The sequence below is a fragment of the Acinetobacter variabilis genome (genome assembly GCF_000369625.1).
In the GTDB taxonomy this organism is placed as follows: domain Bacteria; phylum Pseudomonadota; class Gammaproteobacteria; order Pseudomonadales; family Moraxellaceae; genus Acinetobacter; species Acinetobacter variabilis.
In genome coordinates, this window is record NZ_KB850112.1 from 453,339 (window position 1) to 511,009 (window position 57,671).

The 57,671-nt window shown below is 43.9% G+C and carries 56 protein-coding genes and 3 pseudogenes (2 of these 59 cut by a window edge); 30 read left to right on the forward strand and 29 right to left on the reverse strand.

The annotated features are described in order from the left end of the window. From F897_RS04670 to craA, 3 genes are all read left to right on the forward strand, one after another. Positions 1-4: the 3' portion of a hypothetical protein gene (locus tag F897_RS04670; protein ID WP_005233655.1), read on the forward strand. The gene continues 374 nt to the left of window position 1, outside the view; 4 of the gene's 378 nt are visible here — the last part of the coding sequence; its start codon lies beyond the left edge, outside the window; it ends in the stop codon at positions 2-4. 79 nt (positions 5-83) lie between these two features. Continuing rightward, positions 84-659: a hypothetical protein gene (locus tag F897_RS04675; protein ID WP_005233657.1), complete on the forward strand. Its 576-nt coding sequence runs from the start codon at positions 84-86 to the stop codon at positions 657-659. A 266-nt stretch (positions 660-925) separates the two neighbouring features. Beyond that, entirely contained in the window at positions 926-2,155 is a 1,230-nt protein-coding gene (gene craA, locus F897_RS04680; protein ID WP_004787036.1) for a chloramphenicol efflux MFS transporter CraA, read from the forward strand. Between the two features lie 211 nt (positions 2,156-2,366). Here craA and F897_RS04685 read toward each other — a convergent pair whose 3' ends face one another. The 5 genes from F897_RS04685 to F897_RS04705 form a co-directional block, all read right to left on the reverse strand. Then, a complete protein-coding gene (locus F897_RS04685) occupies positions 2,367-2,663 on the reverse strand; it encodes a DUF3817 domain-containing protein (protein ID WP_005233661.1) in 297 nt (98 codons plus the stop codon). A gap of 126 nt (positions 2,664-2,789) precedes the next feature. After that, a complete protein-coding gene (gene yccS / locus F897_RS04690) occupies positions 2,790-4,955 on the reverse strand; it encodes a YccS family putative transporter (RefSeq protein ID WP_034580638.1) in 2,166 nt (721 codons plus the stop codon). Between the two features lie 142 nt (positions 4,956-5,097). Continuing rightward, positions 5,098-5,640, reverse strand: coding sequence for a superoxide dismutase family protein (gene sodC / locus F897_RS04695; RefSeq protein ID WP_005233664.1), 543 nt, complete (start codon positions 5,638-5,640; stop codon positions 5,098-5,100). 110 nt (positions 5,641-5,750) lie between these two features. Next, complete coding sequence (locus F897_RS04700) at positions 5,751-6,899, reverse strand: AI-2E family transporter (protein WP_034580641.1); 1,149 nt, start codon at positions 6,897-6,899, stop codon at positions 5,751-5,753. A gap of 132 nt (positions 6,900-7,031) precedes the next feature. Beyond that, positions 7,032-7,676, reverse strand: a complete 645-nt coding sequence (locus tag F897_RS04705) for a ParA family protein (protein WP_005233668.1) — start codon at positions 7,674-7,676, stop codon at positions 7,032-7,034. 123 nt (positions 7,677-7,799) lie between these two features. On the opposite strand from F897_RS04705, the gene F897_RS04710 reads away from it, so the two are divergent. Continuing rightward, on the forward strand, positions 7,800-8,267 hold the full coding sequence (locus F897_RS04710; protein ID WP_004787020.1) for a Holliday junction resolvase-like protein: 468 nt from the start codon (positions 7,800-7,802) through the stop codon (positions 8,265-8,267). Positions 8,268-8,293: 26 nt separating this feature from the next. Continuing rightward, positions 8,294-8,878: a hypothetical protein gene (locus F897_RS04715; protein ID WP_005233669.1), complete on the forward strand. Its 585-nt coding sequence runs from the start codon at positions 8,294-8,296 to the stop codon at positions 8,876-8,878. Here F897_RS04715 and F897_RS04720 read toward each other — a convergent pair. Further along, the gene (locus F897_RS04720; RefSeq protein WP_005233670.1) at positions 8,875-9,501 is read right to left on the reverse strand and encodes a class I SAM-dependent methyltransferase; all 627 of its coding nucleotides are present in this window, start codon (positions 9,499-9,501) and stop codon (positions 8,875-8,877) included. The genes F897_RS04715 and F897_RS04720 overlap by 4 nt on opposite strands. 180 nt (positions 9,502-9,681) lie before the next feature. Here F897_RS04720 and F897_RS04725 point away from each other — a divergent pair, with 180 nt between their 5' ends. After that, positions 9,682-10,245 carry a hypothetical protein gene (locus tag F897_RS04725; protein ID WP_034580644.1) on the forward strand — a complete coding sequence of 188 codons (564 nt, stop codon included), beginning with the start codon at positions 9,682-9,684 and terminating at the stop codon, positions 10,243-10,245. A 220-nt stretch (positions 10,246-10,465) separates the two neighbouring features. Here the strand turns inward: F897_RS04725 and F897_RS04730 are convergent, their stop codons facing one another. Next, positions 10,466-10,798 (reverse strand): HopJ type III effector protein, encoded by a 333-nt coding sequence (locus F897_RS04730; protein ID WP_005233674.1) that lies wholly within the window; start codon positions 10,796-10,798, stop codon positions 10,466-10,468. Positions 10,799-10,964: 166 nt separating this feature from the next. On the opposite strand from F897_RS04730, the gene crcB reads away from it, so the two are divergent. Beyond that, positions 10,965-11,345: a fluoride efflux transporter CrcB gene (crcB, locus tag F897_RS04735; RefSeq protein ID WP_005233680.1), complete on the forward strand. Its 381-nt coding sequence runs from the start codon at positions 10,965-10,967 to the stop codon at positions 11,343-11,345. 76 nt (positions 11,346-11,421) lie between these two features. Here the strand turns inward: crcB and F897_RS04740 are convergent, their stop codons facing one another. Both F897_RS04740 and F897_RS04745 read right to left on the reverse strand, forming a co-directional pair. Beyond that, a complete protein-coding gene (locus F897_RS04740; protein ID WP_004787006.1) occupies positions 11,422-11,673 on the reverse strand; it encodes a type B 50S ribosomal protein L31 in 252 nt (83 codons plus the stop codon). 97 nt (positions 11,674-11,770) lie between these two features. Continuing rightward, positions 11,771-13,069 carry an ABC1 kinase family protein gene (locus F897_RS04745; protein ID WP_005233682.1) on the reverse strand — a complete coding sequence of 433 codons (1,299 nt, stop codon included), beginning with the start codon at positions 13,067-13,069 and terminating at the stop codon, positions 11,771-11,773. 288 nt (positions 13,070-13,357) lie between these two features. On the opposite strand from F897_RS04745, the gene F897_RS04750 reads away from it, so the two are divergent. After that, positions 13,358-13,564, forward strand: coding sequence for a DUF1737 domain-containing protein (locus tag F897_RS04750; protein WP_034169804.1), 207 nt, complete (start codon positions 13,358-13,360; stop codon positions 13,562-13,564). 30 nt (positions 13,565-13,594) lie between these two features. On the opposite strand, the gene F897_RS04755 is transcribed toward F897_RS04750, so the two are convergent. Continuing rightward, a complete protein-coding gene (locus F897_RS04755) occupies positions 13,595-14,953 on the reverse strand; it encodes an MATE family efflux transporter (RefSeq protein ID WP_005233684.1) in 1,359 nt (452 codons plus the stop codon). A gap of 40 nt (positions 14,954-14,993) precedes the next feature. Next, the gene (locus F897_RS04760; RefSeq protein ID WP_005233686.1) at positions 14,994-15,452 is read right to left on the reverse strand and encodes a DMT family transporter; all 459 of its coding nucleotides are present in this window, start codon (positions 15,450-15,452) and stop codon (positions 14,994-14,996) included. 126 nt (positions 15,453-15,578) lie between these two features. Here F897_RS04760 and hemW point away from each other — a divergent pair, with 126 nt between their 5' ends. Continuing rightward, a complete protein-coding gene (hemW, locus tag F897_RS04765; RefSeq protein WP_005233688.1) occupies positions 15,579-16,733 on the forward strand; it encodes a radical SAM family heme chaperone HemW in 1,155 nt (384 codons plus the stop codon). A gap of 104 nt (positions 16,734-16,837) precedes the next feature. Here hemW and F897_RS04770 read toward each other — a convergent pair whose 3' ends face one another. Beyond that, positions 16,838-17,134: a hypothetical protein gene (locus F897_RS04770; RefSeq protein ID WP_034580648.1), complete on the reverse strand. Its 297-nt coding sequence runs from the start codon at positions 17,132-17,134 to the stop codon at positions 16,838-16,840. Positions 17,135-17,521: 387 nt separating this feature from the next. Between F897_RS04770 and F897_RS04775 the strand changes: the two genes are divergently transcribed. Then, a complete protein-coding gene (locus tag F897_RS04775) occupies positions 17,522-18,484 on the forward strand; it encodes an IS30 family transposase (protein ID WP_005233690.1) in 963 nt (320 codons plus the stop codon). A 96-nt stretch (positions 18,485-18,580) separates the two neighbouring features. On the opposite strand, the gene F897_RS04780 is transcribed toward F897_RS04775, so the two are convergent. The 5 genes from F897_RS04780 to hemF all read right to left on the reverse strand — a co-directional run bounded on the left by F897_RS04780 (position 18,581) and on the right by hemF (position 23,551). Then, a complete protein-coding gene (locus F897_RS04780) occupies positions 18,581-18,790 on the reverse strand; it encodes a cold-shock protein (RefSeq protein WP_004786992.1) in 210 nt (69 codons plus the stop codon). A gap of 359 nt (positions 18,791-19,149) precedes the next feature. Next, positions 19,150-20,973: an acyl-CoA dehydrogenase C-terminal domain-containing protein gene (locus F897_RS04785; protein WP_005233691.1), complete on the reverse strand. Its 1,824-nt coding sequence runs from the start codon at positions 20,971-20,973 to the stop codon at positions 19,150-19,152. 386 nt (positions 20,974-21,359) lie between these two features. Further along, the gene (gene aroE, locus F897_RS04790; RefSeq protein WP_005233692.1) at positions 21,360-22,148 is read right to left on the reverse strand and encodes a shikimate dehydrogenase; all 789 of its coding nucleotides are present in this window, start codon (positions 22,146-22,148) and stop codon (positions 21,360-21,362) included. 98 nt (positions 22,149-22,246) lie between these two features. Continuing rightward, positions 22,247-22,453 carry a hypothetical protein gene (locus tag F897_RS04795; protein ID WP_005233693.1) on the reverse strand — a complete coding sequence of 69 codons (207 nt, stop codon included), beginning with the start codon at positions 22,451-22,453 and terminating at the stop codon, positions 22,247-22,249. A gap of 150 nt (positions 22,454-22,603) precedes the next feature. After that, complete coding sequence (gene hemF / locus F897_RS04800) at positions 22,604-23,551, reverse strand: oxygen-dependent coproporphyrinogen oxidase (RefSeq protein WP_005233694.1); 948 nt, start codon at positions 23,549-23,551, stop codon at positions 22,604-22,606. A 242-nt stretch (positions 23,552-23,793) separates the two neighbouring features. On the opposite strand from hemF, the gene hemN reads away from it, so the two are divergent. Beyond that, positions 23,794-25,167, forward strand: a complete 1,374-nt coding sequence (gene hemN, locus F897_RS04805) for an oxygen-independent coproporphyrinogen III oxidase (protein ID WP_005233695.1) — start codon at positions 23,794-23,796, stop codon at positions 25,165-25,167. Between the two features lie 121 nt (positions 25,168-25,288). Here the strand turns inward: hemN and ribA are convergent, their stop codons facing one another. After that, on the reverse strand, positions 25,289-25,891 hold the full coding sequence (gene ribA, locus F897_RS04810; RefSeq protein ID WP_004786979.1) for a GTP cyclohydrolase II: 603 nt from the start codon (positions 25,889-25,891) through the stop codon (positions 25,289-25,291). A 311-nt stretch (positions 25,892-26,202) separates the two neighbouring features. Between ribA and dxs the strand changes: the two genes are divergently transcribed. The 11 genes from dxs to F897_RS04865 all read left to right on the forward strand — a co-directional run bounded on the left by dxs (position 26,203) and on the right by F897_RS04865 (position 37,528). Next, a complete protein-coding gene (dxs, locus tag F897_RS04815) occupies positions 26,203-28,113 on the forward strand; it encodes a 1-deoxy-D-xylulose-5-phosphate synthase (RefSeq protein WP_005233697.1) in 1,911 nt (636 codons plus the stop codon). A gap of 114 nt (positions 28,114-28,227) precedes the next feature. Further along, positions 28,228-29,058, forward strand: a complete 831-nt coding sequence (locus F897_RS04820) for an inositol monophosphatase family protein (RefSeq protein ID WP_005233698.1) — start codon at positions 28,228-28,230, stop codon at positions 29,056-29,058. Between the two features lie 527 nt (positions 29,059-29,585). Next, the gene (locus F897_RS04825; protein WP_005233699.1) at positions 29,586-31,394 is read left to right on the forward strand and encodes a DEAD/DEAH box helicase; all 1,809 of its coding nucleotides are present in this window, start codon (positions 29,586-29,588) and stop codon (positions 31,392-31,394) included. 176 nt (positions 31,395-31,570) lie between these two features. Further along, complete coding sequence (locus tag F897_RS04830; RefSeq protein ID WP_005233700.1) at positions 31,571-31,954, forward strand: transposase; 384 nt, start codon at positions 31,571-31,573, stop codon at positions 31,952-31,954. Then, the gene (tnpB, locus tag F897_RS04835) at positions 31,951-32,286 is read left to right on the forward strand and encodes an IS66 family insertion sequence element accessory protein TnpB (protein WP_000618091.1); all 336 of its coding nucleotides are present in this window, start codon (positions 31,951-31,953) and stop codon (positions 32,284-32,286) included. Before F897_RS04830 ends, tnpB begins: the two co-directional genes overlap by 4 nt. Before the next feature lie 74 nt (positions 32,287-32,360). Next, the gene (locus F897_RS04840) at positions 32,361-33,944 is read left to right on the forward strand and encodes an IS66-like element ISAba25 family transposase (RefSeq protein WP_005080957.1); all 1,584 of its coding nucleotides are present in this window, start codon (positions 32,361-32,363) and stop codon (positions 33,942-33,944) included. Positions 33,945-34,299: 355 nt separating this feature from the next. Further along, positions 34,300-35,118 (forward strand): ABC transporter ATP-binding protein, encoded by an 819-nt coding sequence (locus tag F897_RS04845; protein WP_005233709.1) that lies wholly within the window; start codon positions 34,300-34,302, stop codon positions 35,116-35,118. Next, a complete protein-coding gene (gene mlaE / locus F897_RS04850; protein WP_004786970.1) occupies positions 35,115-35,894 on the forward strand; it encodes a lipid asymmetry maintenance ABC transporter permease subunit MlaE in 780 nt (259 codons plus the stop codon). Before F897_RS04845 ends, mlaE begins: the two co-directional genes overlap by 4 nt. Continuing rightward, positions 35,894-36,571, forward strand: a complete 678-nt coding sequence (gene mlaD, locus F897_RS04855) for an outer membrane lipid asymmetry maintenance protein MlaD (RefSeq protein WP_005233710.1) — start codon at positions 35,894-35,896, stop codon at positions 36,569-36,571. Before mlaE ends, mlaD begins: the two co-directional genes overlap by 1 nt. Before the next feature lie 18 nt (positions 36,572-36,589). Next, positions 36,590-37,225 (forward strand): MlaC/ttg2D family ABC transporter substrate-binding protein, encoded by a 636-nt coding sequence (locus F897_RS04860; RefSeq protein ID WP_005233712.1) that lies wholly within the window; start codon positions 36,590-36,592, stop codon positions 37,223-37,225. 12 nt (positions 37,226-37,237) lie between these two features. Next, a complete protein-coding gene (locus F897_RS04865; protein ID WP_005233714.1) occupies positions 37,238-37,528 on the forward strand; it encodes an STAS domain-containing protein in 291 nt (96 codons plus the stop codon). A 347-nt stretch (positions 37,529-37,875) separates the two neighbouring features. Here the strand turns inward: F897_RS04865 and F897_RS04870 are convergent, their stop codons facing one another. After that, a complete protein-coding gene (locus tag F897_RS04870) occupies positions 37,876-38,889 on the reverse strand; it encodes a CorA family divalent cation transporter (protein WP_005233715.1) in 1,014 nt (337 codons plus the stop codon). 152 nt (positions 38,890-39,041) lie between these two features. Between F897_RS04870 and F897_RS04875 the strand changes: the two genes are divergently transcribed. Together F897_RS04875 and F897_RS04880 are read left to right on the forward strand one after the other, a co-directional pair. After that, positions 39,042-39,632 carry an LOG family protein gene (locus tag F897_RS04875; RefSeq protein WP_034580768.1) on the forward strand — a complete coding sequence of 197 codons (591 nt, stop codon included), beginning with the start codon at positions 39,042-39,044 and terminating at the stop codon, positions 39,630-39,632. Positions 39,633-39,660: 28 nt separating this feature from the next. Continuing rightward, a complete protein-coding gene (locus F897_RS04880) occupies positions 39,661-40,062 on the forward strand; it encodes an NUDIX hydrolase (RefSeq protein WP_005233717.1) in 402 nt (133 codons plus the stop codon). Between the two features lies 1 nt (position 40,063). Here F897_RS04880 and F897_RS04885 read toward each other — a convergent pair whose 3' ends face one another. Together F897_RS04885 and recG are read right to left on the reverse strand one after the other, a co-directional pair. Further along, positions 40,064-40,699 (reverse strand): ComF family protein, encoded by a 636-nt coding sequence (locus F897_RS04885; RefSeq protein ID WP_005233718.1) that lies wholly within the window; start codon positions 40,697-40,699, stop codon positions 40,064-40,066. Next, the gene (recG, locus tag F897_RS04890) at positions 40,686-42,731 is read right to left on the reverse strand and encodes an ATP-dependent DNA helicase RecG (RefSeq protein ID WP_005233719.1); all 2,046 of its coding nucleotides are present in this window, start codon (positions 42,729-42,731) and stop codon (positions 40,686-40,688) included. Before recG ends, F897_RS04885 begins: the two co-directional genes overlap by 14 nt. A 33-nt stretch (positions 42,732-42,764) precedes the next feature. Between recG and F897_RS04895 the strand changes: the two genes are divergently transcribed. Beyond that, a complete protein-coding gene (locus F897_RS04895; RefSeq protein ID WP_005233720.1) occupies positions 42,765-43,574 on the forward strand; it encodes an NAD(P)H-binding protein in 810 nt (269 codons plus the stop codon). Between the two features lie 166 nt (positions 43,575-43,740). Here F897_RS04895 and plsB read toward each other — a convergent pair whose 3' ends face one another. Further along, complete coding sequence (gene plsB / locus F897_RS04900; protein ID WP_005233721.1) at positions 43,741-46,308, reverse strand: glycerol-3-phosphate 1-O-acyltransferase PlsB; 2,568 nt, start codon at positions 46,306-46,308, stop codon at positions 43,741-43,743. Between the two features lie 282 nt (positions 46,309-46,590). Here plsB and F897_RS04905 point away from each other — a divergent pair, with 282 nt between their 5' ends. Both F897_RS04905 and F897_RS04910 read left to right on the forward strand, forming a co-directional pair. Beyond that, complete coding sequence (locus tag F897_RS04905; RefSeq protein ID WP_004786947.1) at positions 46,591-47,463, forward strand: acyl-CoA thioesterase; 873 nt, start codon at positions 46,591-46,593, stop codon at positions 47,461-47,463. Between the two features lie 143 nt (positions 47,464-47,606). Next, positions 47,607-48,845 carry a dicarboxylate/amino acid:cation symporter gene (locus tag F897_RS04910; protein WP_005233722.1) on the forward strand — a complete coding sequence of 413 codons (1,239 nt, stop codon included), beginning with the start codon at positions 47,607-47,609 and terminating at the stop codon, positions 48,843-48,845. Here the strand turns inward: F897_RS04910 and F897_RS04915 are convergent. From F897_RS04915 to F897_RS04945, 7 genes and pseudogenes are all read right to left on the reverse strand, one after another. Continuing rightward, positions 48,842-49,276: pseudogene (locus F897_RS04915) on the reverse strand (VOC family protein). The gene F897_RS04910 and the pseudogene F897_RS04915 overlap by 4 nt on opposite strands. A 97-nt stretch (positions 49,277-49,373) precedes the next feature. Then, a pseudogene (locus tag F897_RS04920) lies at positions 49,374-50,106 on the reverse strand (metal-dependent hydrolase). A gap of 102 nt (positions 50,107-50,208) precedes the next feature. Further along, positions 50,209-51,126 (reverse strand): ribosome biogenesis GTP-binding protein YihA/YsxC, encoded by a 918-nt coding sequence (gene yihA, locus F897_RS04925; protein WP_005233727.1) that lies wholly within the window; start codon positions 51,124-51,126, stop codon positions 50,209-50,211. 93 nt (positions 51,127-51,219) lie between these two features. Further along, the gene (locus F897_RS04930; RefSeq protein WP_005233729.1) at positions 51,220-51,660 is read right to left on the reverse strand and encodes an RrF2 family transcriptional regulator; all 441 of its coding nucleotides are present in this window, start codon (positions 51,658-51,660) and stop codon (positions 51,220-51,222) included. Between the two features lie 89 nt (positions 51,661-51,749). After that, positions 51,750-52,958, reverse strand: a complete 1,209-nt coding sequence (gene hmpA, locus F897_RS04935) for an NO-inducible flavohemoprotein (RefSeq protein ID WP_005233731.1) — start codon at positions 52,956-52,958, stop codon at positions 51,750-51,752. Positions 52,959-53,110: 152 nt separating this feature from the next. Beyond that, positions 53,111-54,662, reverse strand: a pseudogene (locus F897_RS04940) (helicase HerA-like domain-containing protein). 18 nt (positions 54,663-54,680) lie between these two features. Next, a complete protein-coding gene (locus tag F897_RS04945) occupies positions 54,681-55,883 on the reverse strand; it encodes a PLP-dependent transferase (RefSeq protein WP_005233735.1) in 1,203 nt (400 codons plus the stop codon). Positions 55,884-56,045: 162 nt separating this feature from the next. Here F897_RS04945 and F897_RS04950 point away from each other — a divergent pair, with 162 nt between their 5' ends. The 3 genes from F897_RS04950 to rplC form a co-directional block, all read left to right on the forward strand. Next, entirely contained in the window at positions 56,046-56,780 is a 735-nt protein-coding gene (locus F897_RS04950; protein ID WP_005233736.1) for a type 1 glutamine amidotransferase, read from the forward strand. Between the two features lie 274 nt (positions 56,781-57,054). After that, the gene (gene rpsJ, locus F897_RS04955; protein WP_000070912.1) at positions 57,055-57,366 is read left to right on the forward strand and encodes a 30S ribosomal protein S10; all 312 of its coding nucleotides are present in this window, start codon (positions 57,055-57,057) and stop codon (positions 57,364-57,366) included. 60 nt (positions 57,367-57,426) lie between these two features. Beyond that, a protein-coding gene (gene rplC / locus F897_RS04960; protein WP_005233737.1) for a 50S ribosomal protein L3 crosses the window boundary here: on the forward strand, positions 57,427-57,671 show its start. It continues 394 nt past the right edge of the window; the window shows 245 of its 639 coding nt (coding positions 1-245); its start codon is at positions 57,427-57,429; its stop codon lies beyond the right edge, outside the window.

The window sequence follows — 57,671 nt, forward strand, 5'->3', positions numbered from 1 at the left end:
ATAATAATGTTTGATCTTTAAACAAAACTTCGTTAAAAGCGTATCTTATTGATGCGCTTTTTTGTTTTAGAAAAGAGGAATTAATGGACTCAAATATATTAGCCGCCACAATTGGTGTTATTGGGGGATTTTTAGCTTCACTTTCACTATTCTACTTAAATAGGTTTCATACTAACTACGATAAAATAAAATCAGAAAAAATCCTACGAGAAAAATTATTGTATCGTGAGAAAGATAATGAACTAGAGGCAGATAAAATTTTTATTTTTTCTTTACCCGCTCTGAAAAGAGAAGTCTATTTAAACTGTCATGTTAATTGGGATAGTGGCATCACGCTCAATATAATGAAAGGTAATGAAGATTTAATATGGTTCTTAGGATTCTGTTGGTTAAGTTTGGTAAGGTTTTTTCCTCAAGATCATTTTTCAGCAGAAGGGCATATTGATTATATTGATAAACTTATTACGGATAGGGCTAACTATCATTACTCTAGATTGGACTGTAGTGACCAATTAAAAAGTGGGAGTATTTCAAAAATAACTTTAGGATATTCGATAGCAAAAGATATTGATCAACTGATTATAGAGTTAGTAGAACAACTTCTTCCTTTTGAAGATTCTAGAAAAGAAAAATGGTTTCAAGACTGGAATACTGTATAATTTACTTAATTATCATAAGAATATAAATATATAATCTTTATTGAATTAACTTGGAAGAGCTATAAATTCTTTTAATTTTTAGTTTTTCACTCGTGCTTATGAACCGGATGATTTGAGGTTAATTCAGAAAGAGAAAAATATAATATTTTGATTAGACCCTTCAAAAAGAGAACGGATTTAAAAATAGTACTCTGCTAAAATTCCTGCTTTCTATTTTAGATAAAGCTCATTCTGCTTCATCCGGCAGACTGACAATAAAAACTCCCATGCAAAATATCCAGACCCAAAAACTGACCCGTGCCACACTCATGTTCCCGCTGGCACTGGTGCTGTTTGAATTCTCCGTCTATATCTGTAATGACCTGATCCAGCCGGCCATGTTGGCCATTACCCGTGATTTTGGTGTAAGCAGCTCCTGGGCACCATCTTCCATGTCCTTTTTCCTGTTGGGTGGAGCATTTGTTGCCGCAATTTTAGGACCCTTATCGGACCGTTTAGGCCGTAAAAAAGTCCTGCTCGGTGGCGTGGCATTTTTTGTAATCTGCTGTCTGGCGATTTTACTCACACCGAATATTCAAAGCTTTCTGTTCCTGCGCTTTTTACAGGGTTTCGGACTATCCTTTATTGCTGCTGTGGGGTATGCCGCGATTCAGGAAAGTTTTGAAGAACGCGATGCCATTAAAGTCATGGCACTCATGGCCAATGTCTCCTTGCTGGCACCACTTTTAGGGCCAGTGGTCGGTGCCTTTATGATTGATCATGTCTCATGGCATTGGGGCTTTATTGGCATTGCCTGTCTGGCATTTCTGAGCTGGTTTGGACTAAAAGCGAAGATGCCGAATCCGAATATCAGTATTCCCAAACAGCCACTCAGCTATATTATCGATGACTTTAAGCAGGTCCTGAAAAATAAGCGTTTCGTGATCATGACCATGGCATTGCCGTTGGTAAGCTTGCCATTGATGCTATGGATTGCATTATCTCCCGTGATTCTGGTTGAAGAACTAGGCTTGAGCAGCATGCAATATGGCTTGGCTCAGTTTCCGGTATTGGGTGGCCTGATTCTGGGCAATATCATTCTGCTAAAAATTATCGACAAGATGCCGCTCGGTAAAACAGTAATGCTGGGTGTGCCATTGATGCTGTTCGGAACCATTTTGTTGTTAGTGGGAATGTTGATTCCAGACTATTTTCTGCATTGTCTGATTATCGGTACCACTTGCATCAGTCTGGGTGAAGGGATCAGCTTCTCAGTATTGTACCGTTTTGCGCTGATGTCATCTGAAGTGTCTAAAGGCACGGTTGCGGCAACGGTATCTATCTTGATGATGCTGAGTTTCTTTATCGTGATTGAAGTGGTCAGAATTGCTTATGAAGTTTTTGATCTCTGGGCTTATTGCGGTGCCTCGTTTATTTTAATTGCACTCTGGTTTAGCTTGCCACGTATGCAGCTAAAACAGGTGATGCTGGAAAGAAAAGGGCGAGGGGAGTTTTAGAAGAATTCCTTCCTTTTAAATGTTTAATCGAATGAAGCTATTTACTTTATATGCCTCAAATAAATGTATTGAAGGTTCTCTCCCTATGGGAGAGAGTTAGAGAGAGGGAAATATTAATAAAATAACCTCACCCTTGCGCAGCAGTGCTGCTTATCTCCTAAAAGGAGAGGGAACGTCCATGATGGATCTAATAATGATTAGAATCCAAAAGTTAAGCTTCAGCCGGCTGCTCCAACTTCTTTAATTTCATATCAAAGATAAATGGCCCAAATGGCAGAATCGAAGCGATCAAGCCCAGAATAAACATACTCAGAGACCATTTCTGTTTTTCACAGACCGAAAATAACACCACTAGAAAAAGCACGAAAAGAACGCCATGACCCATGCCGATATATTTCACCAGAATCGGGTTATCCATCATGTACTTGACCGGCATGGCAATAAATAACAGCAGCAGAAATGAAATACCTTCAAGCAGTCCAACCAGACGTAAAGTTTTAATATTCACGCGCACTCACTTTTCTATATTCTATTCAATCAGGCTTGAGTGTACCCAATCTGCCGATTTAAGCAAAAGAAATTTATAGAATAAAATGAATTATTTTAGATACTTATATCCTAGTAATCTGCTTGGTTATTTGATTTCAACTGCCAGTAACTGCTGCCTTAAAGAGAGTAATTCTGGCAAGGTTTCCAGTAACAGACTGATCTGTTTAAGTACTAGCAGCAGGTGGGTGGAAATATGTTCCTGCTGACTCAGCTGCCGGATTTCTGACAATTGGCCTTGAATGTCCTGCTGCGGTACATTTTCAGGATTTGACAGGGCATTAGTTAAAGTCTGCTGACAGGCAGAAAGCAGTTGCAGAATCTGCGGATCAGATACTTGTTCACGATGGCTACCCAATGCGGAAATATAACTGAGCTGACTGTGACTATAAACCAGATAGCGAAAGGCATTGCGAATCAGCACCGGATCGGGATTCGGTTCGGTACTCAGACTGGAAATCATATTGGAAAGGTCAATTTGGGCATTGTGGGCCAAACGACGTGCTGTCCGATAAGCAATGCTGTTATTTTTGCCATACTGATATTGCTCCAGAATAGCCAGTAAATAGTTCAGCGTCGCTTGGGAAGACTTTTTAATATTGCTGGAAATATTCCGGAAATTCCAGTCAGGCCAGATACAACTGACCGCCAGCCAGGCAATCAGACAACCAATCAGGGTATCGATAATGCGTGGCAGAATGACTGCATAGCCAGCGCCTTTCAGATTGAAAATCAGCAGTACCACCAAGGTTGCCATCAATGTGGCCATGGCATATTTCTTGGAACGCAAATAGAAAAAACCGACACCGAAAATCACAGTAAGCAGCAACTGGCCTTCAATACTTGGTACAAAATACAGGATCGGGATGCCTAAAATGACGCCGAGTAATGTACCTAAAGTCCGCAGTTTTAACCGACTTTTAGTGGCGAAATAACTGATCTGACACACAAATAAACTGGTCAGCAATATCCAGTAGCCATTTTTGGCAAAGGGCAATAGGGAAATGGCATAGCCAACCAGAAAGACCAAAGCGATCCGCACCGCATGACGAAACAGCGCCGATTGTGGTCCCAAATGGGGTTTTAATTTCAGCCAGAAATCCGCGGGTCCACGCAGATCATCATCAAACAGGCTGGAATCATCAAAATGCTTTGGATAATCCGGACGGTAAATGGCCTGTCCATCCTGCAAATGTTGCAGCTGTTCATGCACACTCAGCAGATTGCTCAGAATGAGCTGTAAGTTTTTTACCTCAATATTCTGTGGATGCTGAGCAATCCAGTCCTGCATGGAAGCTTCTAATGCTTTGAGTGCCAGCTGATGCTGTTCAGGAAGCTGATAAGTTTCATTACGCAATACGCAAGCAGCCAATTGCTGGCAAGCAAGTGCCTGTAAATGGATATTTTTCTGAATGCGAAAAATCAGGTCGGTACGGCTAAAATGCTGGTGAATCTGCTCATAATGCAGATAGTTGGCAGTCGCCTGCTCATGGATATCCTGAGTCAGAAAATAAAGATTCAGCCAGTAAATGGTCTTGTGATTCGGACGTGAGGCTTTGAGTCGGGTCAGTAAAGAATCTTTGGTGCGGTTAAAGCTTTCAATGACTTGGGTATTTTTTAAGGAAAGCTCGTAGAGCAGCGGCTCGACATTATTCTGATTATCGGGATCAAATAATTTGGCTTTAGTCGATAGCAGCTCCGCCATCTGTTGCAGATTGATGGACAAATTTTCCTGAACCTGCAAGGTGGGGCGAATCAGGTAAAACAGAATAGAAGTCAGGCCATACCACAGCACCCCAACTATAAAATACAGCGGCTGTTCGTACCAGTGCGCATATTCTCCCAAGCCAAACATGGTGTAAATGGACAGCAATACAGTGCCAAAAGAAATGGTGGCATAGCGCTGTCCCAAAGCACCCATCAAGATAAATACAGCACTAGAAAGTGATAACCAGAGCGAAAACCAGATTTTATAGGGATGCAGAAATTCCAGCATGCTACTGACTGCAAAAAACAGCAGCATGACCAGCCCCAGATTGCGTAGCCTTAAACTTAAACGGTCATCAAAATCGGTCAGGGCAGTGGCAATTGCTCCTAAAGTGACCGGAACAATCAAGGTCTCATAGCCGAGAAGTTTTAGACCAAAAGTCGTCCCTGAAAGCACAATAAACATCTGCAAACAGTAAGTCATCAAGGCACTGGACTGAAAAGGCAACAGGGCTTTTTTAAGTATGTGATGAAGAGGATGTAACATGGAATCTGAGCTATTCACAAGAATATGATCCGTGGTATTTGACTGCCGGTTTTAAATGCAATTTAAGCGCCAATTTCAGAAGAAATGTCTACTAAAAAACGGGCAAGAAGCCCGTTTTTGAATGCTAATCATCTGTAATAAATCAGATCACACCACAGGCAATACGTTCACCGCCACCGCCCAATGGTAATGGGTTGTCAGAATAATTGTCGCCACCGGCATGTACCATAATCGCACGACCCTGAACATCAGCCAGTTTCAGACGTGGCGCAAGCAGGGTGACACGTGCAGTTCCATCTGTATTAACTTTCAATGCGGGTAAATCACCGAGATGACCGGTTGTTGGCGTACCGTGATGTGGAGCCTGATTTGGATTGTAATGGCTACCTGCAGCCAGTGCTGCGCCCATCTTGCCGTCTTTCATGGCAGGTGCACATGAACCATTTTCATGAATGTGGAAACCACGCTCACCCGCAGGAAGCTGTTTCAGATTAGTACGAATCACCAAGCCAGCCGGGCTGTCACTCAATAATACGGTACCAATCGATTCACCTACGCCCTGTGCAGAAACTGCATTCAGGGTCACGGTTTTAACATTTTCAGTCGAAGTAGAGGTTGAAGCGCAACCGGTAAAAAGTGCGGCACTGACTGCGCACAAAGCTGTAAGTTTAAATAATGAAGACATAATTATCACACCTTGATCTTTATTCTGCTTTTCGGAATCTATTGAAACAGAGCAAGGCCAAAAGCACTATAGAAAATCAGTACTTAAATGTTTTAATTTGTTTAACCCAGTCAGTCTTGTGATTTCGGTGCCTTGTTACGGCGCAGACGGAATTTTTTCTTCGGTTCAACCTCATGCGCCATAGTGGCTTTAGGCATCATCAAAGGTTCGTTCAGGTTGCTTTCATGCAGCCATTCACGCCAGATGGCCAGTAGTACGGCCAGAATCACCGGTCCAATAAAGACACCAACCAGACCAAAGCTGGCAATACCACCCAAAACACCAAACATAATCAGCAGGAATGGAATCTGTGTTGCACCCGAAATGACCAGTGGACGAATCACGTTGTCCGCTGTACTCACAATACAGACACCCCAGACCATGACGCCAACGGCTTCAATGGTTTGTCCTTGCGAGAACAGCCATAGCGAAACTGCACCATAAGCAACGGGAGGGCCAAAAGGAATTAAGGCAAAGATAAAGGTGATAATGGTCAGTACCATCGGGTTCGGTACACCAGCCACGAAATAGCTGATACCTGCCAGCAAAGACTGGGCAATTGCTGTTAAGCCTACCCCATAGACCACCGCACGTGTGGTATCTGAAATTGTCGCCAGATAATGGTGAATACGTGGACCGACTACCATCTCAAAGGCTTTACGCACCTGATTCAGAATGGTATGACCATCACGGTAGAAGAAGAATAACGACAGTACGGCAAAACACAGCTTGAAGACATTTTTACTGATTTCATTCAGTACAACTTTACCGTAATTCAGATGACCCTGAATCCAGACGGAAATGGTCTGTGCAATACTGTTTGGATCGGCATTTATCTCATTCAGGGTACGGGTAATTTCCTTACCTACAAGTGGCAGGCCACGAATAAAATCTGGAACGCTAAGATGACCTGAGAATACCTGTTTTTGCAATTCAAAATACAGGTTCCGACCTTCGTGCTGCAGCATAAAAATGGCAAAAATAAAAGGTAGACCAAACACCAGAATCACACCCAGAATCATAATAGTCGCACTCAGTGTCGGCCGATTGCCACTTATTCTTAAGATCGACTGATACAACGGCCAGGTCATGTACGCAATAATGGCTGCCCAAACTACAGGAATGATGAAATACTTGAGTATGTGAAAACTCAGAAAAATCAGAATGAAAAACAGTCCAAATAATAAGACTTTTTGTAGTGTGGGCGCGTATTGTTGCACTGAATTTAGAAGCTCATTTTTTTAGGTCATGTCAGGCATATTAACTGAAAAAAAAGCGATCGAAAACGATAGTACAGGAAGTAGTACGATTATTTTCCTAAGAATAAAAAGAAGAGGCTAAAAATAACAGAACTAGAACCATTGGCTTGGATCGTCAATAATGGCATTCAATAAAGGTTGCCATTGATCCTGTAATTCCCGGTACATCTTCTGCTGTTTGTCAAAAATAGACAGGCCTTGCATGGCCAGCCGGCTATAGGGCGCACGTTCAGAAATCCAGGCAACCGGTTGCTGATCAATTTTATTGAAAAACTGCTGAATGTCCTGATTGCTGGTTGCATTAGGTTTGGTGCGGTTGGCGAGGAGCAGAATTTCAACCTTGCCTTTACGGATGCGTTTAATGTCCTGCAAATGCTTGAGAAAACGGCGCGTAGAATCAATATCAAAAAATGAAGGCTGCAGCGGGGTAATGATGGCATCTGCTTCACTGATTAACTGCTCGGCATGATCTTCATTCAGCGCTCCGGGTGCATCGATGATCAGATATTCCAAGTTTTTAGGCGCATCCCCAATCGATTTGGCATTTCGCCAGTCCAGACTCTGAATCGGCGCTGCATCTTTCGGGCGATGTTTCAACCATTGCAAGGTCGATTTCTGGCTGTCCGCATCGGCCAGAGCAACTCTATAACCCTTTTGCGCCAGGGCAGCTGCCAGGCTAATTGCAGTAATGGTTTTACCACAGCCGCCTTTCTGATTTGCAACTAAAATTGTTTTCATGACCTTGGATGATTTAATTCTGCTCCCGCCTAGCATATCATTCTTTGCAGGCTTACTGGATGGCAGACACTTTCAACTTCAGTCGAAGGTAGGCAGCAAAATAAAGCAGATTAGGAAGATTGAATGTCCATTGGAATGGCTATGCTGATTGGTGCCTGTATTGGAGTGGTTTTAACTACCCTGATTCTGGGCCAGACGCGAAATGGCCGAATTAAAGCAGAATATGAACAATATATTGCCGAGCTGGAGCTGGAACATCAGCAAGCTTTAGTTGCTGCACAAAAACGCAGTGTGAATACCAGTCGTGCGGTACTCAAAGGCAAAATGGCCGAGCAATTGGCACCGATCATGCCAGAGTTTCAATATCTACCTAGTGATGCCAAATTTTTAGGCGATCCGGTGGATTATGTAGTCTTTGATGGTTATACCGATTTTCGTGATGGTGAAGGGCTGGCTGAAGATATTGAAGTGGTGTTGATTGATATTAAAAGTGGGGGTGCACGTCTGACCAAAGGCCAGATGGCAATTGCTCAAGCCATTCAGGAAGGGCGGGTACGTTTTGAAACCATCCGGATTGATTTTGAAGACTGAAGGACAGCAAGCTTCAACTCTACACTATGGATAAACTGATTATTGCCGCAGCACTGTTTGCGCTTGGACTATGGATCTGGTCGGAATACTTTCGGGCGATTCCGAATCTGGAGCAGGCGGGAGTACTCAAAAATTTTCAGGTAGAATCGATTGAGCCGCATCAGGCTGAATATCGCGTACTGGCTAAACAGTATTATGGGCCTGAGCGGCGTACCATTCATCCAGCCAGTCCAGTGGTGGGAAGCTTTAATGATCTGGCCTATGTCAGCAATATTGATCTGTTACTGGCCGCACCGAAAGTATCCAGTACTGTATTTAAACCATTCAAGCTTGAGCAGGACAGGCGTTGTTTCAATATGACCGCTACAGACGCACAGGCCAATCCTGCGAACATTCAACCTCATTTGCTGAACCTGAGTGTGATTGCCGCCAGCGAAGTTGTTGCCAATAAGATTCGCCGTTTAAAAGCAGATCAGCGGATCTGGCTGCAAGGGGACTGGGTACAGGTCAAATCAGCGACCAGCCAGCAAGAATTTCAGGTTGGAATAGGCAATCCAAGGTCAGCCCAATGCCGTCTGTTTAGAATAACTGATTTAAAAGTGCTGGATTAAAGCGGTTTATGTACTCGTGCCAGCAGCATACGCTGACCAATCTTTGGAATACCTTCTACATCGATATAATGAACTTCATCCAGTTCAAACCCAGCCTCTAAAAGAGCGGTTTCAATATCCCGGTTGAGATGACAGCCATCTGCCACTTTCTTCTGAATCGGGGTGAGTAAATGCTGCAAGCGCTGAATGTTGAGATGCTCTCGGTTTAATACATGCTCAACCAGATGAAAATGGCCGCCTGGCTTCAGAACCCGGTAAATTTCATGCAGACTTTGATGCAGATCTGGAATACTGCATAAGGTCCAGGTTGATACGATATTTTCCAGACTATTTTCTGCGAAAGGCAGAGCCTCTGCACGGGCCTGAATCTGTTCGACTGCAAAAGGGCTTTGACTGATGCGCTGCTCAGCCAGTTTAAAAATGTCCGGGTTAGGTTCTAGCGCATAGACTTTATCTACGGCCTGATAAAAAGGCAGATTCAGCCCTGTACCGAAGCCAATTTCCAGAACTTCACCTGTAATAGGCAATAATAATTCGCGGCGTAAATCCATCAGGGATGGGGTCTGCATAACCTGATTCAGCAGATGCGGAAAAATATGTTGTTGATAGAATTTATACAGCATGGTCGCATTCAAATGATTCTTAGACAGGCTTAGATTAACCGAAAATAATCAGATTAGCTAAAGCTCTCCGCTCACCAAAATTGATCAACTTGTTACTAATTTCAACTATTTATTCATTAAAAAAATTGTACTATCAAGCAAGATATTCTTGAAAAGATTTGATGGAATAAAGACAGAATTATGTTCAAACATCTTCGATACTATGCCTTGGCGGCCAGTCTTTTACTACCGCTTTATGGTCACACTTCTGTAGACCATAATGTTGCCAAAGGACTGCCACCGATGGCCAAAGACCAATCTATTTCAGTCTTGCAGCCGTTTAAAGGTGATTTCCGTATTTTGGGATCAAAAATTTATACCGACGACGAGCAGGCTAAGTTCTCTCCGATCGATTATGCGGTGAGTTGGGGGCTGTTTGCACAACCTGAAATTGCCCGGCACATTACAGTCAATCAGTATAACCGTTATCTGAACTGGAAAATGGATCGCGTGCCAGTGCCCATTGAACAGGCCAAACAGATGGTATCCAATATGCACATCATTCCTGCCAATCCACAAATTGCCAAAGCAATTAAACAGGTGAAACGTGGTGATCTGGTGCGTTTGCAAGGTGAACTGGTGGAAGTACGTGATAAAGATCTCGTCTGGAAATCTTCCTTAACCCCAACCGATACTGGTGATGGTGCTTGTGAAGTGTTTCGGGTCAGCTCAATCAAGTGGGTTGAGAAAGTAGGTAAAGGTTAAAACTGGAAAACTTTTAAAGCTTTCCAAAAGGGTGGCCTAGGGTGCTTCTGGGTGACCAGGCTTTATTGATATTTAATTTATTTTAGCCTCAGAGTTTTTCATTTTTAAATTGAACTACTTCTTCAAAAAAAATTTAATCTTAAATATGAATGTCATCTTGTTCTGTTATTTTAATATAAAAACCGCCAGAAATAGGCGGTTTTTTATTTGGCAGAAGAACTTATTTGGCAGCCAGTGCTTCACCTTCAAAGGCAATGCCATCCCAGCCATTTTGCATGAACTGGCGGATATTCTGGTGATCCGTTGCTTTTGGTGTTGCTAATACAGCCGCATAGTGTTCGGCAAACAGGCTCAAGGTTTGTGTCTGATCCAGACCATTCAGTTGGGCAAATGAAAATACCTTGGCACTGCCTTGGTTTTCAGTGGCAGCATTGGCCTGTTGACCATTTTTAAAAGCAGTGGGTGTATGAGCATAGCGCGCATCGATATATGCAATCACATCTGCAAATTTAGCTTCGCCCGCAGCCAATTGAGCCAGTAATTCCTGAGCCATGTGGATTCCCTCTAGACTTAAATCAATTTGAATGGCGTCGAATATACCAATTTTTTGGCAAAGATCCATGTTCATTCTGCAATTTTAGGTGCATGATGTTATTCATTATTCTCGTCCCACATGGTGGCTGACGAAAGATTTAAGATCGAATAAAGACGGAGTAGACATGAACTGGCTTTTGGTGGCAATGGGCGGCGCGATTGGGGCAACACTGCGTTATGGAACAGGAATGTTGATTGCCAAGCCACAGATGCTATTTCCGTGGCCGACCTGGTGGATCAATATTATAGGTTGCCTGTGTGCCGGGATTTTCTTTGCCTTTAGCCAGAAATACAGTTTCCTGCAAACCGAAGCACGGCTATTTTTGATGGTAGGTATCTTGGGCGGCTTTACGACTTTCTCCAGTTTTGGTCTAGAAACTTTTCAGCTGCTTAAGCAGGGTGCAGTCACGATTGCCCTAAGTTATGTGATCTCTAGTGTGATTGTCGGAGTATTTATGCTGGGGGTGGGCTTTTATTTAACCCAGCTGACTTTGGCACAAGCATAAAAAAGTCAGGAAATTGGAGGTAATTTCCTGACATAAACCACGATTTAAATTGAGAGAAAAATCGGAGGTTTTAAGTTTAACCACGTTTAAAACGGGCAAAACGTTTGTTAAAGCTCGCTACGCGACCTTCATTACTGGTTTGACGTTGCTCACCGGTATAAAACGGATGTGAAGCACTCGAAATATCCAAGGTGACATAAGGATAGGTCTTACCTTCATATTCCTTGGTCTGGCTAGAAGTCATGGTGCTGCCAATCACGAAGTAGGCATCAGCATTAGTGTCATGAAATAAAACTTCTCGATATTCGGGATGAATGTCTGGACGCATCGTAATATTCCTCTTGTAATTTAAGAGTAATGTTATAATGTAACATTTGATATTTCAAGTGAAGTAGGGTTACAGCTTGTAAGCTTATTACTGTAACCTAACTGCGACTTGGCACAATTTCCTCAAATACATCACTCAAATTATCATGTACTTTCAAATGAATCAGGTTCCAGTACTGTCCGGAAATAGTACGGTTTACCATCAGGGTATCTGGCGAAGGTTTGAATACATCCCAATATTTCAGAGAAGGTTTGAGTAATTCCATTCCATCATGATGTGCTGAGTTTTCAGCAAAATCATAATTGGTAGTTAAAGGACGCATCAGTACTTCTAGCCATTGCTCATACAGATCGGCCGGGAATTTTCCAGTCTCTGTCAGGGTATGCAGGGCATCTAGTTGCTGTTCAATGGTCGAAATATCCTTGTCACGAGCTGCATGGATCAATTCCTTGAAATGAGTAATGATCTCGGTAGAAAGGGTTTTAACACCGCCGTAATCGTAAATAATCACCGAGCCATCTTCACGGAAGGCGAAGTTCCCTGGATGCGGATCACAGTGGAAACGTTTCAGATAGAAAATTTCCTGACCAATTGCACGGAATAGACGGCGGCCTAGGGCATTACGGGTTTCTAGCGGCCATTGGCTGGCCGTTTCCATACTTTCACCCTGTTCCAGGCTTAGGGTCAGAATATGACGGGAAGAGTATTCGCTAAATACTTTCGGAATCACAATTTGATGATCGAGCGATTCATGAAAGGCACGCGCCACTTCCAGATTCTGAGCCTCAATTTCATAATTGAGTTCATTGTCCAGACTATGCTGGATTTCCTTAAATAGCTGATCCTGCAACTTGCGGTCAATTTTCAGTACACCCATCAAACGCAAAGCGAGACGAACCTGTTTCAGGTCACTTTCACAGGCTTCTTCCACTCCTGGATATTGCACTTTGACCACAACCTGCTGGCCATCGGGTAGAATCGCTTTATGTACCTGTCCGATCGAGGCTGCGGCAAAAGGCTGCTCATCAAACTGCTGGAATAGATCCTGCAAAGACTTGCCCAATTCTTTTTCGACCTGTGATTGAATCTCTTTAAATGGCATCGGTGGAGCCTGACGCTGCAATTTGGAAATGGCTCGAGCAACTTCAGGCGGAAAAATATCTTTATATTGCGAGGCAATCTGGCCGACTTTCATCACCGCACCTTTCATTTCCCCCAAGGTATCAGCAATCTGTACTCCAATATCCTGAAATAATTTACTGCGTGCAGCATTTTTCTGCTCTTCATCCGCAGTTAAATTTTTAATCGAATTGGATAGGGTTTTACTTGCAATACTTGCGGTCATTCCAGCCAATTTCATAAAGCGGCGACCAGGCGTTCGAGCCGTTTTTGCCATGCGAGATTCCTCAAAATCACCATTTTTATGGGTGTATTTGATCATAGGTGACAAACTATAAATTGCCTATATTTAATTGTAGATGTTATGTTGCAAAGCTTCTCAAAGTGTTCATATTTGCTTGATATTGTTCACTTGATTTATGCAATTTTTAAACCATTTTGTCGTCTGTACGGCAGTTTTTGAATCAATTATTTAATTATTCTGAAGAGAGCAAAGCACGATTTTTAAGTTCCTTTACATGATGAAAGGCTTAAAATAATGGCACCTCAAGATCAAGAAATTTCAATGAAAGTCTATCGATATTTTACTGGCAAAGATGATGTGAATTTTTGTGCCCGTGTGACCAAGGCACTCAATGAAGGCTATGAACTTTATGGTGCACCGACCATGACCTTTAATGGAACAGATGTCATTGTCGGGCAAGTGGTGATTAAGGAAGTGTCAGATGAGTCTGAGATTCCACAGGGATTAAAAGATGCATTAAATCAGTAATTCAATGCATCTTTTTAAATAATAAGAGGATTAGGCACGCTGGCTTAAACGTTTGTTATTGCCATAAAGCCGTGCCAGCAATAAAACACAGGCCACGCTCAGACCGACAATCAGACCGACCCAGACGCCTGCCGCCCCCATATCTCCAAAACGGGACAAATAAACCCCCACCGGGAAGGCAATCAACCAATAGGCAATCATGGTGATCCACATTGGGCCTTTGGTATCCTGCATACCGCGTAAGCAGCCTGCAGCACTGATCTGCCAGGCATCCATCAGCTGATAGGCCACTGCAAAGAGCACCAGATAAAGCGCGATCTGGGTCACCATCGGGTCAGAAGTATAGAGCGCTACGATTTCACTACGGAACACCCAAAGCATTAGCATGATCAGCAGAGCTAGAATCGTCGCGGTCATCAGACCTAAACCTTGTACTCTACGCATGGCATCCCAGTTCTGTTCACCATAGTAAGTTCCCACCCGAATGGTCAGCGCAATGGCCAGAGACATCGGAATCATGAATAATTGTGAGGTAACGGAAATAGCAATCTGGTGAGCGGCCACAATGGTTTCACCTAATGGACTCAAGACAATCGCTGCGGTACTAAAAATACTCACTTCAAAGAAAATTGCCAGTCCGATCGGAAAGCCCAACTTTAAAATCCGTTTCAGCCAATATCCGTTCAGCTTTTCCCAGTGACTAAATGGCTGACTGCTTTGATAAACCCGATTTTTAAAAATATACAGTGCCAGACTCGTTAACATGAGCCATTGCAGAATGGCCGTAGCAAAACCACAGCCAGCACTGCCCAGTGCCGGAATAGGGCCGACCCCATACATAAAAATAAAGTTTAATGGAACCAGAAGCAGTAGCGCCATGAGGCTAATGGCAGTGACCGGACGCGGGTAACCAATGGCCTCAGAATAGCCGCGTAAAGCCGCATACATAGTCACAGCAGGCATACCAAAACCGATCGCATGCAGGAACAGGCCAGCTTTAGGTTGCAGGCTTTCTGGGACACCTAGTAAAGGTAAAGTGAGAGGCAAAACTTGTAAAACCAGACCCGCAATCACCCCAAGGATGAATGCGACCCACAATGATTGCCGCGCAATTGTAGCGATTTTTTCAGGTGTACGTGCGCCTTTGGCTTCCGCCACTAAAGGTGTAGTGGCGATCATGATACCGCTAAAAAGCAGCATGACTGGAATCCATAACCCGACACCAACTGCAATCGCTGCCAGGTCAGTCGGTGAGAGACGTCCGGCCATAATGGTATCAATCAGGCCCAAACCTGCCTGGGAAAATTGTGTGACCAGAATGGGCAACATCAGATGGAACAGCTGTTTTAATTCATAACGACGGGTTGTGGCTGTCAAAACATTAGACACAAAAATTACTCATTAGTGATCATGTGCTTAGAGATAAGGTTTAGCGTTGTAAAGTGAGAAGCACACCAATAAAAATCACCACGCCACCTAAAAGACGTTGCCAGTTCACCGGCATTTTTTCATTGCCCAGCAGACCAAACTGATCGACGATCATGGACATCACCATCTGACCAAAAATAATCATTCCGGTCAGTGTCAGGAAGCCCATTTTAGGTGCAGCATAAATGCTCATGCTGATCGCATAAACACCTAAAAATCCACCTAACCAGAGATACCAGGGAACTGCAATCAGCTCCTGTAAGCCTGGTTTGGGATGTGACTGAAACAGCACGATGCCGGCAAGTACTATTGTACCAATCAAAAAGGAAAAAAATGCAGCTTGAATAGGAGAATATAAATATTCTTTTAATTGGGTATTAATAGCCGTCTGTAAGGTCAGCAAGACCCCGATTGCAAAGACCAAAGGCAATAAAATAAGGAGCTGGGAGGGTATTTTCATAATTTTAACTATCTAATTCTATTTAAATTTTTAGGCATTAGGCGATGGCGATTTTAATTTTAGCAGTGTTGTTGTCGAGTCATGTTAAAATTACGCTAGATCTTGTAGTTGTTTTTGAGTAGTTCTTTGGCTGAATTGAATCCTGCACTTATTCCCTTATCCTTGTATATCCATATGCCGTGGTGTGTACGTAAATGTCCGTATTGTGACTTTAACTCGCATGCCGTGCCTGATGGAAAACTCTCTTTGGACCTGGAACGGGAATATCTGCATGCGCTGGTAGAGGACTTTAAAACTCAGGTTGATTTTGCCCAAGGCCGTTCGATTCATAGTGTATTTATCGGTGGTGGAACGCCGTCACTGATCTCTGCTGCAGGTTATCAGTGGTTATTTACAGAACTAAAAGCACTGATTCCTTTTGAAGAGAATTGTGAAATCACACTGGAAGCCAATCCAGGTACAGTGGAACATGATCCATTTGCTGGCTATTTAGCAGCTGGTATTAATCGTCTTTCGATAGGCGTGCAAAGTTTTAATACCGAGCATCTGAAAAAGCTGGGCCGAATTCATAGCAATGAAGATGCGATCTCGGCGATTGGCCTGGCGCGTGACGCAGGATTTCAGCGGATTAATGTCGACTTGATGCATGGCTTGCCTGAACAGACACTGGAGCAGGCACTCAATGACCTGAAACTGGCGGTCGAGAATGGTGCTACGCATATTTCCTGGTATCAGTTAACCATTGAGCCAAATACCGTATTTTTCCGTACTCAGCCGATTTTACCGGTCGATGAAGTACTAGAAGAGATTCAGGAACAGGGCGAGGCTTATTTAAAAGCCAATGGCTTTATCAATTATGAAGTCTCTGCTTGGCGTAAAGAATTACCCTCGGCACATAATCTGAATTACTGGCAATTTGGTGATTATCTGGCCATTGGAGCAGGGGCGCATGGCAAAGTGACTCAACTGGATGGTGTTTACCGTTTCCAGAAAACCCGTTTGCCTAAAGACTATTTAGCCAAAGTGCCAGCCGAACATTTGCAGTTTAAGCGCATCGAAGCGGCAGATATGCCGTTTGAATTTATGATGAATGCCTTACGTTTAAATGATGGTGTGGAAGCGAAGCTTTATCTTGAGCGAACAGGCTATAGTCTGGATACAATGAATGAATTGCTGACTTCACTGCGTCAACGTCAACTGATGGTAGAAGATACGAAACGTCTGACATGTACTGAGCAAGGTCACATCTTTTTAAACTCTGTGCTGGAAGAGTTTCTTTAATTGCCTAATCTATCCGAATAATTAATCCAATTTAAAAAGAAAAAGCCCGATGAGTTACATCGGGCTTTTTCTTCTCTGTCTACTATGCATTTAAGCCATTCGGATTAACGATACTTAGGCGGTAACTTGTGATGCGGGCCATTGTGATGATTTTTGTTGAAGAAGCTTTTATGATCTTTCTTGCCAAACTTATCATGACGATCATGCTGGTTAAAATGCGCTTTAGGAGGTGCTTTATCGAAACCACCTCTATGCGGCATTGGTTTCTTATCAAAATGATGCGCTGATGGCGTTGGATGACGATGATCCGGTCCAGGCGCCGCCATTGCAGACATGGTAGCTGTTGTTGCAATCAAGCCAATCATTAAAGAAGAAACTAATTTTTTCGTGATCATACTCATATTTATTCAATGAGTTCATCATAGGAGTCAGCGATGTAGGGAAGATGGAGCCATAGATAACACTTTTGTAAATTTCAGAATTTCTTTCAATTTTGTATTTAAATAATTAATAAATAATAAATTTTATTAAAAATTCTATATTTTTATGGGCAATTTTTGATTTTAAAATCATCAAAATTCTTCTCCGTTTCTTCATGTTTTAACGTGAGTGAAATCAGATGAAGAAATTTAGGACAAGATGATGAATGAAAAGCGAATATAATATTTAATTATCTTTTAAATTCGCAGATTCAAATCCCAAGTGCAACACATTTGTAGTTAGTTGAAAAAGTTAGGTGTATTCATAGAATCATTAGACTTTTTCAACTCGCAATTGGAAAGCACACAATGAAGAAATACACCCAACTTTCTCAAGATGAAAGATACGAAATTTATGCTACTTTGAAAAGTAAAAGTTCAATCGCTACCCTTGCTCGGGAATTAGGACGTTCACGATCAACCATCTACCGTGAATTAAAAAGAAATACTGGGCAACGTGGATATAGAGCTCAACAGGCAGCTAAATTTGCAAGTCAAAGACGGTACCGTCCTTCATCATCAATGACAGCATTTGCCTTCGCTTATATTGATTATTTGATTGGTTTGGACTGGTCACCCGAACAAATTTCAGGTGCTTTAACACAACGCGGTTGGCTGGATGTACCTTCATATGAGTGGATTTACCAGTACATTTATCAAGATAAATCAAAAGGCGGTAAACTTCATCTACATTTAAGGCATCAGAAGAAATATCGAAAACGCGGTTACAAAAACACGGATCGTAGGGGTCAAATCATTGATAAAACAAGTATTCACTGCCGAGACCAGGTCATTGATCAACGACAACGTTTAGGAGATTTCGAAGGTGACACGGTGATTGGTAAACATCATAAAGGTGCTTTATTGACTCTCGTTGATCGAAAGAGCCTGTATGTACATATTGTTCATTTAGGGCCAACAAGAGCATCCTCTCAAACGATTACTTGTGCATTAGATCGTTTACAAATGAGCCATGCTTATAGTGTGACATTTGATAATGGCAAAGAATTTTCCGAACACAAAAGAATTACTGATGCTGGCATAGAGACGTATTTTGCTGATCCTTACAAGTCTATTCAGCGAGCTAGAAATGAAAATACGAATGGTTTAATCCGTCAATATCTGCCAAAATCATCATCGTTGGATGGCGTGTCAAACGAACAAATAGAGCAGATAGAATTTGCACTCAACCATCGTCCTAGAAAAACACTAGGTTGGTATACACCGAGTGAAGTTATGGCTGGTTTTTATACTGTTGCACTTGCCGCTTGAATCCGCCATTTAATTAATTGATCTGGAAACTAAAATTAGTCAATTTAAGTTACAAAAAAAGCACTCTAATGAGTGCTTTTTTTCATCTTCGCAATATTAGATTGCAGTGATGTTAGTCGCTGTAGGACCTTTTTGGCCTTGAGCTACGCTGAAAGAAACCTTTTGGCCTTCAGCTAAAGTTTTGAAACCTGAACCTTGGATTTCGCTGAAGTGAGCGAAAACGTCTGGACCATTGTCTTGTTGAATGAAGCCAAAACCTTTAGTTTCGTTGAACCACTTTACTGTACCGGTAACTGTGTTAGACATAATATAACCTATTGAATCTTATGGATTTATAGTCAAAATTTCAGATGACTAGCTGTAACTTTGAAAAATAAAAAGGATGGAGCTTATTGATCTTTAAAACGAAGGTTTATGACTAAAACTGCGATACTTAAAAGAAGACTAACCAAAACAAGAATTTTTCTAGTTATCGCCATCATACCCTGTATTTATAGATATTCAAGTAAATTATATGGATTATTTAATAGACGTCTGAAAATTATAGATATAAATTTGTGTAGTTTGTGTACGCAGCAGATTTTTCTTTGTATCCAGTCATCATTTTGACATATGAAAAAGAGCGCCGTAGCGCTCTTTTTAAAGCTAAAACCTAAACTTTTGACTTAGTAATCAAAACTGAAGTGTTCTGCTGCCAGTGAAGTCATGGTTTTGGATGGATTCACCATTGCTTCAGCATGGCCTTGGGCACGTGGCAATAAACGCTCAAAGTAGAAATCAGCAGTTTTAATTTTCGCTTTGTAGAACTCTGGAACTTCTGCACCATCACCAGCAACCAGTTTCGCTGAAGCCACTGCAGCTTGTTGTGCCCAGAAGTAAGCCATCATTACATAGCCTGAGAACATCAGGAAGTCCACAGAAGCAGAGGATACGATGTCACGGTCTTTACGTGCTGCCAGCATGATACGTACAGTTAACGCATTCCACTGTGCACATAGCTTGGTCAGGTCCCAGGCAAAACGGCGCATGTATTTATTGCGTGCATGCTGTCCACAGAATTTCAGAATTTCAGCGGTGTAATCACGAATCACTTTACCTTTAGAGGTTAGCAGGACCTTACGACCAATCAGGTCAAGTGCCTGAACGCCAGTCGTTCCTTCGTACAGGGTAGAGATACGTGAGTCACGAACGATTTGCTCCATGCCCCATTCTTTGATGTAACCATGACCACCAAATACTTGCATACCGTGGTTCGCTGCTTCATAACCCATTTCAGTCAGGAAGCCTTTCAGAATAGGGGTATAGAAACCTAAGTGATCATCCTGCTGTTCAAATTCAGCAGTATCACCACGCAGCAGGGCATCATTCATGTTATCTGCGATTTTTGCTGCATGATAGATCATGGCACGACCACCTTCAGCAATCGCTTTCTGGGTCAACAGCATACGGCGCACATCGGCATGGTGGATGATCGCATCCGCCACTTTTTCCGGATCTTTTTTACCAGACAGGGCACGCATCGACATACGTTCTTTGGCATATGGTAATGCACCCTGGAACGATAATTCTGCATGACAGATACCTTGAATTGCGGTACCAATACGCGCGGTATTCATGAAGGTAAACATGGCATGCAAGCCTTTGTTTGGCTCGCCAATTAAATAACCCACTGCATTATCAAAGTTCAGTACAGCGGTTGCAGAGGCACGGATCCCCATCTTGTGTTCAATCGAACCACAGTTCACGGCATTACGTTCACCGATGCCGCCATCTTCAGTGGCAATGAATTTCGGTACGATAAACAGGGAAATGCCTTTGGTGCCTTGTGGTGCATCTGGAAGACGTGCCAAAACGATGTGTACGATGTTTTCAGTTAAATCGTGTTCACCCGCAGAAATGAAGATTTTAGTACCAGAAATCGCATAAGTACCATCAGCTTGTGGTTCTGCTTTAGTTTTTACCTGACCCAGATCGGTACCGCATTGTGGCTCAGTCAGGCACATGGTTCCTGACCAGGTACCTGCAACCAGATGCGGTAAATAGGTATTTTTCTGTTCATCAGTACCATACTGGATGATGGTATTGATACAGCCCACGCTCAAACCTGGATACATCTGGAAAGACCAGTTTGCCGTACCCATCATTTCTGATTTGATCAGGTTTAAAGACATCGGCAGATTTTGACCGCCAAATTCTTCAGGATAAGACAGACCTTGCCAGCCACCTTGCACGAACTGATCATAAGCTTCCTTGAAGCCTTTCGGTGTGCGTACTTCGCCATTTTCAAAGTGACAGCCTTCTGCATCGCCAGTCTGGTTCAGCGGAGAAAGTACATTTTCACAGAAATCTGCCGCACCTTCTAGGATCATGTCTACCGTATCTGCATCGGCATATTCGCCATTTGACAGTTCTTGGTAATGTGCAGGGTAATCAAGCACTTCATTCATTAAGAAACGAATATCACGTAAAGGAGCTTTATATGCTGGCATGCGTTTAATCCTGATTAAAATAGTTTTGGATTATCTGTATCGATTCTATGATTATTCACATTGGGGATAAAAAAACATTGATAAAGACAACAAATAAAAATGTCAGAAAAGCGAATCGAGAAGATCAGACAAGTTTAAAGATTAAATAAAGGAACTCTCCATCTTTAAATAAGACACTTATATTTAAAAATGCTTATCTGTCTGGACTTTAATCAATATTTAGGGAGATTGTCTAGGGGTGTTTTTGTATGAATTGTACACGAATGTTAGGGTCTAATCATTGGATAAATCATGTCATTAAATCCAATTTAATTTTATTGTTTTTAATGAAAGGAAAAGAGTGAACGATTTAATGACTAACCCGTTCACCTCAAAAATATTCAGAATTAAAGAAAATCTTTCAGCTCAGGTTTTACCCCGTTCCAGATATAAAAAGATTCAATAGCCTGACCGACCAGCATGCCAAAACCCTCAGAAGTAGGGATGCCACGGGCTTGAGCTTGATCCAGAAAAGTGGACGGTTTGCCATAGGCCATTTCATAGGCATGTTTAAACTGTAGAGCTTCAGGTAGTACCAGCGCATCACCACTAAGACTGGCAGAAGTCGCATTAATTACAATATCAAACTCACCGGCTAAATCAGTTAAGGCAATGGCTTGCAGTTCTGCTTGTGGAACAGCGTCTTTTAGATCGGCAACCAGTTGTTCTGCACGTGACAAAGTACGGTTAGCAATAACAATCTTCTTCACACCGGCCTGTACCAATGGATAGATAACACCGCGGGTCGCGCCACCAGCACCAATAATCAGGATATCGGTATTTTCCAGAGTCCAGTCAAGAGCACGAATAGCCTCGACTAAGCCTTGTCCGTCAGTATTGTCACCATGCAGAATGCCATCTTTCATCCATAGGGTATTCACAGCTTTGGCGATTTTGGCACGTTCGGTAAGGACCTGGCATTGGGCAAAGGCCTGTTCTTTGAAGGGCACAGTCACATTCATGCCAATACCGCCCTGAGCAAAAAATTCCTGGATATTGGCTGTGAAACCATCCAGTAGGGCAAGGCGTTTGGTATAGGTCAGATCGACCCCGGTTTTAGCAGCGAAAGCCTGATGTAGTTCAGGAGAGCGTGATTGTTCGATGGGGTTGCCAATAACGGCAAATTGCTTGCTCATTTCACCATGTCCATGTGCGGAAATGGCCATTAATATACGTGAAAATGCAGGAGGGCTAAAGCCTGTCAGCAGTGAAAAGCAGGCTGGAGTTTAAAGGTTTAGGAACTACAGATTTCAATAATATGTTCGACAAAAAGCAAGGCCATACTAAAGAGGGTTCCGGCAATCGTGAGGACACTCACAAAAATGGCAACTACATCTAGAATCAGGTTATGACTGATGACAGCGGTACTAATCGCACTAATACCAAGCGCCAGAAATAGCCAAAAGGCCAATGTAGCAGGATTAAGGTGAAGCTTAAACATTGTTATTTTTACCTAGCAGAATTTATCTTTATCAGAGTCGAGATCTAGGAGTAGATCCTGAAATATCTTTCTGAGTTGCAGTATAGAGGATTTATCCATTAAAAAAGCCCTCAATCTGAGGGCAATTTGTATTTAAATATTTTGATTGCTTTATTTATTTTTTAATTCTGTTAACCAGTCATGCGGTTTAAGGTAGTAATCGGTTAAGCGCTTTTCTGGTGATCCTTCAGCCCATTCCGGGCGGTATAACCAGCCGGTAAGAGGTGGCAGGCTCACTAGAATTGATTCAATCCGGCCACCCGTCTGCAGACCAAACAGTGTGCCACGGTCATATACCAGATTGTATTCCACATAACGGCCACGACGATACAGCTGGAAATCACGTTGTGCTTCAGTATATGGCTTGTTCTGATTGCGCTGGAAAATTGGCAGAATGGCCTCTAAATAGCCATTGCCTACGGCCTGCATATATTGGAAACAGGTTTCAAAATCCCATTGATTCAGGTCATCAAAGAATAGGCCACCGACACCGCGCTGCTCATCACGATGTTTTAGATAGAAATAATCATCACACCATTTTTTATGTTCTGGATAAACCTCTTCGCCAAATGGAGCACAGAGATCATGCGCCGTTTGGTGCCATGACAGCACATCTTCATCATTTGGATAGAAAGGGGTGAGGTCAAAACCGCCACCAAACCACCAGATTGGATCCTGACCTTCTTTTTCCGCTACAAATAAACGTACGTTGGCATGTGAGGTCGGGACATTCGGATTTTTAGGATGGATGACTAACGATACACCCATGGCTTGGGCTTTAGCTCCGGCTATATTTGGATGACGTTCAGTGGCAGAAGCGGGCAGTTTGGAAATATTGATGTGAGAGAACATCACACCGCCTTTTTCAATCACCGTACCATTTTGCAGTACGCGTGAACGGCCACCGCCACCTTCAGGACGTTCCCAGTCATCAATTACAAATTCAGCTGTGCCGCCACCGGCACGTTCCTGCTGTTCCAGCGTGGCACAAATCCGGGCTTGCAGGTCGAGGAGAAAATCGCGAACGCGTTGAATATCTGCAGAGGTGGGATGCTGCATCAGAACCCTCATAGGGAAATAAAAAGACTGATAACATCAAAGCATAAAATGGCCTAAAAATTAAGGTGTTTTTCTGGATGCTCACCATCTGTAACAACATTCAACCTAATGTTTTAGAGCAATTTGCTTCAGCTCAAATCCGACCAGACTACTAGGTTGAATTCTTTTTTTGAGCTCCGCACAATAACCCTAACAGCGCTCTATGCAGCGCATTAACCTGACTGATAAGGTGGTAGGCATTCATGACTGTGCAGGCAAATTCTCTCATTCAAAAATATAATGTCCCCGGTCCCCGCTACACCAGTTATCCAACCGTACCTTATTGGGAAGAGTCAGGATTTTCACTAGAGCTCTGGAAGCAGACACTAAAACGTTCTTTTCAGGAGTCGAATGCGACTGAAGGCATTAGCCTGTATATCCATCTGCCATTTTGTGAAAGTTTATGCACCTTTTGTGGCTGTCATAAACGGGTGACCAAACGTCATGAAGTCGAGCAGCCTTATATACAAGCTGTGCTGAAAGAATGGGAGCTGTATTATGAGTTATTAGAAGAAAAACCCATCATCAAAGAAATTCATCTCGGCGGTGGGACACCAACGTTCTTTTCAATTGAACATTTAACCCAGCTCATTCAAGGTATTTTGTCCAAAGCCGAAATTGCAGCAGAACATGAATTCAGCTTCGAAGGTCACCCAAACAATACCACGCGTGAGCATTTGCAAGGCTTGTATGACCTGGGCTTTCGTCGGGTGAGTTATGGCGTGCAGGATTATAATGAAACTGTACAAAAAGCCATTCACCGGATTCAACCTTATGAAAATGTTAAACAGGTGACTGAATGGGCAAGAGAAATTGGTTATGAATCGATTTCGCATGATCTGATTTTTGGCCTGCCATTTCAAAGCCTGGAGGATGTCTTAAATACCATTGATCAGACCAATTCCCTATTACCAGATCGTCTGGCTTTATATAGCTATGCACATGTGCCTTGGATTAAAGGGAATGGCCAGCGCGGTTTTAAAGATGCGGATGTACCGAAAGATGAGATCAAGCGTCAGTGCTATGAAGAGGGTAAGAAAAAGCTCCTGGCGCATGGTTATCATGAAATTGGTATGGATCATTTTGCGCTAGAAAAAGACAGCATGTACCAGTCCTTTCAATCTGGAACTTTGCACCGCAATTTTATGGGTTATACCGCGTCTAAAACTCAGGTGATGATCGGACTCGGAATTTCTTCGATTAGTGATAGCTGGTATAGCTTTGCGCAGAATGTGAAAACCATTGAAGAATATTATGAACTGCTAGAGCAGAATCAGATTCCAGTGGTGAAAGGGCATATCCTGACTCAGGAAGATCTGATTATTCGCAAACATATCCTGAACCTAATGTGTAGCTTTAACACCTCTTGGGTAAAACCTGACATGCAGTTTGCTGAAATTGATGAAGTTCTAAAGCAGCTTGAGGAAATGCAGCAGGATCAGCTGATCAAAATTGAAGACTCTTCAGTCACGATTTTGGAGAAAGGGAAACCATTTATACGCAATATTTGCATGGCTTTTGATTTACGTTTAAAGCGTCGCATGCCAGAGAACCGGATTTTTTCGATGACGATTTAAGAATCTCTCTTAGGATCTTATAAATCCCTCCAAACCTCCCTTTAAAAAAGGGAGGCTTCCCTATACTTATATAAAAGGAAATTTCCCCTCTTTGAAAAAGAGGGGGCAGGGGGAGATTCTTTTAAAAATCTTCCTTCTGATACATATGCGCCATACGCTCATGCTTGGTTTTGAGGTATTGCTCATTGAAAGGATTTAAGCCCACAGTGAGTGGTACACGGTCCACTACATTAATGCCTTGCTCTTTCAGTGCATCGATTTTTAAAGGGTTATTGGTGATCAGGCGGACGGCTTTTACACCTAGGTGATCCAGCATGATGCTGCACATATCATATTGACGTGCATCTGCAGGTAAATTCAGCATCAGATTGGCATCGACCGTATCATGTCCCTGGTCTTGCAAGGCGTATGCACGGATTTTATTGGTTAGACCAATTCCGCGTCCTTCCTGACGTAAATAAAGAATGACACCGCGACCCACTTCATTAATCAGTTTTTGTGTTGCCTGGAGTTGAGGGCCACAGTCGCATTTTAATGAAGCAAAGGCATCACCGGTTAAACATTCAGAATGTACACGCACCAGCACAGGTTCATCACTTGGTTCTTCGAGGCCTTTGGAGAGCGCGACATGTTCTTCGCCAGTCTTAGGGTCTTGAAAAACAGTAATTTTAAATTCACCATGAGCGGTCGGTAATCTTGAAGTTGCGACAAATTCGATAGGCACAGCTGAACCCGTAAAATCCTAATAAAGTAGCTAAAGTATAGCGTAATGCTTAAACATTAGTAGAATTGCTCAGCTGAATTTATGAAGAACATTTTCTTTTTTGTAGAAAGCGAACGATAATAGTTGATAAATAGTAAGATTATTCAGGATAATCGTAGCCTGCAAATTTTTCACCCCGACGAGATCGCTGTTTAATATTGCATCGCTAGAAGCGTAGTTGAATTGAAGCTGCTACAATTCAACTATATGATCGGTTATTCCCCATTGACCTAGCTTAAGATTTTGCCAGGCTTTAGAAGGCTTTGCCATATATGCTGTATACAGAAATACCAACTCAACGCCCTGTAACACCGTTGCTTGATGCGATCGATCATCCTGAGCAACTGCGTGCACTCGAGCAAAGCCAGCTCACACAAGTGGCGGATGAGTTACGTCAATTCATTTTGTATGCTGCGGGTCAGAGTGGAGGACACTTTGGGGCCAATCTGGGTGTGATTGAGCTTACTGTCGCTTTACATTACTGCTTTAATACGCCACATGATCGCCTGATCTGGGATGTGGGTCATCAGGCTTATCCGCATAAGGCGTTAACCGGACGTCGTGAACAGCTCACTACAATCCGTGCAAAAGATGGTCTGGCTGCATTTCCGGCACGTGAAGAATCCGAATTTGATACTTTTGGGGTAGGGCATTCATCTACCGCCATTTCTGCTGGCCTTGGCATGGCTCTGGCGCGTCGTTATCAGAACAATCCGTGTGAAGTCGTATCAATTATTGGTGATGGGGCCATGACCGCAGGTATGGCTTTTGAAGCTATGAATGATGCTGTGGCACATCAGGCTGACCTGATGGTGGTTCTGAACGACAATGATATGTCGATTTCATGTAGTACTGGCGGTTTTGCCAAGCATCTCGCTGCAATCTGGGAACGTGGCGAATTCGTCAACGTAACTGAAGATGGTGAGGCTTATGTACAGCCGCACCCGGAATGGCTGTATAACTCGCGTTTACATCAAGCTGCAACTGATGCCGCAGATAACCTGTTTAAAGCCATTGGTTTTGATTATTTTGGTCCTTATGATGGCCATGATGTTAAACAGCTGGTACACGTTTTTAAAGCCTTGAAAAAACGTAAAGGCCCACGTCTGATCCACATCTATACCAAAAAAGGTAAGGGCTTTGCGCCAGCAGAATGTGATCAGATTAAATATCACGCGATTAGCAAACTCAATGCAGTTGCAGCCCCTAATCCAGCACCCAAATATTCAGATGTATTTGGACAATGGTTATGTGATGAAGCAGCACAAGACAAACGTTTATTGGCAATTACTCCAGCGATGTGTGAAGGTTCGGGCATGGTGCAGTTTGCCAAAGAATATCCAGAGCGTTTCTTTGATGTTGCTATTGCTGAGCAGCATGCAGTAACGCTTGCCGCTGGTATGGCTTGTGAAGGTTTAAAACCGGTCGTCGCAATCTATTCAACTTTCCTGCAACGTGGTTATGACCAGTTGGTGCATGACGTGGCGCTGCAAAATCTGGATGTGACGTTTGGGATCGACCGTGCCGGTCTGGTCGGTGAAGATGGCCCAACGCATGCCGGTGCTTATGACTATGCCTATATGCGTACCATTCCGAATCTGGTGATCATGGCACCAAAAGATGAGAATGAGTGCCGTCAAATGTTGCATACGGCTTATCTGTATCATGGTCCGGCAGCAGTGCGTTATCCTCGCGGGAATGGACTGGGTGTGGAAATCCAGAAAACCATGACCGAGATGCAGATCGGTCAGGCAGAATTGTTGCTCAGTCTGAACGAACAATATGATGAATATGTTTCGATTCTAGCATTCGGTAGTCGAGTTCAAGCTGCAGTTGAAGCTGCTCAAGTATTTGCCAGCAAGCATGATGTGGGTGTACGCGTGGTAAATATGCGTTTCATCAAACCACTGGATACCAAAATGTTAAACCAACTGGCCCATTCAACCAGCCTGTTTGTTACTGTTGAAGAACATGCAGTCATGGGCGGCGCAGGAAGTGCAGTGAATGAGTATCTGGCTGAAGCTCAAATTGTTAAACCAATCCTGAATCTAGGTTTAGCGGATAGCTTTATGGCACAAGCAACACATAGTCAAATGTTGCAACAGGCAGGACTTGATAGCCAAGGCATTGAAAAATCAATCAATGAAGCCTGGTCAAAGCTAGGTCAAAGCGTCCTGTTATAAACTCTTAAAAAGTTTCGACACATTTTTTCCCAAAAAGCCCGAATATTTGCTAAAATATGCGGGCTTTTATGCATTATTCTTTATAAGTATCTTCAAATTTGTAATGGGTGTTCAATGGAACCTATGGTGGTGATGGCTGCGCGTGCGGCTCAATTAGTTGGTCAAGAGCTTTTAAAAGCGCATCAAAATCGTCATAAACTCGATCTGCAAGTCGAAGAAAAAGGCATTGATGGTCCGGTAACGCGTGTAGATCGTTATCTGGAACAGTTGACCATCGATACTCTACGTAAAAGCTATAAAAATCACAGTTTCCTTGGTGAAGAATTTGGTCTGCAAGAAGGTAAAGGTCACGACGCTGATTGGTGTTGGGTGATCGATCCACTTGATGGCACACTAAACTTTATCAACGGTTTTCCGCATTTCTGTATCTCTATCGCAGTTCAGCACAAAGGTGTAACTCAGCACGGTGTTATTTATGACCCTGTGAAAGATGAGCTATTCTCTGCGAGCCGTGGTCGTGGTGCGATGCTGAACCAGCGCCGTATCCGTGTAAATGTTAAAGACAGTCTGAACAATACTTTCCTGGCAGTTGGTCATGCTTACCGTACTAAACGTAATGGTGAAGTAGTCTCTTATGCCAAGAATCATTTTGATGCATTGCTCAATGTGACTGAAGCAGGTGCACAATTCCGTCGTGGAGGTTCAGCTGCCTTGGATCTGGCTTATGTCGCTGCTGGTCGTCTTGATGGTTACTTCGAGCTTGGCTTGAAACCTTGGGATATTGCAGCAGGCGAGTTAATCGTGAAAGAAGCGGGCGGTACTGTGGTTGATGCGCGTGGTGGTAGCGATTCTATGGAAAATGGTCAAGTTTTGGCCTGTTCAATGAAAATGCTGAAACCTCTTATGCAAGCAGTTGTTCCTGCTTGGGGTGACGCAGCGAAATAATCGGGTTTAACGCCGTAAATCGAATATTAAAAAGGTATCTCTCGGGATGCCTTTTTTATTTTTTGAAAATAATTACCTGATAAATATCTTCATATTTAGATAATTCACAGCCTTGATAAAAAAAATTGACTAGCCGGAGAATTAATTACATTTCTTTTCTTGTTTAAGTCTTAGAAATTGATGAAGAAATTAGCAGTTAAACAAAATAATCTGAAAAGCGGATGACTTTATGAATAATCCTGCTATAATCTGCGCACGCACTTAATTTCTGTTCGTCACCTGAACATTTCTCTTCTTATCATTGTGTATGCGCGTGCGGTCCAAAGAGAGGACGATATCTCGCGCCCCAATCGCTAAAGCGATTCCTTCAGGTTATGCCGTAATCATGCGTGCGTTATATCACATCGTCGTTACTCGGATCGCCGCTGAATCATCTCTTTTCAGCGTTTAATTGCTGTACCGCTTTTTGTCGATGTCCATTTGACTTTATTTTTAATGGAGCACCCAATTTCCGGGTGGAATACTCTATGAGCAAAACTTTTGCTGAATTTTCTTTGCATGAATCGTTACAACAAGCCCTTCAAGGCTTAGGTTTTACTACTCCGACTCCTGTACAAGAACAATCTATCCCTGCTGCACTAGAAGGTAAAGACCTTTTAGTATCTAGCCAGACAGGTTCGGGTAAAACTGCTGCGTTCCTTCTCCCAACTTTGAACGCACTTGCTAACCAAGATACTTTCGTACCATTTAAAGAGCGTATGAAAGCGGTGACTCAACCGACTATTCTGGTGATTTCACCAACTCGTGAATTGGCACAACAAGTATGTCAAGACGCGATTGCATTTGTACGTCACATGAAAGGTGTTCGTATTGCTGCAATTATGGGTGGTATGCCTTTTGGTAAACAAATCCAGCAGTTAAAAGGTGCACAGGTTGTTGTAGCAACTCCAGGTCGTTTACTTGACCTTGTTAACCGTCGTCAAATCAAACTTGACAAAGTTGACTCGCTGATCGTCGACGAAGCTGACCGCATGCTAGACCTTGGCTTCTCTGAAGACCTAGAAGCAATCGGTGACTTGGCTGCAAACCGTAAACAAACACTGATGTTCTCTGCAACTTTCGCTCCACGTATCATTACCCTTGCTGAACGCATGATGAATGAGCCAGAGCGTATTGCAATTGAAACTGGTCACTCTACCAACACGGACATTACCCAGACTTTACACTGGACTGATGGCTTTGAGCACAAGAAAAAACTTCTTACTCACTGGTTAAACGAAGAAGATGTTGATCAGGCAGTGGTCTTTGCTTCTACTCAAGAAGATACAGATATGCTGGCTGAAGAACTTGCTGAAGCAGGTTTGTCCGTTGTTGCTCTACATGGTGCGATGCCACAAACCGTTCGTAATCGTCGTCTGCGCAGCATCCGTGAAGGTCGTGCAAAAATCCTGGTTGCAACTGACGTTGCAGCACGTGGTCTTGATGTACCGACAATCTCTCACGTGATCAACTTTGGTCTTCCTATGAAGAACGAAGACTATGTACACCGTATCGGTCGTACAGGTCGTGCGGGCCGTACTGGTAAAGCAATTACTTTAGCGACTTATCGTGAACGCGGTAAAATCCGTGCACTAGAAGACTTCCTTGAAGCTCGTCTAAATGTATCTGAAATTGAAGGTCTTGAGCCATCTCCACCTCCTGCACGCGGTAGCCGTGATGGCGCTGGTCGTGGTCGTGGCGGTCGTCGTGATGGCGGTCGTGGCTTCGGTGGTGGTCGTCGTTTCGAAGGCGAGAGCAACTTCAAACGTCGTGAAGGTGGTGATGACCGTCCACGTCGTAGCTTCGATGACAAACCTCGTGGCGAACGTCCTGCGTTCAGTGGTGAAGATCGTCCACGTCGTGACTTCAACAACGATCGTCCACGTCGTGAAGGCGGTTTCGGTGATCGTCCACGTCGTGACTTCAATGAAGACCGTCCACGTCGCGAGTTTAACAATGATCGTTCGCGTCGTGACTTCGGTGACCGTCCTCGTTTCGAAGGTAATGATGACAACCGCGGTAACCGTGTAGATTACAAACCACGTCGTGAAGGTTCATTTGGTGACCGTCCAAAACGTGATTTCGGTGATCGTCCTGCTTCACGCCGTGAAGGTGGTTTCGGTGACCGCCCAAAACGTGATTTCGGTGATCGTCCAGCACGTCGCGAAGGTGGTTTTGGTGATCGTCCAGCGCGTTCATTCGGTGATGACCGTCCAGCGCGTCGCAACTTTGATGACAAGCCACGTGGCGAGCGTTCATTCGGTGAAGATCGTCCACGTCGTAAATTCAATGACTAATTGAATAATGTCTGAAAAAAAACCAGCCTGAGTGCTGGTTTTTTTATGCATTGATTTTTTGTTTTTTCAGCATAAAATGCCTACTTCATCGTAAGCATCCGGCTAACACAGCCTTACCAAGCGATCCTATAAGCCTTAATTTAGTTCCCACCTAAAAACAAGTGGGGACTTAATCCATGAACATGGATATATATTCAGCAACACCTCCTGTTGCTAAAAAACGCCGAAAATACAGCAAAGAATTCAAACTCAGTATTGTCAATGCCTGCAAAAATCCTAATACCTCGATCGCTTCGGTCACACTGCAACATAGTATTAATGCCAACCTTGTCAGTCGTTGGATCAGGATCTTCAGCCATCATGAGGGTGCCGTGCAGGATCCTACTCATGTGAATCCAGCATTTATTGCTTTGCCTTACACTGCTGCAATCAGCCAACCTATTGATGAGAGGATCACGTTGTGTATCACCGTGCCTCATACGAATAATGATATTCAGCTAAAATGGCAGACATCAGAAATACCTGCCTTGGCAGAATTACTCAAGGCACTTGCAACATGATCCGCATTGATGAAATCTGGTTGTCTACTCAGCCCATGGACATGCGTGCAGGTATGGATACGACCATGGCTCAGGTGGTGAGAGCCTTTGGCTACATCAAACCGCATTGTGCTTACCTGTTCTGTAATAAACGTGGCCATCGCATGAAAGTGCTGGTACATGATGGATTGGGCATCTGGCTGTGTGCCCGGCGGCTGGAACAGGGCAAATTTCACTGGGCTCAAGTTCACCAAGGTGAAACCGTGGCCCTCAGCCCGGAACAGTTACAGGCACTGATCCAAGGTTTGCCCTGGCAGCGCATTGGACGACAGCAGGTGGTGACGATGCTTTAAACCAGGCTCGACCATTCTGCTATTCTCCAAACGTTCTATTTCATTCTTCTCATGACCTCAGGCATACTGCGGTCATGAATACGCTGCCTGACTTAAGCCAACTGACCCATGAACAACTGCTGGAATTCACCAGGCAGTTGGCGCTGCAGCATCAGTCTCTAGCACAATCAAACCAACAATTGGATGCCAAAGTTCAACATCTTTCTATTCTCAATCAAAAATACGAGCATGAACTGGCGCTGTTTAAAAAGCACAAATTCGCCCAAAAGAATGAACACTTAACGGCAAAACAAATCCATCTCTGGGATGAAGCGGTTGAAGAAGATATTGCCGCGGTTGATCTAGAACTGGAACGGCTAAATGCAGATAAAACCAATGCAGCGACACAGAAAGCCAAAACCAATAAACCTAAACGTCGACCACTGCCAGATCATCTACACACCATCCGTATTGAGCATGAACCTGCATCAACCCAATGTGCTTGTGGCTGCCAACTCCGTCGTATCGGCGAAGATGTCAGTGAAAAACTGCATTTCAGACCGGCACAGTTCTATAAGGAACAGCATGTGCGTGGTAAATGGGTCTGTGATCAGTGTGACACTCTAACTCAGCAAGCGATGCCCGCCTATGTGATTGATAAAGGCATTGCTTCACCTGAATTGCTCAGCCATGTGCTGGTATCGAAGTATGCCGATCATTTGCCGCTGTACCGTCAGCGCCTGATCTATCAGCGGGCTGGCATTGATCTGTCCAGATCCACTTTATCTGATTGGATAGGTCGCTGCGGTGTAGAACTGGAACCTCTGGCCAATGCCTTAAAAGAGGTGGTGCTGCAACAGCGGGTGCTGCATGCAGATGAAACACCGGTCACCATCATGCGGATGGGTGAGAATAATAAAAAACCGAAGAAAGGTTATGTCTGGGCCTATGCCACCACACAGTATAATCCAGTTCAGGCGGTGATCTATGACTTTCAGGATAGTCGTTCAGGCCAGCATGCTGAAGAGTTCTTGAAAGGCTGGCAGGGCTATCTAGTCTGTGATGATTACAGTGGTTATAAAGCACGTTTTAAATCAGGCCAGGTGATTGAGGTGGGGTGCATGGCCCATGCACGTCGTAAATTCCATGAACTGCATGTAACTGGGAAAAGTCAGGTTGCTGAACAGGCCTTAGTGCTGATTCAGAAACTGTATGCGATAGAAGCAGAACTCAGGAAAAAGACCGATGGTACAGCGGAAGACCGCCGCGAATACCGACAACAGCATAGTCAACCAGTGATGCAACAACTATATGAATGGCTCAACCAACATCATCTGACAGTGCCATCGAGTTCTCCCACCGCCAAGGCTATCAATTACACTCTGAAGCGTTGGCCAGCCTTAAGCCGCTATCTGGATGATGGCAATCTACCGATATGCAACAATTGGGTAGAGAATCAGATGCGTCCCTGGGCGTTGGGACGCAAGAACTGGCTGTTTGCAGGTTCGCTGCGCAGTGGTCAGCGAGCGGCAAACATCATGACTTTAATCCAGTCAGCAAAGCTGAATGGCTTGGATCCGTATGCCTATTTAAGTGATGTGCTGAAAAGGTTACCGACACACAAAGTGACCCAAATTGAAGAATTGCTGCCGCACTGCTGGAAACCTAAATCGAATTAAAAAATAGGTATGGGATTCAGCGGACGCTTACACTTCATCAACTTTTTCTGGGCTTATGATGATCCGTAATCTGAAAGCGTCTTTTTATAGTCTTTCATATTATTGAGGAGTACATGTCCTACATTGCAGTAATTTTGCTTTTATGCAATCTGATTTATTATGTATATCATTTTTTAAATGGATCATAGTCTGTTAAAATCGCGTCGAAATAAAATTTTTGATTACTAGAAATATATGGCCAGGCATGGAGCATTATGTTTTCCATGAACTTGACCCTTCATTTTCAAATGCTAACATGTTGAACTTCGTTCTTTTGTCATATGCATGCTGAAAAAATGCAGGAATAAACTCAGCTATGAAAAATCAAACAGCGCAGGATCCTCAGTCTTTGATTGAAGTCAAGAATTTGAGTTTCAAGCGGGGTGAGCGTGTAATTTATGACGATGTCAGTTTAAACATTCGTCGTGGGCAGATTACCGCCATTATGGGACCTTCCGGAACTGGTAAAACCACTTTATTAAGGTTGATCGGTGGGCAACTGACGCCTGAACAGGGTCAGGTTTTACTGGATGGTAAAGATATTGCCAAGATGTCCCGTTCCGAGCTTTTTTCCGCACGTGCACGTATGGGGATGCTGTTCCAGAGTGGCGCTCTGTTTACCGACATGAGCGTCTATGAAAATGTTGCCTTTCCGATTCGTGCGCATACCAAATTGCCTGAACATCTGATTGCTGAAATCGTGGCTTTGAAACTCGAATCAGTAGGACTGCGTGGGGCAGAGCAGATGATGCCTTCAGAGCTGTCTGGTGGGATGAATCGCCGTGTCGCATTGGCTCGTGCGATTGCACTGGACCCGGAACTAATCATGTACGATGAGCCTTTTGCCGGGCAGGATCCGATTGTCATGGGAGTTTTGACCCGACTGATCCGCTCTCTACGTGAAGCATTGGATTTAACAACCATTATTGTTTCGCATGATGTAGCAGAGACTTTATCGATTGCTGATTACATCTATGTGGTCGCAGAAGGCAAAATCCAGGGTGAGGGCACAGCAGAGGAATTGAAAAATCATCCTTCAGCCTTTGTGCAACAGTTCCTAACCGGTTCGGTTGAAGGCCCGGTAGATTATCAGTTTAGTCATCAGGCTTATTTAAGTGATGAGGTACGTTCATGAATGCCATTGCTGCCTTAGGTAGACGCGTTATTGAACGTGTTCAGGGGATTGGTGTTGCAACACTGATGCTGTTGCAGATTCTCTTTTCCATGCCGACCTGGCTTGGAGTAAAGCTGTTTGTTTATCAGATGTATCGGGTTGGGGTGTTGTCACTCTTGATTATTGCGGTATCTGGCCTGTTTATTGGTTCGGTACTCGGTTTGCAGATGTATACCATCCTGTCGACATTTGGTAGTGAAGCGATGCTTGGTACTGCAGTGGCTTTAACCCTGTTACGTGAATTGGCACCTGTGGTTGCTGCCTTACTGTTCGCGGGTCGTGCCGGTTCTGCTTTAACCGCCGAAATTGGTCTGATGAAAGCGACCGAGCAATTGTCCAGTATGGAAATGATCGGGGTTGATCCCTTAAAACGGGTGATTTCACCACGCCTTTGGGCCGGTATTTTTAGCTTGCCAATGCTCTCAGTGATCTTTGCTGCGGTCGGGATTATGGGCGGAAAAATGGTAGGCGTTGATTTTCTGGGTGCTGATGAAGGGGCATATTGGAGTGGCATGGAAAGTACCGTGCGATTCTATAAAGATGTCCTGAATGGCACCATTATCAAGAGTTTTGTTTTCGCATTAATTTGTACCTGGATCGCGGTTTATCAGGGTTATGCCTGTGAACCAACATCAGAAGGTATCGCAACTTCTACAACACGTACGGTCGTCTATTCTTCGCTGTGCGTATTAGGTTTTGATTTCGTGTTGACTGCGGTCATGTTCGGAGGTATTTAATGAAATCACGTACTAGTGAGCTGGCCGTTGGTGTTTTTGTCATTCTTTTCGGGATCGCCCTGTTCTTCTTGGCGATGCGTGTCAGCGGTCTGGTAGGCACCAATATTTCTGATAGCTATCAGATGACAGCGACTTTTGAAAATATAAATGGCATCAAACCACGCGCTAAAGTTGCTTTAAGTGGGGTGAAAGTCGGTCAGGTCGATAAAATTACACTTGATCCGGTGACCCGTTTAGCCACAGTCTATATGACACTGGATGGCTCTTTGACATCCTTTAATGCCGAGCAGCTCAAGCAGGTTCAACAGGAAGCCCTCGAAGAGTTACGTTATAGTTCAGACTATACCGCAGCCGATCCTGCGCAACAAAAATCAATGGAAAAACAACTATTAGACAACATGAAATCCATCACCAATATTGATGAAGATGCTTACATTATGGTAGCAACAAATGGTTTATTGGGTGAAAAGTATCTGAAAATTATTCCAGGTGGCGGTCTGACTTACTTGAAACGTGGTGAGCAGATTGTGAACACTCAAGGGACCATGGAAATTGAAGATTTAGTGACGAAATTTATTACCGGCGGTGCCGGAAAATCGTCAGATAGTCAGGAAAGTGCCTCAGAAGAAGCTGCATTTTCAGAAACAACAGATGCAGAACCTGCATTTGTTGAATAACAGATTGAGGAGATTTGAGTGAAGACTTTAGTAAAACAAACGCTTGCTGCAAGCATTCTTTCAACAATGGTTGCTGGTACAGTGTTTGCTGCACCGTCTGAAGCCCCACCTGCTTTTATTAAAAGAGTTGCAGACAATTTGATTGATCGTCTTAAAACCGATCATGCCAAATTGCAGAATAATCCTGCGCTTGTGAAAACGATTGTCCGTCAGAACCTTGACCCGTATATCGATTCACAATCGTTTACTCGGATCGTGATGGGGACTTATGCGACCAATCAGTATAGTACTGCGGCGCAGCGTGCACAGTTTGAAAAAAACTTCCGTGAAACCCTGATTGAAAATTATGGTACGGCTTTCTCTAAGTTCAGTAACCAGACTTACAGCGTTCGTCCTTACAAGGCGACTAACAACAAAAATCCTGTGGTGACCATCGACTTTAATAACAAAGGCGAGAAAATTCCGGTTGCTTTCCAGCTGGTTGATAAAGGTTCACAATGGAAAATCCGTAACATCAATGTGTCTGGTATTGACCTAGGTCTGCAGTTCCGTAACCAGTTTGCGGCTACAGTAAAACGTAATGGTGGTAACCTGGATAAAGCCATTGCTAACTTCAAGCCAGATGCTGAAGCGGCGATTGACAAGAAAAAATAAGATAGGTGAGCTGTGATTCAATTCAATAATCAGGAACTGCAGGTTTCAGGCAAGATTGACGCTGACAATGCGCAGAGCTATTACTTAGATGGTCTGCGCGTCATTCAGTCACAGGACAAGTTTCCTGTGATAGTTAATCTGGCTGGACTTGAGCAGGGTAGTACTTTGGCTTTGGCAGTTCTGGTGCGCTGGTTGCGCCAAACTCCACAAGCACGAGGACTACAGTTTAAAGCGGTTCCTGAGAAAATGATGAAGATCATTCAGGCCTGTCATTTGCAGGATGATCTACAGATCATTCAGTAAATAAAAAAGCACCGAAAGGTGCTTTTTTATTGCCGGTATATTTTAAAAAAAATTCCTCCTTTTCTCAAAGGGAGCTTAGGAGGGATTAGTTAATTAACCTCTCCCTAACCCTCTCCTGAAAGGAGAGGGGACTTGTATTTTAAAAAAGTGGAGAAAATGGGCCTAGACTCGAACTTTAAGCAAATATTGGAAGTCTTTTCTCTCTGGGCGAGATTTAAAGCACTGCCTTAAATCTAAGCACAAGAGAGTTAGAGAGGGTTAATTCTGACCTCACCCTTGAGCAGCAGTACTGCACATCACCTGAAAAGAGAGGGAAATTTCTCCCTTAGGAGAAATTAGGAGGGATTCTAAATCCACTTCTTCCATCTAAAGTAAATCAATGGCCCAATCAAAAAGCCCATAATAATAATGCTCACCATCACAAAGCTCATCGAACCTTGAGCGAAGGGCAAGACATCAGTGTTCATCCCGTAAATACTGGCAATCAGCATGGGTGGGGCAAGCATACTCGGTAAAATCGAGAAGCGACGGATCGTATCATTCTGTTCAGTGTTAATGAATCCGGACGTGGTATCCAGCAAGAAGCGGACTTTCTGGAACAGGAAGGCATCATGCTCGACCAGTGAGCGAACGTCTTCACTGAGTTCCCGAATATCCGCATCATAAATATGACTGCCTAAGGCTCGTGGACGTGACAGGAAGGTAAGTACCCGTCGTAAATCGATCAGACACAGCTGAGCTTTTCCGAGCATATCTTCCAGTTGGGCCAGACGGGTAATCATGTCATCCAGATCGAGGATCTGCTCACGATGCCGGTTATTCAGAACTTCAGTTGAGTATTTTTCCAGATCCTTATGTACATCTTCCAGAATATCGGCCAACTCATCCAGTTTGGCCTCGAGCAAACCCAGCAAAATCCAGGTTGGATCTTTATAGTCAATATCATAATCATTGCGACGCGCACGGGCACGAAAGGCCCGGAAAGCTACCAGCTTTTCACCACGTAGGGTAAAGAGCCGATCTTTATGCAAAATGAAAGCGACTGTCTGAACCGTTGCAAGGATGCTGGCATCATCCTCATGTTCACTTTCGACCTGATAATTTTTATTTTTCGTTAAGAAATAGGTACTGATGTGCAAAATACCATCATCATCACGGTAAAATCGGGCACTCGAAGAAATATCTTCCAGAGATTTTAAGGTGGGCAGGTTTTGCTTATAGGCATCCAGAATCCATTGCTGTTCTTCCTGTGAAGGCGCAATTAAATCTATCCAAACCAGTTCCGGATGCAGGTCGAAATCACCATTGATGGTGGCATCTTCTAGGCTACCGCGCTCTGTGGCGTAAAAGGCTTCAAGCATGCTGTCTTTTCTCCCTTGCGCAGTATGTTAATCTAAATGCGTGTATTTTAGACAAGGAATTGAATAAAAACACTGATTGTGCAGTTATTTTTGAAAAAAAACTCTCAGGCGCTGCCTGCGTACTATATACCGGCAATGCAATGGTGAAAATGATGAATTCTATCGCAATTTTCTGTGGCTCAGCGCTAGGTTCTGAACCTGGTTATAAACAAATTGCTGAAAAGGTAGGCCAAACCCTGGCAAAAAGACAGCAAACACTAATTTATGGTGGGGGTCGTTCCGGATTAATGGGCATTGTAGCAGATAGTGCCTTAGCTGCAGGGGGCGAGGTCATTGGTGTCATTCCAAGATCCTTAGTAAATCGCGAACTGGCACATCCGCATATTACCAAGTTGTATGTGGTCGATAATATGCATGAGCGTAAGACCAAAATGTCAGAACTTTCCGATGGTTTTATTGCCATTCCCGGTGGGGCTGGAACGCTAGAGGAAATTTTTGAGCAGTGGACTTGGGCTCAACTCGGGATTCATAAAAAACCTTGTGCTTTTCTTAATGTCGATGGCTTTTATGATGATCTGCTTAAATTCATTCAGATGACCACAGACAAAGGTTTTACCAAGCCACGTTTTACTGAAGCTTTGATTGTGAGTGATGACTTCGAAGAAATTTTGCAGAAATTTCAAGATTACCAGCCGCCTGAAGCAAAATGGGGTATGGTCGATCAGGAAGATCTCGTAAAATAGGGATTTCCTATTTGATCGTTCCGAATTCATGAAAATTATTACCGTTGCAGCTGCCATTATTTTGAATTCTGATCAGCAGCTGCTGGTGGTTCGTAAGAAAAATACTGACTGTTTCATGCAAGTCGGTGGCAAGTTGGAACCGGATGAAGCACCTGAACGCACCCTGCTACGTGAAATTCAGGAAGAAATTGGCTGTCAGGCTGAGATTCAGCAATTTATCGGGCGTTTTGAAACTCAAACTGCCAACGAACCGGATCATCAACTGGTCAGTTATGTTTATCTGGTGCAATTAGATGGCAAACCACATATTGAAGCTGAGATTGCCGAGATGAAATGGGTGGACCTGAATCAGAAAGATGTGAAACTTGCACCATTGACTACAGAAATTGTCATACCCTGGGTTAAAAAGAACTTATTGGTACAAGCCTGATTTAAAGTTTGGCTCCTGCCAGACAAGCGGCATAAATCTGCTGGCAGCCCAGTTTTTCCAGTTGCTGGCTTAAAGCTCGAATCGAGCTGCCAGTCGTAACCACATCATCGATAATCAGAACCTTACGATAACGAACTTTTGAAGAGGTAGTGACCCTGAATTGGGCTTCAATGTCTTCGATACGTTCCAGACGGCTTAAACCTTTTTGTGAATGTTGCTTGAGTCGTTCAATGGGCTGCCAGACGGGAACTTGTAAGTGTTTGGCAACATGCTTGGCCAGTAATAGGGATTGATTATAGCCACGTTCGACCAGCCGTTCGGTTGAAATCGGCATAGGAACCACTGCACTGACTTTAGGAAATTTTAAGGTCAGTAATGCACCTGCCAATAAAGGTTCCAGATGCAGCTTTTGTTCATATTTAAATAATTGAATCAGGCGATCCATTGGGTAGGCATAGTCACACGCCACCTGAAACTGCATTTCCTGACGCTGAATGGTCTGATGTGCCCAAGGTAACTGTTGCCAGCAATCCTGACAGACAGAATGCAGGTTTTGATAATCTGTCTGGCACAGCTGACAAGGCTGTAAACGATTCAGCCAGAGTTTACCCTGTTGTAACAGCTTAAACATAGGCATAGCGTGGAGCCTCAGGTAGCCAGCGTTTTAATAATGCATCCGCCTGTTTTGGATAATCTTTTAGCATCTGCTGGGCGACATAATGGGCCTGATTCAACAAGTGATCATCACGTTCCAGCTTGGCTACACGGAAACCCATATCACCGGTCTGTTTGGTACCCAGTAATTCACCTGGACCACGTAATTCCAGATCTTTCTCGGCAATGATAAATCCATCATTGGTTTCACGCATGATGCGCAGACGTTCCTGACCATTTTGGGACAATGGATTTTTATAGAGTAAGGCACAGAAACTGGCTTTGGCACCACGACCCACCCGGCCACGCAGCTGATGTAGTTGTGACAGGCCGAGACGCTCGGCATTTTCAATCACCATAATGGACGCATTCGGGACATCGACTCCGACTTCAATTACGGTTGTAGCAATGAGTAGCTGCAGTTTGTTGTCTTTGAATTCCTGCATGACTGCCTGTTTTTCATCGGCTTTCATCTTGCCATGTACCAGACCGATATTCAGTTCAGGAAAGCGTTCCTTAATTTCGGCAAAGGTTGCTTCTGCAGCTTGGGCATCCAGTATTTCAGATTGCTCTACCAAGGTACATACCCAATAAGCTTGCTTACCTTCAGCACAATTCGTGGCAATCCGTTGCAAAACCTCTTCTCGCCGATCTAACGGAATAGTCACAGTCTGGATCGGAGTACGGCCCGGTGGGAGTTCATCAATAATCGAAGTATCCAGATCCCCATAGGCTGACATGGCAAGCGTGCGTGGAATCGGGGTCGCGGTCATCACCAGTTGATGCGGCGACATGCCATCCAAGCCTTTATTTCTCAAGGCTAAGCGTTGATCGACCCCAAAACGATGCTGCTCATCAATAATCACTAAGCCCAGTTTGGCAAACTCGACATTTTCCTGAAACAGGGCATGTGTGCCCACCACCAGATCCGCGCTACCATCACGGATCACTTGCTCTGCTGCAGCACGCGCTTTACCTTTCTGTTTCCCGGAAAGCCAGGCGACATTTAAACCGAGTGGTTCGAACCAGCGCTTGAAGTTGAGGTAATGCTGTTCGGCCAGAATTTCAGTGGGTGCCATCAGCGCGACTTGCCAGCCTTCTTCTAGGGCATGACAGGCTGCTACGCCGGCAACCAAGGTTTTTCCTGCACCCACATCACCCTGCACCAGACGCAGCATCGGTTTATTCTGCTTCAGGTCTTTAGCAATTTCTTTGGATACACGTTTTTGCGCACCGGTCATTTCGAAAGGCAAACCAGCCAGAAGCTGTTTGGCATAGGTTTTACTCGGGGAGAATGAAGGGGCTTCAATCTGCTGAATAAAAGCACGCCGGGTCAGCAAACTAATTTGATGTGCTACCAGTTCCTCAAAAATCAGACGCTGCTGTGCCGGATGTGAGCCTTGAGTGAGCTGCAACATATTGGCGTTCAGCGGCGGATGATGAATATATTCCAATGCCTGCTTCAGGCCATAACCATTGCTAAATTTTTGTGGCAACAGTTCAGGCAAATCATCACTATGCAGTTCTAGTGCCTGTTTAATATATTCCCGCAGCTTGGGCTGAGTCAGTCCTTCGGTTGCCGGATAGATCGAGGTGAGTTGGGTATGAGGCAGAGGTGTATGTTCAGTAATCACTTGCAGCTCTGGATGATACATTTCCAGGCCACGCGCACCGACTCGCACTTCACCAAAGACTCTTAAACGGTTACCGAGCTTGCAGCGATTGGTAATGCCTTTATAAATATGATAAAAGCGCAAGGTTACTTTGCCAGAATCATCATCCAGTAACACCGCCATGGACTTGCGTTTACCGGGAGGGAAATCAACCCCTTTCACGACACCTTCCATCAAATAGCTGCGTCCCACTGTCAATTGATTCATGGGAATGATCGTGCTACGGTCTTCATAGTCACGTGGTAGATGAAAAAGCAAATCATCAGTATTAAAGATATTTAGTTTTTCGAGTAAAGCAGCGGCGGCATTGCCAACGCCTTGTAACTGATGGACTGCAGCCATGTCCCCTCAACCAGGTCTGTGATTCGGTGTCGAATGCATATTTTATTTATTGGTTATGGTAAAACATCCGAGCGGGTAGCTAAACAATTATTTGAGCAAGGTCATCAAATTAGCACAATTAGCCAAAGTCCCAAAACAGATTCATTCGCAACTCATCTGATTCAAGATGTGCACACTCTGGATTTAAGTGTAGTCGCTCCGATAGATTGGGTCTATGTGTTACTTAGTCCCAAACAGAGTTGTGTCGAAGCCTATCAGCATACTTATCTCGATTCGGTTCAGCCAATCGTTACTGCCTTGAAATTTCATCCGGTAAAAAGAATGGTGGTGGTGTCATCAACCCGGGTTTATGGACAGAATGCGGGTGAAAGCGTGGATGATGAGACTGAAATTCATTCGAATGATGCTCAAGGTGAAATTCTGCATCACATGGAACAGGCGTATCTCGCCGCTTATCCTGAACAATGCACCATTATCCGCCCAAGTGGGATTTATGGGACTTCTGTGGCACGTATGCAGAAAATGGCAGCATCAATGACCAGCTATCCGAATCTGCATTGGTCGAATCGGATTCATATTGAAGATTTATCACGTTTTCTGGCTCAGATGATTCACGTGGAACATCCTGATTCTTCATATATTTTGACCAATAATCAGCCAAGACTTCTGCATGAAGTCCTGCAATGGTTCCAGCAGCAGATGGGCGTACCTATATTGAAAGTGGAAAGTGACAGGGTGACGGGTAAAAAGCTGTATGCCACAAGAATTGAAAAGATGGGATTTGAATTACAATATCCAGATTGTTTTCAGGATTATGTAGAGTTGATGAATAAGACTGATTAATAAATTTGGAAGTTCCTCCTTCCTCTGGGAGGAGGTTAGGAGGAGGGTTTTTTAAATCACCTCTCTCTAACCATCTTCTAAAAGGAGAGGGGATATCTATTATTTTTTATTAATTCTCAAGCAAAAAAAAGAGAGGCCAAAACCTCTCTTTTCCTTTACTTAAGCTTTACTTTTTCTTGCGTTTCGCACGTTTCTTGGCTTGTTCAGCCGCAACTGCATCTAATGCTTCTTTCAGCTCTTCATCGGTAAAGGACGTGATGTGATGCAGCATTTGCAGCTTCACTTCATCCAGTACCAGATCTGCATACTGCGCAACATTGGTTAGCTGCTCATCATAGACAATGGCATTGTCTTCGTTGGTACATATATAGCCTTTTTGCGTCAAAACTTTGATAAAGCTTTGGAATAAGGCTTTATCAAAGAATTCTGGTGAGTTGAATTCATATAGTACAGAAAGGCGTTGCCCCACCAGATGACTCAGTTCTTCCACCTGACGGGTCGAAATGTTGCCTGGTCCACGCTGAGTGATTAAAGCCAGTGTCATATAGTAACGTTCCAGACTTTGGGTCACTGGAGCAGCCAGAACTTCAAGCTGGTGATGCGCTTCAGTATTTGGTGCTGGTGCTACCAGATTTTCACCATCTTCACTGATCAGGTTAGTTGCAAGTAAAGCATCGATATATGCGTCAACTTGTTGCTGAATTTCGTCTTCTTTCCATTTCAGGAACAGCTCGGCTTTCAGGAACGGATAGAGCGTACTGCTGGCATTAATCGCATCTTCACGACGAATCATGCCGTTGTGTTCTACCAGTGCTGCAATCAGGGAAGGCAGTACAAAACTATGCACGATGTTATTACGGAAATAGGTCAGCAATACAGCCTGATTATCTTCAATCGCAATAATATCGCCCAGAACATGTTTCACCCGTTTGATCAGCTTGAGCTTCATTGCATAGGCAATAATCTCTTTACCTGAAAGTGAGGTAATTTGCATACGCTCATCATAAGGTAAAGCCACCAGCAGATTACGGTAGGTATCCAGCTGCTTGATACAGATTTCTTCGTCCAGGGTATGTTTCGGTGTTGCCAATAAAATGAGTGACAGCAGTGAAACCGGATTCACCACGACTGCACGGTTGATATTTTCCAGAATAGCTTGGGCAGAACTATTGACTGCATCAGATACCGGCTGCGGAATCGGATCATCATTCTTTTCAATTTTGATATGTTCTGCACCATGCTGTTTCAGGATGTCATCCAGAAATACCGGTTCACCGAAATTCAGATGGACCTTGCCAAAAATACGTTCAATTTTGCGCAAGGTTTTCAGGATACCGAAAATAGATTCTGCTTCTTTCGGCTTGCCGTTCATCTCACCGACATAAGTACCACCTTCCATCAGGCGTTCATAGCCGATATAAGTCGGAACAAAGACAATTGGCTTGGCCTTGCCACGTAAATGACCATGTATGGTCATCGCCAGCATGCCGGTTTTTGGTGGCAGCAGACGACCAGTACGTGAACGGCCACCCTCGATAAAGTATTCCAGTGGAGTATTACGCGACAGCACGCTATACAGATACTCTTTAAATACAGTGGTATAAAGTGCATTGCCGCGGAAGGTACGACGGATAAAGAAAGCACCACCACCCCGTAAGATCTGACCCACAAATGGCATGTTCAGGTTATCGCCTGCCGCAATATAAGGCACCATTAGGCCACGGCGATAGATTACGTAAGACAATAACAAATAGTCGATATGACTGCGGTGACATGGCGTATAGACAATTTCATAATCTTTGGCCAGTTCACGCACTGTACTGAAATTATGCACTTCAACACCGTCATAGAGCTGGGTCCATAAACGGGTCAGGGCTTTATCGGCGAAACGCACGGTAGAATGAGAATAGTCCGATACAATTTCATTCAGATAGCCAATCGCACGACGTTCTGCTTCCAGTATACTGATTTTGCTACGGATACTTTCGTTACGAATAGCCGCCTGTACATCCGGAGATTTAATCAGGCCATGCATCACATTACGGCGATCTGACAGGTCAGGGCCGAGAATCACTTCACGCTGTGCATCTAGATAATCATTTAGTCGGCTAACAATATAGGTCGCTGGCGCTGAATTTGGATAGGTTTCTTTGGCAAAGTCCATGAGGGCGCGTAAAGATTGCGGCTCATGAAACTCCAGATAAGACTGGCGGCCATGCAGACCGATATTCACCAGCTGTTTGACTCGGCTTGGTGTTGACCAGGTATCGGTAAATAAAAGCTTGAACCAGGAATCTTCTTTTTCAGGATCACGACCCCAGAGCACAGTGACCGGTACTAGTTCCACGTCTAGTTCAGGATTTTTTTCGAGTACTTCAATCAGACGTAACAGACGTGGTGGAAAGGCATGTGGTGGTGAGCTAAGCAGATTATTCTCATCATGGTACTGCAGGAACAGCACTGAAGCCTTTTCCTTGCTGTCACCAATCTGTAGAGGATCGAGCGCAGGTGGCATATTTAAACGGCGAGTTTCTGCATCAACTACCAGCGCATTACTGCGTGAATGATTCTGCAAGATATAGCAGACAATTTTCTGCTGCGCTGCCGGAGTCTGGTCAGCAGTAGGAGTTGTCACTTCACTTGGTACTTTCCCAAGAATATGTGGGGTGACCACAAGATCAAGTAGCTTACTTGAAAGCTTGCGATACATTTGACCAAAGCCACTCTTGGACATAGTTACTCCTAATTTTACTGACCAAAACTACAGAATTTCTGAGGGAATTTATTTTGATTGATTATAAAAACAAACAATATGTCATTTTCTGACAAATTCAATCGAAGTGGTTCAATTTTAGCGCGAAAGCAGATGTTTTTCCTAGTAAGTTGCAAGAGCAGTTGACAGAACAGTCAATCAATCTTTAGAAGATTGCTTGGATTTTATGGCAGAATATTCAGAATAAATTGTATAGATTTATTTCTACACTTCTGGATCTTGCCAATATCACACAGGTTGCTTATGAATGCCTTAACACAGGAACTGGTCGAGCTGCTCAGTTTAGAAAAGTTAGAAGAAAATATTTTCCGGGGAATTAGTCGTAATCTGGTAGGCAAGCGCGTATTTGGTGGGCAGGTTCTGGGACAGGCTCTACGTGCTGCGTCTTATACTACAGATCGTCCTGCGCATTCATTGCATGCCTATTTCCTGTTTGGTGGCGATGTCAACGCACCTATCATTTATGAAGTAGACCGTATCCGTGATGGCAAAAGTTTCGTCAGTCGTCAGGTTCGCGCCATTCAGCATGGCCGTACCATTTTCATGTGTATGGTTTCTTTTGCGCATCAGGAAGAAGGCCTGAACTATCAGATTTCAGAACCTGAATATCCACCGGCAGAAAGCCTGAAAAATGAAGCAGAACTCACCCGGCAGATTATTGAATTTATTCCGGAAAATGTACGTGCGTCTTTCATGCGTGACCGTCATGTCGAGATTCGTCCTGTAATGCCGGTGAACCCATTCCAGCCGCAACCGGAAGCGCCGAATTATGCGCACTATATCCGTACTCATGGAAAGATCGCTGCAGAAGTGGATGAGATTTCCCTGCATCAGGCGATTGCTGCTTTCTATTCAGACTTTACCTTAATGACCACGGCGCTACGTCCGCATGGTTTGAGTTATCTTTCACCAAGCTTGCAATGTGCCAGTATTGATCACGCCATGTATTTCCATAAACCGTTCCGGGTAGATGAATGGATGTTATACGACATGGATGCTACTCAAAGTGCCAGTTCGCGTGGTCTGAACTTTGGCCGCATGTGGCAAAATGGTGAGCTGGTCTGCAGTACCACACAAGAAGGCCTGATCCGTTTACGTGAAATTGAAACCCAATAAAGTATACTTTTAATTTAAATAAAGCCGGATCCCAGATCCGGCTTTATACCTTTTTAAGCACGGCTCTTTATAAAAAATTACTCGATTCTCTAGCACTTGCATGGCATAGTGCCCTTAAGATCAATATTAAAAATGCATGTGAAATGAGCTTAAATACGCAGATTTTAATTGCCGCCGTAGTGGGGGTACTGTTTGGATTTTTACTGACTTTATTTCCGCAAAGCACATTTTTTAATGTCGGCCTGTACGGGATTGGAATTGCCAGCAGCCTTTTTATTGGCCTGCTGAAAATGATTTTGATTCCTCTGATTTTTACTTCAATCGTGGTTGGTGTGTCTAATCTGCAGGCGGGGGGGCAGCTGAGTCGAACTTGGAAAATTACTTTGCTGTGTTGTGTGACCACCACCTCATTGGCACTGATTCTTGGCCTCACTTGTGCACATCTGTTTGATGTAGGGAGAGGTGTGGATGTGGTGATGTTTCAGGATGCCATGGCTCAGCATCAAACGCCTGATACCTTAACGCCGTCGTCTTTCTTTACTAATTTTATTCAGAATACCCTAATCAATCCTTTTAAGGCCTTTGCTGATGGCAATGTCCTAGCCGTTGTAATTTTTGCTCTATTTATCGGTGTGGCTCTGGTCGCAGGTGGAAACAGCTTCCGTACTGTGCGTAAACTCAGTCACCAGTTTTTTGACATCATGATGTTGATGATTGGCTGGATCATGAAACTGGCACCGATTGGGATTTTTGCATTACTCGCCAAGTTAATTGCCACTGAAGATATTTCAGTACTGAGCCGTCTGGCCGAGTTTGCGGCAGTCGTGACAGGGACCACAATTTTTCATGGGATAGTGGTGTTGCCGTTATTGCTATGGATCTTCGGAAAAATGAATCCACTGACCTTTTTTAAAGGCACCCGTAGTGCATTAATTACCGCCTTTGCCACCAGTTCCAGTTCGGCAACCATGCCGATTTCTTTAAAGTGCGCGCAGGAAAATCTAGGGGTACGTCCGCAAACAGCCGGTTTTGTGATTCCACTTGGCACGCAGCTGAATATGGATGGAACAGCACTTTATGAAGCAGCCGCAGCTTTGTTTATTGCCAATCTGATGGGGCTGGATCTAACCTTAGGTCAGCAGCTGGTGGTTTGTGCCACGGCAATGATTGCGTCCCTAGGTGCACCGGGTATTCCAAGCGCCGGCATGGTCACCATGATCATGGTGCTGCAATCGGTGGGGCTGCCTGCTGAAGCGATTGCGATTTTACTTCCGATTGACCGTCTGCTGGATACCGTACGTACTGTGGTCAATGTACAGGGCGATATGATGATTAGTGTGGTGGTAGATCGACATACCCGCGAGCCTGAAGTGCCAGTTTAATCTTTGTCTAATTCAGCTTTATCTAAGTCTGGATTCCAGACAATTTCCCAGAGATGACCATTGGGATCCTGAAAATAACCTGCATATCCGCCATAAAAAGTCGTGTGTGCAGGTTTAATAATTTTAGCACCGGCACGTTCTGCCTGTGCCATTGCTTGATCGACTTCTAAGGGACCATAGACATTATGCCCCAGAGTCATTTGAGTCGGACAGATTGGGCTTGGCTCCAGACCGGTATCTTGCTGGATACTACGCTATGGCCATAAGGCAAGCTTAAGACCAGGTTGTAATTGAATAAAAGCCACCGCGCCATATTCAAACTCTTCACCCATAATTCCTTCACTGGGAAAACCCAGTCCGTCACGGTAAAAGTGTAGTGAAGCTTCCAGATCGAGCACACCGAGGGTAATCACAGAAATCCGTGCTTGCATAACTCCCTCCTGATTATGATTGTTATATTTCTATCTTAGGACAAATAAAAAGCAGGGAAGCGATCCCTGCTGTTAGAAATTGTAATAACAGGCAAGCTTAAGCGACTTTGAGAGTAGCACGTTTGGCTGCCTGTGAATGGTTGAGATAATGCAGCGCATCATCGGTACTGCCTTCATACACCGGATCATACCAGGGCATTAAGTAGCCGAGCTGTTGGGATACTAACCACAGTGGATTTGGCAACAGGCGGTTATCTAACTGGGAAATACGTAACCATTCTTTCCAGATCTAGCATATTCGGATCAGCACCCAGACGTTCCCATTCAGTATTGTAGAGTGCATATTTACCCAAGACACAGGTCATATGTTCTATCGTCGCAATGATACCGAGACGAAACAGATCCCATTGGTGTTCTAAGATTTTAGGAATTTCGAGACCGAATGGCTGATCGGCGAGCAGCTTGTTAAATAGGAAATGCATGATATTCAGATTGCGCTGGATATCAATCTGGCGTTCAGATCAATATTCTTTATTGGCCGAATTATGTGCCTGGGCATGCATGGCTTCCTGACGGATAAACGCCTACACATCATGCTTTAATTTTTCGTCAGTGATCTGGGGGAGGACTTTGTTATATAAACGGCAGAACCAGAGTTCACCCGCGGGTAGAATATTGTTAATTTCATTAGCGAAGTAACTGGCAAAGGGCTGATCAGGAATCCAGTCGACTGGAGTGTCTTGCCATTCAAAGCTGACTTTGCGAGGCTGGATAAAATAGGAAATGGAAGAGCCAATTCTTGTTGTTTTGAAGCGCGAAAGTAAAGACATGGTGTGAATCCATCACTGCTTGATCAAGACAGTATGAAAAAAATATCCCGAATTGCAGCAGGCAATACGGGACATTCTTTTATCCGATGAAACACATTCGGCTTATTTTTGTGGATCCTGTTCGACAATCTCAGCTGGATCGGCTTCTAGAGGCGCGTCCAGATCATTCAGTTCACTGGCAGTGACTTCATGAGCGCTGTTGGTTTTATCTTCATCTTCTAATAATTCAATTGGTTCATCAGCTTCGTTTAAATCATGCATTGAAGCTTCAGGAATGCTGTCCAGATCAAATTCAGGTGCTTGATTCAAAGTGAAGTTCAAACGGCCGCCCATCACACTGGCCAATTCTTCCAAACCTTGCTTGTTTAGAGAAGAGAATAGTTGAATCGAGAAATCCAGCTTCATCTTTTTCAGTTTGGCTTTCACTTCTTGTAGCGCTTTCGAAGCGGGGCCACGGTTCAGCTTGTCGGCTTTGGTCAGCAGGACATGTACGAATAATTTACGTGAATACGCCCATTCCAGCATCATCACATCAAAGTGTTGTAGCGGGTGACGGATATCCATCAGCAACACCAGACCTTGCAGGCTCTTGCGGTGAATCAGATAGTTTTCCAGTTCTTTCTGCCAGACAATTTTCATGGCTTCTGGGACAGCTGCGTAGCCATAACCCGGCAAATCGACCAGACGCTGATCCGGATTGCCAAGGCTAAAGAAGTTGATCATCTGGGTACGGCCTGGTTTTTTGGACGCACGGGCCAACTGTTTCTGATTGGTCAGGGCATTGATGGCACTCGATTTACCTGCATTAGAGCGGCCAGCAAAAGCCACTTCATAACCGGTATCTTCTACACACAAGCTCAGCTTGGGTGCACTCATCAGGAACTCAGCTTTGCGTAACCAGTTGAGGGCTTGTACCGAATATTCAGTAATGGCTGGATCGACCTTTTTTTCATAGCTGATCTTTTGCTTTGGGGCATTTGATGCCTTACTGTTTTTCGACTTTCCTCTGCTGTGATGCATGACTCAACTTCAATGACTAATTATACAAGAAGCTATTATAAAGGAAGTCGGGCGGGCAAGCGAACTTTAGAATTGTTCAATAGAATAAGGGTATTAGAGATTGATCAGACTAATCGGTGACTGGATGCTAAAATATTCCTTAGTCGGTTCAACGACATCACCCAGAATATGTTGATCCAGACTGGTATAGAACTGCTCCACAGCCTGATCCAGAATGCCTTTTAATCCGCAATTGGTACGTAATATACAAGGTGGATCATTACATTCTACAATCTGGTTATCACGTTGTAGAATACGCACAATCTGTCCTAGCTGAACTTTCAGGGCAGCCGGATTGAGACGGATTCCACCCCCTTTACCGCGAGAGGTAATGAGCCAGTCCTGTTTCGCCATAAAGTAGACGATTTTCATGGCATGGTTCTGCGAAATCTGTAAGCGCTCCGCCAGCTCGGCAATCGTATAAGGCAGATCACGAGGTTGTGCAACATACATCAGTATGCGCAGCGCATAGTCAGTAAATTTATTCAGTTGCATGATAATACTGATGTTTTTGACGAAAAAAATTAGGGTTAGTCTAGCATACCAGACTAACCCTCTGTTTTTATTTTAAGCTGAAGAAGCATTTAGTGGCGTACACCACCTGTGCCAAAGGCTTCGCTATGAATGTTCTCAGCAGGGATTCCGCGAGCGACAAGCGCTTTTTGCTGTTCAGCCATAAATGGCATTGGGCCACAGAGATAGTAGTCTGCATTGGCTGGTAATAATGCGCTATCTACAGTGCTTAAGTCCAGTCGACCGGCAACATCATAATCCTCGCCCAGTTTATCGCTTGGGTGCGGGAATTCATAAGCAGTCATTGTGCTTAAACGTGGGTATTTGGCTTTCAGGTCATGAATATGCTGTTTCATTGCATGTACCTGTTTGCTACGGCAGGCATGAATGAAAGTCACCGGCTGCGGCATATCCAGAGTCACCAGCTGGTTCAGCATGGCTACCATTGGAGTCAAGCCTACACCACCACTGATGAACACATTACGTTTGTTCGGATCGATCAGGTAGAAGTTACCTGTCGGTGCAGAGACTTCAATTTCCGAACCTTCTGGCAGGCTGTGTAGGGTATTGGATACCCAGCCTGGAACCATGTCGCCTTTCTGGTCTTCACGTTTCACCGAGATACGCAGGTAATCCGCTTGTGGGCAAGTCGATAGAGTATATTGGCGTGGCTGTTTTAGGTTCAGCTCAGGCACGAATACACGTACTGAAATGTATTGGCCGGCTTCATATTTTGGTAATGGACCGCCGTCAACTGGAGTCAGGTAGAACGAAGTGATTTCATCACTTTCCACGACTTTCTTGGCAATCTTGAAGTTGCGCCAGCCTAACCAGCTACCTTTAGTCTGTTCATGCTGGTCGTAAATCGCTTTTTCAGTTGCAATAAACAGATCCGCCAGTTGACCGTATGCTGCAGCCCAAGCATCAATCAGTGGATCATCCATAGAAATGTTCAGCACTTCACTGATCGAATATAAAAGGTTTTCCCCAACAATACCGTAGTCCGGTGCCTTAATATTTAAGCTCACGTGCTTGTGTGCGATCAGCTCAACCACGGGTAACAGCACAGATGGATCTTCGATATTTTCAGCATAAGCCAGAACCGCACCTGCCAAGGCTTGTGCTTGAGCTCCACTGCGTTGATGTCCCATGTTAAAGGTTTCTTTCAAATCAGGATTATTGCCTAGCATGCGGTTATAGAAATAACCGGTCAGGGCAACCCCATTTTCACGAAGTACAGGAACAGTGGCTTTTACAAGGTCAATTTGCTGTGGAGTCATAGTTGATCTCTCATGGCTGTTATTTATAAGATGTATTTAAAATACATCTTATAAAATGCTTTTACAATATACTAAAAGCATAAAACCATAAAAAAATTATGGGATATAAAAATATCCCATAAAAATGATGTTTTCGATCGGAGAAAGGAGGGTTATTTACGCCCGAAGAGGGAACCTAATAGACCACGCACAATTTTCTGGCCGGTACTACCACCAAGACTACGTGCTGCACTTTTAGCAAAGGTACCCACAATATCCTGAGTAAGTTTTTCACGTTGCTTAGCTGTACGTTCAGCTTCTTTTTTGCTGTTCACGTGCCAAACGTTCCTGTTCCTTGGCTTGCTGTTTAGCTAGAACTTCCTGTTCTTTGGCTTGCTGTTTGGCAAGTTCCGCGGCTTGAGCCTGCTGCTGACGTTCCAGTACTTTTTGCTGTAGCATCTCATGCGCACTGTCACTGTCAACTTCCTGCTCATAAATACCAGCCACGATGGTTTGTTGCATCAGTGCCTTACGTTCTTCTGGTGTAATCGGGCTAAAAGAGGAATGTGGGGGCATGATCCAGCCACGTTCAACAATCTGCGGAGTCCCTTTTTCATCCAGACAGCTAATCAGCGCTTCACCCATAGCAAGTTCAGTAATCGCTTCCTGCGCTTTAAATTCTGGATTGGCACGGAAGGTATCTGCCGCCGTTTTGACTGCCTTCTGGTCTTTAGGTGTAAAAGCGCGTAAAGCATGCTGAATGCGGTTGCCGAGTTGCCCTAATACGCTTTCAGGTAAGTCGAATGGATTCTGGGTGACAAAGTAAATCCCGACACCTTTGGAGCGGATCAGACGCACCACCCGTTCAATCTTGTCCTGCAGGGCGGGGCTGGCATTATCAAAGAGTAGGTGGGCTTCATCAAAGAAGAACACCAGTTTCGGTTTGTCCAGATCACCCACTTCTGGTAACTGTTCAAATAACTCTGACAGCATCCATAACAGGAAAGTGGCGTACAACTTCGGTGTGTTCATCAGCTTGTCGGCAGCCAGCAGATTGATATTGCCGCGGCCTTGGCTATCCGTTTGCAGGAAATCCATCAGGTCTAGTGCTGGCTCACCAAAAAATTTATCCCCACCCTGATCAGCAAGCACGAGCAGGTTGCGTTGAATCGCACCGAGACTGGCAGGTGAAAGATTGCCATATTCCACTTTAAAGTCTGCAGCATGTTCACTGGCATAACTCAGCATGGCTTTCAGGTCTTTAAAGTCAATGAGTAATAATCCCTGATCATCGGCAATCCGAAAGACGGCAGACAGTACGCCTTCCTGGGTATCATTCAGATTTAGGATGCGGGCAAGCAAAAGCGGCCCAATTTCGGAAATCGTAGTACGGATTGGATGACCCTGTTCACCAAACAGATCCCAGAACACGACCGGCGAAGCTTCAAAAGGAAGTGAGTCAATATTTAGACTTTTAATCCGTTCATCAAACTTAGGATTGCTTTCCCCCGGCTTGGCCAGGCTGGAAACATCGCCTTTGGCATCGGCAAGGAACACGGGTACACCAATGCGGGAAAAACTTTCTGCCAAAACTTTCAAAGTTACCGTTTTGCCGGTTCCGGTCGCGCCGGCAATTAGTCCGTGACGGTTGGCAAGCTGTGAGTGCAGTACAATATCTTGCGTGGTATCACTGGTTTTTTTAGCAATAATGATTGGTGTGCCCATAAATTTTCCTATTGTTATTTATTCATTTTTAAGTTTTTTCATTTCTTGTAGTGCATGCTGAATATCTTCAATCAGATCTTCCGGATGTTCTAGACCAATACAGAAACGAACCAGAAAACCCTCTTTCAAATGTGAATGTTCAAGCACACGCATTTCTTTTAAGTTATATAGCATGACCAGACTGACAGGACCACCCCAGCTAAATCCAAGCTTAAACAGTTGTAAGCTGTCACAGAAATTGCGAATATCTTGCAACTTGTAGTTACTGTCAAAAATCACGCTGACCAGTCCGGCACTGTGTCTTTGCTTGCAAATTTCTTTCCAGTTTTTATGACCGGCATTGTCAGCATCAGCTGGATGTAAGATTTGAACAAATTCTGGTTGCTGTTTGAGCCAGTCTAATAAGGTTAAGCAGCTTTGTGATTGATGTTCATATCGGAGTTGCATCGAAGCCAGACTACGTTGTATCTGAGCGACATCATCACCTGATACTGAAATACCCTGAATGGCATGCGCACGGAACAATTTGTGGTGCAGTTCTTTATTGCGGGTCACCACTGAACCCATTAGGATATCACCGCCACCACTTGGATATTTGGTCAGGGCATGCACAGTCATATCGACACTTAAATGATCCTCACCAAAATCAAATGCATTAAAGGCAAGGCCTGCACCCCAGGTATTATCCAGCGCAGTGAGGATATTGTTTGCTTGAGCTTTCTTGACCAAGCGACTTAAATCGGGAAATTCTAAAGTCACAGAACCTGCTGCTTCCAGCCAAAGTAGTTTAGCTTTTTCCGAGGGATGAAAAGTATTCGCGTCTAGCGCATTATAGACTTTGACCTGAATACCATAGCGGGTTTCCAGATTGCGTAGATGTTCCATGTTTGGACCATAGATATTGTCCGCAACCCACACTTCATCGCCCTGGCTTAAAAAACAAGAATTCACGAGATTAATCGCGGATAAACCACTCGGTGCCAGCAAACAATATTGACCACCTTCGATCTGGGCAATGCTATCGCCTAAGGTAAATGTCGTCGGTGTACCATGCGTGCCATAGCTATAGTCATAGTCATCAGTCCAATGGCGATTAAATAGGGCATCGGTATTGTTAAAAATAATAGTGGATGCACGAAACAGGGGAGGTTGAATACTCGAAATGTATTGCGGGGCCTTTCGTGGTGCATGAATCAGCGCTGTTTGAGGATTTTTTTTCACGTGAATGCTCTTAAATGTAATCAAATATTGCTTTAGCTTAAGAGAATCTCATTATTGCTGCTAGTTATGTTGTGAAATGTTGAAAAAACAGACATTGCTAAAAAGTTGGCTTCATTTTTGCAAAACCTAAAATCAGAGAGCTACAACAAAAGGTTTAGGCGCATGAAGTCGCAGTTAAAAGTACATTATTTTCAGCATATTGCTGGCGAGGGCTTTGGTAGTTGTATTGATTTTTTAAAGCAGCATCAGGCGCAAATTACTGCGACTGAATTCTTTGCTTTACCCGTCGATCGTCCACTGGATATTGAAGCTTTGCCATCAGTCGATGAAGTTGATTTACTGATCATCATGGGAGGCACCATGAGCGTCAATGATGAAGCAAATTATCCATGGCTCAAGATCGAAAAACGCTGGTTACGCCGTTATCTTTCTCAAGGCAAGCCGACAATTGGTCTATGTTTAGGCGGGCAGTTGATTGCCAATGCCTTGGGTGCGGCCGTCAGCCGTAACCAGGAACAGGAGCTAGGCTGGACCACGGTACGCAAAGTCGCACATGTACCCGAGGATTGTTTTATCTTGCCTGAACAGTTCGAAATCATGCAATGGCACAGTGAAACCTTTGAACTGCCTAAAGGAGCGATTCATCTGGCAGAAAATGAAGCCTGCCGTAATCAGATGTATCAACTCGGCAAGAATGTTTTGGGTTTCCAGTTTCATCCGGAAATCACCCGGGAAACTTTAAAGCTGTTTTTGGAAAATGAAGAAGAAATCTCACAATTTTCTGGAAAATATGTACAGGACATTCAACAACTGCAAAGAACAACCAAAAATAATTTTATTCAAGGAAATCAAATATTAAACCAAGCCATTCAATATGTTCTGGAAAAAACGGCCTAGTGGGCAAAAAATAAACAATTGATTTCCCGAATAAATTGAAATACAGCAAGAAAAACCGTAAAAGGGATTTGCTTATGCAATAAACAATGGCTATAATAAGCGACCCTTCGATAGGAAGGGGGTTAACTGCGAAGAAAGTAGTTAACTATCGTTACAGTCGTGGCATCGATCACGACCTTAGTGATATTTCACTGCTCTTGACACTTGCCTTTAAATAGTGGGGTGAGATGCGTCAAGAGTGATTCTTTATATATTTGGCTTGGAGTTAACTGGTATGTCTAACCAGAGAATTCGTATCCGTCTTAAGTCTTTTGATCACCGTCTTATTGATCAATCAGCTCAAGAAATCGTAGAAACAGCAAAACGTACTGGCGCACAAGTTTGTGGTCCAATTCCAATGCCTACACGCATTGAACGTTTTAACGTTTTAACATCACCACACGTTAACAAAGATGCGCGTGACCAATACGAGATCCGCACTTACAAACGTTTGATCGACATCGTTCAACCTACAGACAAAACTGTAGATGCATTGATGAAGTTAGATCTTGCAGCTGGTGTTGATGTTCAGATCGCATTGGGTTAAGGCTTTCGGGTTAATTAACGCTCTAAGTTAATTAGGCCGCTTTTTTAGAGGTTTATGCACATGGCTATTGGTTTAGTCGGTCGCAAGTGCGGTATGACACGTATCTTTACAGATGCTGGTGTTTCTGTGCCTGTTACAGTGATTGAGGTTGATCCTAACCGCATCACTCAAATCAAAACGCTTGAAACTGATGGTTATCAAGCGATTCAAATCACTACTGGTGAACGTCGCGAATCTCGCGTAACTAACGCTCAGAAAGGTCACTTTGCGAAAGCTGGTGTTGCTGCTGGTCGTCTGGTTCAAGA

Bases quoted from the DNA above. Each gene is read 5' to 3' on its own strand.
- F897_RS04675 (WP_005233657.1), top strand. From the start codon at position 84: ATGGACTCAAATATATTAGCCGCCACAATTGGTGTTATTGGGGGATTT.
- craA (WP_004787036.1), top strand. From the start codon at position 926: ATGCAAAATATCCAGACCCAAAAACTGACCCGTGCCACACTCATGTTC.
- yccS (WP_034580638.1), bottom strand. From the start codon at position 4,955: ATGTTACATCCTCTTCATCACATACTTAAAAAAGCCCTGTTGCCTTTT.
- sodC (WP_005233664.1), bottom strand. From the start codon at position 5,640: ATGTCTTCATTATTTAAACTTACAGCTTTGTGCGCAGTCAGTGCCGCA.
- F897_RS04705 (WP_005233668.1), bottom strand. From the start codon at position 7,676: ATGAAAACAATTTTAGTTGCAAATCAGAAAGGCGGCTGTGGTAAAACC.
- F897_RS04710 (WP_004787020.1), top strand. From the start codon at position 7,800: ATGTCCATTGGAATGGCTATGCTGATTGGTGCCTGTATTGGAGTGGTT.
- F897_RS04715 (WP_005233669.1), top strand. From the start codon at position 8,294: ATGGATAAACTGATTATTGCCGCAGCACTGTTTGCGCTTGGACTATGG.
- F897_RS04720 (WP_005233670.1), bottom strand. From the start codon at position 9,501: ATGCTGTATAAATTCTATCAACAACATATTTTTCCGCATCTGCTGAAT.
- F897_RS04725 (WP_034580644.1), top strand. From the start codon at position 9,682: ATGTTCAAACATCTTCGATACTATGCCTTGGCGGCCAGTCTTTTACTA.
- F897_RS04730 (WP_005233674.1), bottom strand. From the start codon at position 10,798: ATGGCTCAGGAATTACTGGCTCAATTGGCTGCGGGCGAAGCTAAATTT.
- crcB (WP_005233680.1), top strand. From the start codon at position 10,965: ATGAACTGGCTTTTGGTGGCAATGGGCGGCGCGATTGGGGCAACACTG.
- F897_RS04740 (WP_004787006.1), bottom strand. From the start codon at position 11,673: ATGCGTCCAGACATTCATCCCGAATATCGAGAAGTTTTATTTCATGAC.
- F897_RS04745 (WP_005233682.1), bottom strand. From the start codon at position 13,069: ATGGCAAAAACGGCTCGAACGCCTGGTCGCCGCTTTATGAAATTGGCT.
- F897_RS04750 (WP_034169804.1), top strand. From the start codon at position 13,358: ATGAAAGTCTATCGATATTTTACTGGCAAAGATGATGTGAATTTTTGT.
- F897_RS04760 (WP_005233686.1), bottom strand. From the start codon at position 15,452: ATGAAAATACCCTCCCAGCTCCTTATTTTATTGCCTTTGGTCTTTGCA.
- F897_RS04770 (WP_034580648.1), bottom strand. From the start codon at position 17,134: ATGAGTATGATCACGAAAAAATTAGTTTCTTCTTTAATGATTGGCTTG.
- F897_RS04775 (WP_005233690.1), top strand. From the start codon at position 17,522: ATGAAGAAATACACCCAACTTTCTCAAGATGAAAGATACGAAATTTAT.
- F897_RS04780 (WP_004786992.1), bottom strand. From the start codon at position 18,790: ATGTCTAACACAGTTACCGGTACAGTAAAGTGGTTCAACGAAACTAAA.
- F897_RS04785 (WP_005233691.1), bottom strand. From the start codon at position 20,973: ATGCCAGCATATAAAGCTCCTTTACGTGATATTCGTTTCTTAATGAAT.
- aroE (WP_005233692.1), bottom strand. From the start codon at position 22,148: ATGAGCAAGCAATTTGCCGTTATTGGCAACCCCATCGAACAATCACGC.
- F897_RS04795 (WP_005233693.1), bottom strand. From the start codon at position 22,453: ATGTTTAAGCTTCACCTTAATCCTGCTACATTGGCCTTTTGGCTATTT.
- hemF (WP_005233694.1), bottom strand. From the start codon at position 23,551: ATGCAGCATCCCACCTCTGCAGATATTCAACGCGTTCGCGATTTTCTC.
- hemN (WP_005233695.1), top strand. From the start codon at position 23,794: ATGACTGTGCAGGCAAATTCTCTCATTCAAAAATATAATGTCCCCGGT.
- dxs (WP_005233697.1), top strand. From the start codon at position 26,203: ATGCTGTATACAGAAATACCAACTCAACGCCCTGTAACACCGTTGCTT.
- F897_RS04820 (WP_005233698.1), top strand. From the start codon at position 28,228: ATGGAACCTATGGTGGTGATGGCTGCGCGTGCGGCTCAATTAGTTGGT.
- F897_RS04825 (WP_005233699.1), top strand. From the start codon at position 29,586: ATGAGCAAAACTTTTGCTGAATTTTCTTTGCATGAATCGTTACAACAA.
- F897_RS04830 (WP_005233700.1), top strand. From the start codon at position 31,571: ATGAACATGGATATATATTCAGCAACACCTCCTGTTGCTAAAAAACGC.
- tnpB (WP_000618091.1), top strand. From the start codon at position 31,951: ATGATCCGCATTGATGAAATCTGGTTGTCTACTCAGCCCATGGACATG.
- F897_RS04840 (WP_005080957.1), top strand. From the start codon at position 32,361: ATGAATACGCTGCCTGACTTAAGCCAACTGACCCATGAACAACTGCTG.
- F897_RS04845 (WP_005233709.1), top strand. From the start codon at position 34,300: ATGAAAAATCAAACAGCGCAGGATCCTCAGTCTTTGATTGAAGTCAAG.
- mlaE (WP_004786970.1), top strand. From the start codon at position 35,115: ATGAATGCCATTGCTGCCTTAGGTAGACGCGTTATTGAACGTGTTCAG.
- mlaD (WP_005233710.1), top strand. From the start codon at position 35,894: ATGAAATCACGTACTAGTGAGCTGGCCGTTGGTGTTTTTGTCATTCTT.
- F897_RS04870 (WP_005233715.1), bottom strand. From the start codon at position 38,889: ATGCTTGAAGCCTTTTACGCCACAGAGCGCGGTAGCCTAGAAGATGCC.
- F897_RS04875 (WP_034580768.1), top strand. From the start codon at position 39,042: ATGAATTCTATCGCAATTTTCTGTGGCTCAGCGCTAGGTTCTGAACCT.
- F897_RS04880 (WP_005233717.1), top strand. From the start codon at position 39,661: ATGAAAATTATTACCGTTGCAGCTGCCATTATTTTGAATTCTGATCAG.
- F897_RS04885 (WP_005233718.1), bottom strand. From the start codon at position 40,699: ATGCCTATGTTTAAGCTGTTACAACAGGGTAAACTCTGGCTGAATCGT.
- recG (WP_005233719.1), bottom strand. From the start codon at position 42,731: ATGGCTGCAGTCCATCAGTTACAAGGCGTTGGCAATGCCGCCGCTGCT.
- F897_RS04895 (WP_005233720.1), top strand. From the start codon at position 42,765: ATGCATATTTTATTTATTGGTTATGGTAAAACATCCGAGCGGGTAGCT.
- plsB (WP_005233721.1), bottom strand. From the start codon at position 46,308: ATGTCCAAGAGTGGCTTTGGTCAAATGTATCGCAAGCTTTCAAGTAAG.
- F897_RS04905 (WP_004786947.1), top strand. From the start codon at position 46,591: ATGAATGCCTTAACACAGGAACTGGTCGAGCTGCTCAGTTTAGAAAAG.
- F897_RS04910 (WP_005233722.1), top strand. From the start codon at position 47,607: ATGAGCTTAAATACGCAGATTTTAATTGCCGCCGTAGTGGGGGTACTG.
- yihA (WP_005233727.1), bottom strand. From the start codon at position 51,126: ATGCATCACAGCAGAGGAAAGTCGAAAAACAGTAAGGCATCAAATGCC.
- F897_RS04930 (WP_005233729.1), bottom strand. From the start codon at position 51,660: ATGCAACTGAATAAATTTACTGACTATGCGCTGCGCATACTGATGTAT.
- hmpA (WP_005233731.1), bottom strand. From the start codon at position 52,958: ATGACTCCACAGCAAATTGACCTTGTAAAAGCCACTGTTCCTGTACTT.
- F897_RS04950 (WP_005233736.1), top strand. From the start codon at position 56,046: ATGAAGTCGCAGTTAAAAGTACATTATTTTCAGCATATTGCTGGCGAG.
- rpsJ (WP_000070912.1), top strand. From the start codon at position 57,055: ATGTCTAACCAGAGAATTCGTATCCGTCTTAAGTCTTTTGATCACCGT.